Annotated in this window: 57 protein-coding genes (1 of these 57 running past the window's edge); 32 read left to right on the forward strand and 25 right to left on the reverse strand. The window is 73.3% G+C overall.

Features of this window, described 5'->3' with window-relative positions; genetic code table 11:
- Positions 1-170 precede the first annotated feature (170 nt).
- The gene (locus ACFFJG_RS11595; RefSeq protein WP_378518881.1) at positions 171-1,259 is read left to right on the forward strand and encodes an alkene reductase; all 1,089 of its coding nucleotides are present in this window, start codon (positions 171-173) and stop codon (positions 1,257-1,259) included.
- Between the two features lie 61 nt (positions 1,260-1,320).
- Here ACFFJG_RS11595 and ACFFJG_RS11600 read toward each other — a convergent pair whose 3' ends face one another.
- A complete protein-coding gene (locus ACFFJG_RS11600; protein WP_378518882.1) occupies positions 1,321-2,682 on the reverse strand; it encodes an MFS transporter in 1,362 nt (453 codons plus the stop codon).
- A gap of 75 nt (positions 2,683-2,757) precedes the next feature.
- Here ACFFJG_RS11600 and ACFFJG_RS11605 point away from each other — a divergent pair, with 75 nt between their 5' ends.
- A complete protein-coding gene (locus ACFFJG_RS11605) occupies positions 2,758-3,816 on the forward strand; it encodes an LLM class flavin-dependent oxidoreductase (protein WP_378518883.1) in 1,059 nt (352 codons plus the stop codon).
- Between the two features lie 10 nt (positions 3,817-3,826).
- On the opposite strand, the gene ACFFJG_RS11610 is transcribed toward ACFFJG_RS11605, so the two are convergent.
- Both ACFFJG_RS11610 and ACFFJG_RS11615 read right to left on the reverse strand, forming a co-directional pair.
- Entirely contained in the window at positions 3,827-4,222 is a 396-nt protein-coding gene (locus ACFFJG_RS11610; RefSeq protein ID WP_378518884.1) for a low affinity iron permease family protein, read from the reverse strand.
- Positions 4,223-4,320: 98 nt separating this feature from the next.
- The gene (locus ACFFJG_RS11615; protein WP_378518885.1) at positions 4,321-4,935 is read right to left on the reverse strand and encodes a malonic semialdehyde reductase; all 615 of its coding nucleotides are present in this window, start codon (positions 4,933-4,935) and stop codon (positions 4,321-4,323) included.
- Between the two features lie 96 nt (positions 4,936-5,031).
- Between ACFFJG_RS11615 and ACFFJG_RS11620 the strand changes: the two genes are divergently transcribed.
- On the forward strand, positions 5,032-5,379 hold the full coding sequence (locus tag ACFFJG_RS11620) for a winged helix-turn-helix transcriptional regulator (protein WP_378518886.1): 348 nt from the start codon (positions 5,032-5,034) through the stop codon (positions 5,377-5,379).
- 16 nt (positions 5,380-5,395) lie between these two features.
- On the opposite strand, the gene ACFFJG_RS11625 is transcribed toward ACFFJG_RS11620, so the two are convergent.
- From ACFFJG_RS11625 to ACFFJG_RS11635, 3 genes are all read right to left on the reverse strand, one after another.
- On the reverse strand, positions 5,396-7,801 hold the full coding sequence (locus tag ACFFJG_RS11625; RefSeq protein ID WP_378518887.1) for an FtsX-like permease family protein: 2,406 nt from the start codon (positions 7,799-7,801) through the stop codon (positions 5,396-5,398).
- Positions 7,801-8,547, reverse strand: a complete 747-nt coding sequence (locus tag ACFFJG_RS11630) for an ABC transporter ATP-binding protein (RefSeq protein ID WP_378518888.1) — start codon at positions 8,545-8,547, stop codon at positions 7,801-7,803. Before ACFFJG_RS11630 ends, ACFFJG_RS11625 begins: the two co-directional genes overlap by 1 nt.
- Before the next feature lie 136 nt (positions 8,548-8,683).
- On the reverse strand, positions 8,684-9,535 hold the full coding sequence (locus tag ACFFJG_RS11635) for an NmrA family NAD(P)-binding protein (protein WP_378518889.1): 852 nt from the start codon (positions 9,533-9,535) through the stop codon (positions 8,684-8,686).
- 85 nt (positions 9,536-9,620) lie between these two features.
- On the opposite strand from ACFFJG_RS11635, the gene ACFFJG_RS11640 reads away from it, so the two are divergent.
- Positions 9,621-10,352, forward strand: a complete 732-nt coding sequence (locus tag ACFFJG_RS11640; RefSeq protein WP_378518890.1) for a TetR/AcrR family transcriptional regulator — start codon at positions 9,621-9,623, stop codon at positions 10,350-10,352.
- Here ACFFJG_RS11640 and ACFFJG_RS11645 read toward each other — a convergent pair.
- Positions 10,325-10,990, reverse strand: coding sequence for a response regulator (locus ACFFJG_RS11645; RefSeq protein ID WP_378518891.1), 666 nt, complete (start codon positions 10,988-10,990; stop codon positions 10,325-10,327). The genes ACFFJG_RS11640 and ACFFJG_RS11645 overlap by 28 nt on opposite strands.
- A complete protein-coding gene (locus ACFFJG_RS11650; protein ID WP_378518892.1) occupies positions 10,987-12,162 on the reverse strand; it encodes a sensor histidine kinase in 1,176 nt (391 codons plus the stop codon). Before ACFFJG_RS11650 ends, ACFFJG_RS11645 begins: the two co-directional genes overlap by 4 nt.
- 81 nt (positions 12,163-12,243) lie before the next feature.
- Here ACFFJG_RS11650 and sp36 point away from each other — a divergent pair, with 81 nt between their 5' ends.
- From sp36 to ACFFJG_RS11670, 4 genes are read left to right on the forward strand one after another with little or no spacing between them, the layout of a single operon-like run.
- Complete coding sequence (gene sp36 / locus ACFFJG_RS11655; protein WP_200937926.1) at positions 12,244-12,402, forward strand: Sp36 family protein; 159 nt, start codon at positions 12,244-12,246, stop codon at positions 12,400-12,402.
- Between the two features lies 1 nt (position 12,403).
- Positions 12,404-12,874: a RidA family protein gene (locus tag ACFFJG_RS11660; RefSeq protein ID WP_378518893.1), complete on the forward strand. Its 471-nt coding sequence runs from the start codon at positions 12,404-12,406 to the stop codon at positions 12,872-12,874.
- A gap of 16 nt (positions 12,875-12,890) precedes the next feature.
- Positions 12,891-13,751: an NUDIX hydrolase gene (locus ACFFJG_RS11665; RefSeq protein WP_378519484.1), complete on the forward strand. Its 861-nt coding sequence runs from the start codon at positions 12,891-12,893 to the stop codon at positions 13,749-13,751.
- Complete coding sequence (locus ACFFJG_RS11670; protein WP_378518895.1) at positions 13,748-14,548, forward strand: MBL fold metallo-hydrolase; 801 nt, start codon at positions 13,748-13,750, stop codon at positions 14,546-14,548. The genes ACFFJG_RS11665 and ACFFJG_RS11670 overlap by 4 nt, the downstream gene beginning before the upstream one ends.
- Here the strand turns inward: ACFFJG_RS11670 and ACFFJG_RS11675 are convergent.
- The 4 genes from ACFFJG_RS11675 to ACFFJG_RS11690 form a co-directional block, all read right to left on the reverse strand.
- Positions 14,530-14,985, reverse strand: a complete 456-nt coding sequence (locus ACFFJG_RS11675; RefSeq protein ID WP_378518896.1) for a hypothetical protein — start codon at positions 14,983-14,985, stop codon at positions 14,530-14,532. The genes ACFFJG_RS11670 and ACFFJG_RS11675 overlap by 19 nt on opposite strands.
- Positions 14,986-15,218: 233 nt before the next feature.
- The gene (locus tag ACFFJG_RS11680) at positions 15,219-16,556 is read right to left on the reverse strand and encodes a WD40 repeat domain-containing protein (protein ID WP_378518897.1); all 1,338 of its coding nucleotides are present in this window, start codon (positions 16,554-16,556) and stop codon (positions 15,219-15,221) included.
- Complete coding sequence (locus tag ACFFJG_RS11685) at positions 16,553-17,050, reverse strand: SigE family RNA polymerase sigma factor (RefSeq protein ID WP_378518898.1); 498 nt, start codon at positions 17,048-17,050, stop codon at positions 16,553-16,555. The genes ACFFJG_RS11680 and ACFFJG_RS11685 overlap by 4 nt, the downstream gene beginning before the upstream one ends.
- Positions 17,051-17,119: 69 nt before the next feature.
- Complete coding sequence (locus ACFFJG_RS11690) at positions 17,120-17,797, reverse strand: Crp/Fnr family transcriptional regulator (RefSeq protein ID WP_210651214.1); 678 nt, start codon at positions 17,795-17,797, stop codon at positions 17,120-17,122.
- A gap of 235 nt (positions 17,798-18,032) precedes the next feature.
- Here ACFFJG_RS11690 and nth point away from each other — a divergent pair, with 235 nt between their 5' ends.
- From nth to ACFFJG_RS11710, 4 genes are read left to right on the forward strand one after another with little or no spacing between them, the layout of a single operon-like run.
- Positions 18,033-18,689 (forward strand): endonuclease III, encoded by a 657-nt coding sequence (gene nth, locus ACFFJG_RS11695; RefSeq protein ID WP_378519485.1) that lies wholly within the window; start codon positions 18,033-18,035, stop codon positions 18,687-18,689.
- The gene (locus ACFFJG_RS11700) at positions 18,686-19,291 is read left to right on the forward strand and encodes a TlpA family protein disulfide reductase (RefSeq protein WP_378518899.1); all 606 of its coding nucleotides are present in this window, start codon (positions 18,686-18,688) and stop codon (positions 19,289-19,291) included. Before nth ends, ACFFJG_RS11700 begins: the two co-directional genes overlap by 4 nt.
- On the forward strand, positions 19,288-20,013 hold the full coding sequence (locus ACFFJG_RS11705; protein ID WP_378518900.1) for an NUDIX hydrolase: 726 nt from the start codon (positions 19,288-19,290) through the stop codon (positions 20,011-20,013). Before ACFFJG_RS11700 ends, ACFFJG_RS11705 begins: the two co-directional genes overlap by 4 nt.
- Before the next feature lie 6 nt (positions 20,014-20,019).
- The gene (locus ACFFJG_RS11710; protein WP_378518901.1) at positions 20,020-21,195 is read left to right on the forward strand and encodes a MarP family serine protease; all 1,176 of its coding nucleotides are present in this window, start codon (positions 20,020-20,022) and stop codon (positions 21,193-21,195) included.
- Positions 21,196-21,198: 3 nt separating this feature from the next.
- On the opposite strand, the gene ACFFJG_RS11715 is transcribed toward ACFFJG_RS11710, so the two are convergent.
- Positions 21,199-21,603 carry a phage holin family protein gene (locus tag ACFFJG_RS11715; protein ID WP_378518902.1) on the reverse strand — a complete coding sequence of 135 codons (405 nt, stop codon included), beginning with the start codon at positions 21,601-21,603 and terminating at the stop codon, positions 21,199-21,201.
- Positions 21,604-21,757: 154 nt separating this feature from the next.
- On the opposite strand from ACFFJG_RS11715, the gene nhaA reads away from it, so the two are divergent.
- Positions 21,758-23,149 carry a Na+/H+ antiporter NhaA gene (nhaA, locus tag ACFFJG_RS11720; RefSeq protein WP_378518903.1) on the forward strand — a complete coding sequence of 464 codons (1,392 nt, stop codon included), beginning with the start codon at positions 21,758-21,760 and terminating at the stop codon, positions 23,147-23,149.
- 7 nt (positions 23,150-23,156) lie between these two features.
- Here the strand turns inward: nhaA and ACFFJG_RS11725 are convergent, their stop codons facing one another.
- The 7 genes from ACFFJG_RS11725 to ACFFJG_RS11755 are packed head-to-tail and all read right to left on the reverse strand — an operon-like array spanning position 23,157 to position 28,532.
- On the reverse strand, positions 23,157-24,302 hold the full coding sequence (locus ACFFJG_RS11725) for a sensor histidine kinase (protein WP_378518904.1): 1,146 nt from the start codon (positions 24,300-24,302) through the stop codon (positions 23,157-23,159).
- Positions 24,299-24,988 carry a response regulator transcription factor gene (locus tag ACFFJG_RS11730; RefSeq protein ID WP_378518905.1) on the reverse strand — a complete coding sequence of 230 codons (690 nt, stop codon included), beginning with the start codon at positions 24,986-24,988 and terminating at the stop codon, positions 24,299-24,301. The genes ACFFJG_RS11725 and ACFFJG_RS11730 overlap by 4 nt, the downstream gene beginning before the upstream one ends.
- A 5-nt stretch (positions 24,989-24,993) precedes the next feature.
- Positions 24,994-25,407: a hypothetical protein gene (locus ACFFJG_RS11735; RefSeq protein WP_378518906.1), complete on the reverse strand. Its 414-nt coding sequence runs from the start codon at positions 25,405-25,407 to the stop codon at positions 24,994-24,996.
- Positions 25,404-26,573, reverse strand: a complete 1,170-nt coding sequence (locus tag ACFFJG_RS11740; protein WP_378518907.1) for a molybdopterin-dependent oxidoreductase — start codon at positions 26,571-26,573, stop codon at positions 25,404-25,406. The genes ACFFJG_RS11735 and ACFFJG_RS11740 overlap by 4 nt, the downstream gene beginning before the upstream one ends.
- Positions 26,573-27,223: a methyltransferase domain-containing protein gene (locus tag ACFFJG_RS11745; protein ID WP_378518908.1), complete on the reverse strand. Its 651-nt coding sequence runs from the start codon at positions 27,221-27,223 to the stop codon at positions 26,573-26,575. The genes ACFFJG_RS11740 and ACFFJG_RS11745 overlap by 1 nt, the downstream gene beginning before the upstream one ends.
- On the reverse strand, positions 27,220-27,870 hold the full coding sequence (locus ACFFJG_RS11750) for a TIGR04282 family arsenosugar biosynthesis glycosyltransferase (protein WP_378518910.1): 651 nt from the start codon (positions 27,868-27,870) through the stop codon (positions 27,220-27,222). The genes ACFFJG_RS11745 and ACFFJG_RS11750 overlap by 4 nt, the downstream gene beginning before the upstream one ends.
- On the reverse strand, positions 27,867-28,532 hold the full coding sequence (locus ACFFJG_RS11755) for a glycosyltransferase family 2 protein (protein ID WP_378518911.1): 666 nt from the start codon (positions 28,530-28,532) through the stop codon (positions 27,867-27,869). Before ACFFJG_RS11755 ends, ACFFJG_RS11750 begins: the two co-directional genes overlap by 4 nt.
- A 114-nt stretch (positions 28,533-28,646) precedes the next feature.
- Here ACFFJG_RS11755 and ACFFJG_RS11760 point away from each other — a divergent pair, with 114 nt between their 5' ends.
- Positions 28,647-29,975: a hypothetical protein gene (locus ACFFJG_RS11760; protein WP_378518912.1), complete on the forward strand. Its 1,329-nt coding sequence runs from the start codon at positions 28,647-28,649 to the stop codon at positions 29,973-29,975.
- A gap of 4 nt (positions 29,976-29,979) precedes the next feature.
- On the opposite strand, the gene ACFFJG_RS11765 is transcribed toward ACFFJG_RS11760, so the two are convergent.
- Positions 29,980-31,029 carry an NAD-dependent epimerase/dehydratase family protein gene (locus ACFFJG_RS11765; protein WP_378518913.1) on the reverse strand — a complete coding sequence of 350 codons (1,050 nt, stop codon included), beginning with the start codon at positions 31,027-31,029 and terminating at the stop codon, positions 29,980-29,982.
- Positions 31,026-31,838, reverse strand: coding sequence for an S-methyl-5'-thioadenosine phosphorylase (locus ACFFJG_RS11770; RefSeq protein ID WP_378518915.1), 813 nt, complete (start codon positions 31,836-31,838; stop codon positions 31,026-31,028). The genes ACFFJG_RS11765 and ACFFJG_RS11770 overlap by 4 nt, the downstream gene beginning before the upstream one ends.
- A 119-nt stretch (positions 31,839-31,957) precedes the next feature.
- On the opposite strand from ACFFJG_RS11770, the gene ACFFJG_RS11775 reads away from it, so the two are divergent.
- The 17 genes from ACFFJG_RS11775 (at position 31,958) to ACFFJG_RS11855 (ending at position 50,546) form a co-directional block, all read left to right on the forward strand.
- The gene (locus ACFFJG_RS11775) at positions 31,958-33,859 is read left to right on the forward strand and encodes a flavin-containing monooxygenase (protein WP_378518916.1); all 1,902 of its coding nucleotides are present in this window, start codon (positions 31,958-31,960) and stop codon (positions 33,857-33,859) included.
- Positions 33,860-33,884: 25 nt separating this feature from the next.
- On the forward strand, positions 33,885-34,664 hold the full coding sequence (locus ACFFJG_RS11780; protein ID WP_378518917.1) for an enoyl-CoA hydratase-related protein: 780 nt from the start codon (positions 33,885-33,887) through the stop codon (positions 34,662-34,664).
- Positions 34,661-35,422: an SDR family NAD(P)-dependent oxidoreductase gene (locus ACFFJG_RS11785; RefSeq protein WP_378518918.1), complete on the forward strand. Its 762-nt coding sequence runs from the start codon at positions 34,661-34,663 to the stop codon at positions 35,420-35,422. Before ACFFJG_RS11780 ends, ACFFJG_RS11785 begins: the two co-directional genes overlap by 4 nt.
- A 39-nt stretch (positions 35,423-35,461) precedes the next feature.
- A complete protein-coding gene (locus ACFFJG_RS11790) occupies positions 35,462-36,259 on the forward strand; it encodes an SDR family NAD(P)-dependent oxidoreductase (protein ID WP_378518919.1) in 798 nt (265 codons plus the stop codon).
- A 119-nt stretch (positions 36,260-36,378) separates the two neighbouring features.
- On the forward strand, positions 36,379-37,062 hold the full coding sequence (locus ACFFJG_RS11795) for a FadR/GntR family transcriptional regulator (RefSeq protein WP_378518920.1): 684 nt from the start codon (positions 36,379-36,381) through the stop codon (positions 37,060-37,062).
- Positions 37,063-37,188: 126 nt separating this feature from the next.
- On the forward strand, positions 37,189-38,082 hold the full coding sequence (locus ACFFJG_RS11800) for a cyclase family protein (protein ID WP_378518921.1): 894 nt from the start codon (positions 37,189-37,191) through the stop codon (positions 38,080-38,082).
- A 151-nt stretch (positions 38,083-38,233) separates the two neighbouring features.
- On the forward strand, positions 38,234-39,460 hold the full coding sequence (locus ACFFJG_RS11805) for an ABC transporter substrate-binding protein (protein WP_378518922.1): 1,227 nt from the start codon (positions 38,234-38,236) through the stop codon (positions 39,458-39,460).
- Positions 39,461-39,496: 36 nt separating this feature from the next.
- Complete coding sequence (locus ACFFJG_RS11810) at positions 39,497-40,381, forward strand: branched-chain amino acid ABC transporter permease (RefSeq protein ID WP_378518923.1); 885 nt, start codon at positions 39,497-39,499, stop codon at positions 40,379-40,381.
- Positions 40,382-40,395: 14 nt separating this feature from the next.
- Entirely contained in the window at positions 40,396-42,192 is a 1,797-nt protein-coding gene (locus tag ACFFJG_RS11815; RefSeq protein ID WP_378518924.1) for a branched-chain amino acid ABC transporter ATP-binding protein/permease, read from the forward strand.
- Positions 42,179-42,922 (forward strand): ABC transporter ATP-binding protein, encoded by a 744-nt coding sequence (locus tag ACFFJG_RS11820; protein WP_378518925.1) that lies wholly within the window; start codon positions 42,179-42,181, stop codon positions 42,920-42,922. Before ACFFJG_RS11815 ends, ACFFJG_RS11820 begins: the two co-directional genes overlap by 14 nt.
- 3 nt (positions 42,923-42,925) lie before the next feature.
- Positions 42,926-44,077, forward strand: a complete 1,152-nt coding sequence (locus ACFFJG_RS11825) for an acyl-CoA dehydrogenase family protein (RefSeq protein ID WP_378518926.1) — start codon at positions 42,926-42,928, stop codon at positions 44,075-44,077.
- Entirely contained in the window at positions 44,078-45,094 is a 1,017-nt protein-coding gene (locus ACFFJG_RS11830; RefSeq protein ID WP_378518927.1) for an acyl-CoA dehydrogenase family protein, read from the forward strand.
- The gene (locus ACFFJG_RS11835; protein WP_378518928.1) at positions 45,091-47,223 is read left to right on the forward strand and encodes an acetate--CoA ligase family protein; all 2,133 of its coding nucleotides are present in this window, start codon (positions 45,091-45,093) and stop codon (positions 47,221-47,223) included. Before ACFFJG_RS11830 ends, ACFFJG_RS11835 begins: the two co-directional genes overlap by 4 nt.
- Positions 47,220-47,987, forward strand: a complete 768-nt coding sequence (locus ACFFJG_RS11840) for an SDR family NAD(P)-dependent oxidoreductase (protein WP_378518929.1) — start codon at positions 47,220-47,222, stop codon at positions 47,985-47,987. The genes ACFFJG_RS11835 and ACFFJG_RS11840 overlap by 4 nt, the downstream gene beginning before the upstream one ends.
- Positions 47,987-48,979 (forward strand): NAD(P)H-quinone oxidoreductase, encoded by a 993-nt coding sequence (locus tag ACFFJG_RS11845; protein ID WP_378518930.1) that lies wholly within the window; start codon positions 47,987-47,989, stop codon positions 48,977-48,979. Before ACFFJG_RS11840 ends, ACFFJG_RS11845 begins: the two co-directional genes overlap by 1 nt.
- Positions 48,976-49,782, forward strand: a complete 807-nt coding sequence (locus tag ACFFJG_RS11850) for an SDR family NAD(P)-dependent oxidoreductase (RefSeq protein WP_378518931.1) — start codon at positions 48,976-48,978, stop codon at positions 49,780-49,782. Before ACFFJG_RS11845 ends, ACFFJG_RS11850 begins: the two co-directional genes overlap by 4 nt.
- Positions 49,779-50,546, forward strand: a complete 768-nt coding sequence (locus ACFFJG_RS11855; protein WP_378518932.1) for a crotonase/enoyl-CoA hydratase family protein — start codon at positions 49,779-49,781, stop codon at positions 50,544-50,546. The genes ACFFJG_RS11850 and ACFFJG_RS11855 overlap by 4 nt, the downstream gene beginning before the upstream one ends.
- Before the next feature lie 115 nt (positions 50,547-50,661).
- On the opposite strand, the gene acs is transcribed toward ACFFJG_RS11855, so the two are convergent.
- The 3 genes from acs to ACFFJG_RS11870 form a co-directional block, all read right to left on the reverse strand.
- Complete coding sequence (acs, locus tag ACFFJG_RS11860) at positions 50,662-52,617, reverse strand: acetate--CoA ligase (protein ID WP_378518933.1); 1,956 nt, start codon at positions 52,615-52,617, stop codon at positions 50,662-50,664.
- Positions 52,618-52,707: 90 nt separating this feature from the next.
- Positions 52,708-54,342 (reverse strand): monocarboxylic acid transporter, encoded by a 1,635-nt coding sequence (locus ACFFJG_RS11865; RefSeq protein ID WP_378518934.1) that lies wholly within the window; start codon positions 54,340-54,342, stop codon positions 52,708-52,710.
- 1 nt (position 54,343) lies between these two features.
- Positions 54,344-54,688 (reverse strand): DUF485 domain-containing protein, encoded by a 345-nt coding sequence (locus ACFFJG_RS11870; RefSeq protein WP_378518935.1) that lies wholly within the window; start codon positions 54,686-54,688, stop codon positions 54,344-54,346.
- Positions 54,689-54,896: 208 nt separating this feature from the next.
- Here ACFFJG_RS11870 and ACFFJG_RS11875 point away from each other — a divergent pair, with 208 nt between their 5' ends.
- Positions 54,897-55,024, forward strand: the 5' end (the start) of a protein-coding gene (locus ACFFJG_RS11875; RefSeq protein ID WP_378518936.1) for a phosphatase PAP2 family protein. The gene runs 577 nt beyond the window's last position; only the first 128 of its 705 coding nucleotides appear in the window; the start codon lies at positions 54,897-54,899; the stop codon falls past the right edge of the window.

Consider the following 55,024-nt stretch of genomic DNA (forward strand, 5'->3'; position numbering starts at 1 on the left):
CGCTTCGAGGCGGAAGCTTCGCGTACGAAGCGGCGGCTCCGACCTCGAAGTACGCCGGTCACCCGGCCGGGTGGGGGCGGTGTGAGGTGGCTCTCGTCGGGGAACATCGGCGGCCCGCCGGTGGCTGAGGAGGTCGTACAGACCTCAACCACCTGGAGGAACCGGATCCCATGAGCCTCGCATTCGAGCCCCTCGCCGTCGGCCCCTGGAAGCTGCCGCAGCGCTTCGTCATGGCCCCGCTGACCCGCAACCGCGCGGGTGAGGGCCACGCCCCGACCGGCCTCAACGCCGAGTACTACGGGCAGCGCGCCGGCGCCGGTCTGATCATCACCGAGGGCATCGCCCCGAGCCAGGTCGGCCAGGGCTACCTCGACGTGCCGGGCCTCTACACCGACGAGCAGGTCGCCGGCTGGCGTGCCGTTGCCGACGCGGTGCACGCGCGCGACGGCGTGATCGTCGCCCAGCTGATGCACGCCGGCCGGATCGCGCACGCCGACAACAAGGACGGCGCCGAGACCGTCGCCCCGAGCGCCGTGCAGGCGCCGGGCGAGATGGTGACCGCCGACGGCTCGAAGCCCCACGACGTCCCGCGTGCGGTCACCACCGACGAGGTCGCCGGCCTCGTGGCCGACTACGTCGCCGGCGCCCGCAACGCTGTCGCGGCCGGCCTCGACGGCGTCGAGGTGCACGCCGCCAACGGCTACCTCGGCCACCAGTTCCTCGACCCGACGGTCAACCAGCGCGACGACGTCTACGGCGGCTCGCCGGAGAACCGGGCGCGCTTCGTCGTCGAGGTCGTCACCGCGGTCGCCGAGGCGATCGGCGCCGAGCGCGTCGGCCTGCGCCTGAGCCCGGCCCACCGGTTCAACGGCATCGGCGAGGAGATCAACGCCGACCTCGCCGAGACCTACCGCGCGGTCGTCGACGCCGTGTCGCCGCTGGGCCTGGCCTACCTGAGCATCCTCGCCAGCCCGCTCGAGCCGCTCGAGTCCCTCGTGCGCGACCTGCGCGAGCGCTTCGACGGCGTGGTCCTGCTCAACGACGGCTTCGGCGACGTCACGACGCTCGACTCGGTCGAGAAGCTCCTCGGGACCGGTCTGGCCGACGCGGTCGTCGTGGGCCGGCCGTTCCTCGCGAACCCCGACCTCGCCGAGCGCTGGCGCACCGGGGCCGAGCTCAACGAGCCCGACCCCGACACCTTCTACGGTGGCGGCGCCGAGGGCTACACCGACTACCCCACGCTCGAGCAGGCCTCCTGAGCCTCGCTCGCTCGACCCGTCCGGCCGGCCCCGACCCCCGTGGGGCCGGCCGGGCGTGCGTTCAGGGCGTACGCGTCCGGGCCGCCGCCACGACGCCCACCACGCCGAGCGCCGCCGCCGCCGCGAACACCGCGAGGAACGGGTCGTGGCCCGACCGGTCGGCCGCGGCGAACAGCGCCCCCGCCGACGACAGCGCGAGAGCCGCGCCCAGCGAGTCGGCGACCGAGAGCGCCGAGGAGTTGAAGCCGCGGTCGCGGTCGGTCGAGGCCTCGAGCATCGCCACGCCGGTGCGCGGGTAGGCGAACCCCATCCCCGCGCCTGCGAGGACGTACGCCGCCGCCGGCAGCACGGCGGACGGCCGGGTGCCGCCGTCGACGGTCAGTACCGTGAGCGCGAGGGCGCCCACGCCGACGAGCACCACCGTCGAGCCGAGGAGCATCGCCCGCTGGTGCGACACCCGCTCGCCGAGGCGGGACTGGAGCTGGCTGGACGCCGCCCACACCACGCCGACGCAGGTGAGGGCGATGCCGGCGCGGCCGGGACCGACGTCCCAGTGGTCCTGGAGCACGTAGACGATGTAGGCCTCGGCGCAGAAGAAGACGGCGCTGAGCAGGCCGCGGGTCGCGATCACGGCCGGCAGGCCCGGCGCGAGCCGACGGCTGCCCGCCGGGAGGAGCCGGCCGAGCGCCAGCCACACGAGCGCGAGTGCGACCAGGGCGCCGAGCGCGGGCAGGCCGCTCGCCGAGCCCAGCAGCTCGAGCACGAGCACCGCGACCGCACCCAGGACGGCCCACCAGATGCGGCTGCCCGGAGTCTCGTTGGCCTCGGCGTGCGGCTCGAGGCGTCGCAGGGCCGGGGCGAGGAGGGCCAGCGCCAGGGCGACGAGCGCGACGGCCCCGAGGAACACCCATCGCCAGCTCCAGGTGGTCGCGACGAACGCCGCCAGGCCCGGACCGAAGAGGGCAGGCAGCACCCACGCGGCGGCGAAGGAGGCAAACACCGCGGGCCGCAGCGTCGCGGGGTAGACGAGGCCGACGACGACGTAGAGGCCGACCGTGAGCGCCCCGCCGCCGAGCCCCTGCAGCACCCGGCCGACGAGCAGCACGTCCATGGTCGGCGCCGCCCCGCACACCAGCAGGCCGGTGGAGAAGAGCGCCAGCGAGGCCAGCAACGGCACGACGGGGCCGCTCCGGTCGCTCCACGCACCGGCGGCGACCATGCCGACGACGCCGCTGGCCAGCGGCGCGGCGAAGGCGAGGGCGTACAGGCCGAGGCCGTCGAGGTCGCGCGCCACGGTCGGCATCACCGTCGCGACCGCCATCGCCTCGAACGCCACGAAGGCGATCAGGCCGAACATCGCCACCGTCGTCGCGGCGTAGGCGGGGGAGAGGATCCGCTCGCGCGGCGTCGTGGTCGTGCTCACCCCGACGACGGTATGACCTGACCCGCAGCCGAGGTCAATCGGAATACCCACGGCCCCGAGGACGCTGTGCAGACAGTGACCTCACCTGCTCAGCCGTCCCCGCTCGCCCTGTCCGTCCTCGACCTCGTCCCGGTCCGCAGCGACCAGACGACCGGCGACGCGATCGCCGCCTCGCGGCGGCTCGCCCAGGTCGCCGACGAGCACGGCTACCGCCGCTACTGGGTCGCCGAGCACCACAACATGCCGGCGGTCGCGGCGACCAACCCGCCGGTCCTCATCGCGATGCTCGCCTCTGCCACCGAGCGCATCCGCGTCGGCTCAGGCGGCGTGATGCTGCCCAACCACGCACCGCTGGTGGTCGCCGAGCAGTTCGCGCTCCTCGAGGCGGCGTTCCCGGGCCGCATCGACCTCGGCATCGGCCGCGCCCCCGGCACCGACCCGCTCACCCGCTACGTCCTGCGCGGCAGCAACGCCGAGTCCGCCGACGAGGCGGTCACCCGCTTCCCGGAGTACGTCGACGACATCATCACGCTGATGTCGACCGAGGGCGTCGAGCTGCAGGTCGGGCCGCGCCGCCAGCCGCTGCGCGCGACGCCGAGCGCCACGAGCCTGGCCCAGGTGTGGCTGCTCGGCTCGTCCGACTACTCCGCGCGCCTGGCCGCCGAGAAGGGCCTGCCGTACGTCTTCGCGCACCACTTCGCAGGCCAAGGCACCGGCGAGGCGATCGAGCTCTACCGCTCCTCCTACCGGCCCTCGCCGGAGCACCCGGAGCCGCGCACCTTCCTCACCGTCAACGTCGTCGTGGCGCCGACCGAGGAGGAGGCGCGCCGCCTCGCGCTGCCCAACGTGCAGCAGATGCTCGCGCTCCGCACCGGCGCCCCGCTGCTCCCGCAGCGCCTCGTCGAGGAGGCGGAGGCGGTCGAGATGACGCCCGACCAGACGTCCTTCGGCCAGGCGATGAGCGCGCGCTGGGTGGTCGGCGCGCCCGAGCAGGCGCGCGCCCAGCTCGCCGAGCTCGCCGAGACCTACGGCGTCGACGAGGTGATGGTGCACCCGGTGGCCGGCGCGTGGGCCGGCACCGACGCCACCGTCGCGCCGACCCGCGAGGAGACGCTGCGGCTGCTGGCCGCCTGACCTGCTCGGGTCAGTGGCGCTCCTCCAGGCCGACGGCCTCGCGGAGGTTCTCGGCGGCCTCGCGGAGGTCGGGGTCGTCGGCGGCGCGGGAGTCCATCAGCGCGGCCAGCGCCTCGGCGAGGACGTTGAGCTTCTCCTGCATCGCCTCGGTGTTGCGGCGCCCGGCGTTCTCCAGCAGGACCAGCAGGAGCAGCGAGAGCACCCCGCCGAAGGTGTGGATCGCCAGCTCCCACTTGGTGGTCGACGTCCACAGCGGGTAGCTCGCCGCCCAGACGACCACGACCGCCACGACCACCGCGAAGAACGGCGCCCGGCTGATCGCCCGGGTCGACAGCTCCACGAACCGCTCGAACGGGTCGAGGCCGTCCTTGTTCTCCCGGCTCTCGGCCGCCTCGGTGCGCTCCATGCGGCGCAATCTAGCGATCGGCGCAGGACCTGCAGCACACCTCGAACGGCGTGGGGGCCAGAGGGTTCAGGCCAGAGGATCGGGCCGGATCGGCCGGATCAGGCCCAGCTGACCGCGTCGCGCACGTCGACGCGCGGCAGGCGCGGGAACCACGGGTCGGTGCCGGGGTGGCCGAGGTTGACCACGAGGTGGCTCCTCCACGAGGTGCCGGCGAAGAACTCCGCGTCGATGCCGGCGGCGTCGAAGCCACCCATCGGGCCGGCGGCGAGGCCGTGCGCGCGGACGGCGAGGAAGAACTGACCGGTGGCCAGGGCGGCGCTGTACTTGGAGATCGGCTCGCGGACCTCCGCAGGCATGGCGCCGAAGCTCTCCAGGAACATCTCCGCGCGGTCGGGGAAGGTCACCGGGAACTGGTGGTGGAAGTCGGCGTCGTAGGCCAGCACCGCGATCGCGGGAGCGCTGGCGGCCTTGTCGCGGTTGCTGCCCTCGTTGACGTGGGGGAGCAGGCGCGCCCTGCCCTCGTCGGTGCGGACGTAGAGCACACGCAGCGGCTGGCTGTTGGCCATGGTGGGGGCGAAGCGGGTCAGCTCCCAGATGCCGGCGAGCTCTTCGTCGGTGACCGGCTGGTCGGAGAACGAGTTGGCCGTGCGCGCCTCGGTGAAGAGCAGGGCGCGGGCGTCGGAGTCGAGGGACTCGAGGGTCGTGACGGTCATCGGGATGCTCCTGAAGTCGAGGGTTGCTTGCATCTCCAATGCTACTACTGAATCAGAAGTTACCGTCAAGACCGAAGCAGAGGTAAGGTGGGTCACATGGCAACCGGCACCCGCGACGTGGTCCCCGCAGGGCACGAGGTGCGCCAGTGCGACGGTGCGCTGTCGCGGGCCTTCCAGTTCCTCGGCAAGCGCTGGAACGCGATGCTCATCTCCGTCCTCGGCTCCGGCCCCGCCGGCTTCGCCGAGCTCAAGCGCGTGCTCGGGATCAGCGACTCGATGCTGTCCGACCGGCTCTCCGAGCTGGCCGGTGCCGGGCTGGTCGTCCGCCGCGTCGAGGAGGGGCCGCCCGTCGCGGTCACCTACGAGCTCAGCGAGTCGGGCCTGGCGCTGCTGCCCGTCCTGCGCGAGATCGGCTCGTGGGCGCGGGAGAACCTCGAGTCCTGACCCGCGCCCACCCGCCTCAGTCGAGCGCCAGCCCGGCTGCCGGGGCGACGCGTGCCGCCCGTCGGGCCGGAAGCACGCAGGCACCGAGCCCGGCGAGCGCGGCGACGACCGCGACCGTGCCCACCTGCAGCACCGGGACGGTGAGCCCCACGTCGTCGACCACCGAGGCGATGAGGACCTGGACGCCCACCCACGCGAACGTCAGGCCGAGCGCGACGCCCATCGCGGTGGCGACCGCCGAGAGCAGCAGCCCCTCGGCGGCCATCGCCCGGCGCAGCTGCTGGCGGGTCAGTCCCATCGCCCGCAGCAGGGCGTTCTCCCGGCTGCGCTCGAGCACCGACAGGCCGAGCGTGTTGGCGATGCCGACCAGCGCGATGACGATCGCGATCGCCAGCAGCCCGACGACCGCGCCGGTCAGGATGTCGACCTGCAGGTCGACCCACGCACGCTGGGTGTAGCCGCCGTCGAGGCCCGCGCCGCTCGCCCCGGCGAGCGCGGCCAGGTCACCGCGCAGGTCCTCGGCGTCCGCGCCACCGCCGGCCCGCACCCACAGGGCGCCCGGCACGGGTGAGGGATCGAGCGCGAGCAGCGTGGTCGCCGAGACGATGCCGGCCCGGCCCCACCCGGTCGAGGGCCTGACCTGCAGGGTGCGCTCGCGGCCCGCGACGATCACCACCACCTCGCGGTCCTTCCACACGGCGTCCGCGACGCGCCGCGGCAGCTCGTCGATCACGTCGTGGGGCAGGAGGACGACGCCGTCGGCGGGCGACAGGTCGGCGGGCCCACGGACCGTCCCCGGTCGCCCGTCGGTGCCGAGCAGGGGCACCTCGACGCCGCCCAGCGTGGCCGTGGTGCCGTCGAGGAGCTCGACCGACGCCACGTCGGGCAGCGCCTCCGCGCGCGCCCGCAGGTCGGCGGCCAGGGGGCGGTCGACGGTCGTGACGGAGAAGTCGACGGGGTACTCCCGATCCATCTCCTCGTCGATGCCGGTGCGCGACGACGCGAGCCCGGTGAGCACGGCCGTGGTGAGGGTGACGCCGACCAGCAGGGAGGCGGCGGTGGTCGCCGTACGCCGCGGGTTGCGCACCGCGTTGCCGGTCGCCAGCCTCCGCACCGGCCCGGTGCCGACCAGGCGGCCGACGAGCCGGATCAGCCACGGCACGAGGACCGGACCGACCAGCAGCACCCCGACGAAGGTCACGGTCCCGCCCGCCAGCATGACCGGCACCGCGTGCGACGACACGGCGAGCGCGAGCAGCGCGGCGCCGCCCGCGAGCAGCACGACGGCGGACACGAGCCGCAGCCGCCCCGCGGCGGAGCGCAGGTCGACGCCGGTGTCGGGACGCAGCGCGGCGAGCGGCGCCACCCGGGTCGCGGAGCGGGTCGGCAGCCACGCCGCGAGGAGCGTGACGACGACCCCGACGGCGAAGCCGCCCGCGGTCCAGGTGGGGTCGAGCGCGGCGGGGCCCATGTCGGCGAACCAGTGGCGCACCAGCGCCACGAGACCCGCGCCGACGACCGCGCCGGCGACGACGCCGACGGCGGAGGCGACGAGCCCCAGCGCGAGGGCCTCGAGGCGCACGGCACGCCGGAGCTGCCCGCGGGTCACCCCGACGCACCGGAGCAGGGCGAAGTCGCGTCGGCGCTGGGCGAAGAGGATGGCGAAGGTGTTGGCGATGACCATCACGCCGACGAAGAGCGCGATCGCGACGAACACCAGCGCCATGACGGACAGCACGTCGACGCCGCGGGTGATCTCGGCCTGGCGCTCGGCCACCCACGCGTCCGCCGCGTCGACCGTCGCGGCCGGGGCCAGCGCCCGGGCCTGCGCGTCTGATCCGCCCCACGCGACCGCGTCGACGTAGAGCGTCGCGCGGAAGCGCCGCAGGTCCTGCCACGGGACGTAGAGCGAGGCGCCGAGCGCCGCCGGGCTGTCGACGGTGCCGACGACCTCGACCTCCGTCGCGGCCCGCCCGGAGCCCACGCGCAGCACGTCGCCGATCCGCACGTCCGTGCTCTTGGCGGCGTTGACGTCGACCACCACCTCGCCCGGCCGGTCCGGGAAGCGGCCGGCGCGCAGGTCCTGCCACTGCAGGTCGGGGTCGAGCGAGGCCTCGGCGACGTCGGCCGACGCCGTGAGCTGCACGCCGTCGCGGGTGACGGGCTCCATGGCGTAGCCGAGCGCGAGGGCCGGCACGTCGGCCTGGTCGAGCAGGCGGTCCACCTGCCGGGTGTCGTCGACGGTGACGACGCGGTCGACCGCCGCGACCGGCGCCCCCACGTCGGCGGTGAGGCCGGTGCGGGTGGCACCGGTGAGCATGCCGGTGACGACGACGAACGCGACGCCGATGACGACGGCGAGCGCGGCAGCGACGTAGCGCCGGGTGTGGTGCCGCAGGGAGGCGGCCAGCACCGTGCGCATCAGGCGCCCCGCCCGCGCAGCGCGGCCACGAGCGCGTCCTGCCCGGGCGCGGTCAGGTGGGCGGTGACGGTGCCGTCGTGGATCACCACCACGTCGTCGGCGTACGCCGCCGCGTCGAGCTCGTGGGTCACCATGACCACCGTCATCCCGAGCTCGCGCACCGAGCGGCGGAGGTGGCCGAGCACCTCCGCGCTGGCCTCGCTGTCGAGGTTGCCGGTGGGCTCGTCGGCGAAGACGATGTCGGGCTGCGTGACCAGGGCCCGGGCGATCGCCACCCGCTGCTGCTGGCCACCCGAGAGCTGGCTCGGCAGGTGACCGAGCCGGTCGGCGATGCCGAGCACGCGGACCACCTCGTCGTAGCGATCGCGGTCGACCTCGCGCCCGGCCAGCTCGAGCGGGAGCAGGATGTTCTGCCCGGCGGTGAGCATCGGGAGCAGGTTGAAGGCCTGGAACACGAAGCCGATGTGCTCGCGCCGGAACAGCGTCAGCGCCGTGTCGTCGAGGCCCGCGAGGTCGCGCCCCGCGACGCTCACCGTGCCGCTGCTCGCGACGTCGAGGCCGGCGAGGCAGTGCATGAGGGTGGACTTGCCGGAACCGCTCGGGCCCATGATCGCGGTGAAGCGGCCGGCCGGGACGTCGAGGTCGATGCCGCGCAGCGCGTGCACCGCCCCCTCGCCGTCGCCGTAGGTCCGCGTGAGGCCGCGCGTGCTGGCGGCCGTGCCCGTCGTCTGGAGTGTCGTCGTCATGGGGACAACGCTCGTGGCCGGCGGCCCCCGGATCGTCCCCCTGCGGCACGGACCCGGCGTACGCCCGCGGGCCGACCGGGAGGGTCGGCGTACGACCGGGGGAGGACGGCGACCCGGTCAGGCCGGGGCGGCCGGGTCAGGCCGGGGCGGCGAGGGCGTCGCGCGCGGTCCGCGGGGCGCGGCCGAGCAGCTCGCCGAGCAGCGGATCGGTGCCGGCGAAGAAGCCCGCGCGCGCGGCCCGGTGGAACCCGAGGACGAACCCGGCCATCTGCTCCGGCACGCCGGCCTCGGCCTGCGCGGCCAGCCACTCGTCCTCCCCCAGCACCCGGCACGTGACGGTGCGCCCGGAGACCTCGGAGGCGGTGTCGGCGAGCTCGGCGAAGGTCGGCGCGGCGGGAGCGGTGAGCGTGACGGCTCCGTCGTGTGCTCCGTCGGAGAGCAGGATCGCCGCGGCCGCCTCGGCCGCGTCCTCACGCGCGGTCCACGACACGGGGCCGTCGCCCGGCACGGCGATGACGCCGGTCTCGCGCCACGGCCCGGCCAGCCACTGCAGGCTGTGGGCGTAGAAGCCGTTGCGCAGGGAGGTCCAGGCGACGCCGCAGTCGGCGAGCAGCTGCTCGGTCGCGAAGTGGGTCGCGCCCGGCAGGAACGGGTTGTCCGGGGCCGCCCCCTGGTGGCTGGTGTAGAGGATCCGGCCGACGCCGACCGACGCGGCGGCCTCGATGGCGTTGCGGTGGAGGGCGACGTGGTCGCCGGCGGGGTCGCTCGAGGAGACCAGGAGCAGCTGGTCGGCGCCGTCGTAGGCCGCCGGGAGGGACCCGGGGTCGGCGTAGTCGCCCTGGCGGACCTCGACGCCGAGCGCGGCGAACCGCGCGGCGCGCGAGACGTCGCGGGTGACGACGACGAGCTCGCTGGGGGACAGGTGCTGGAGCAGGTGGTCGGCGGTCGCGCCGTTGAGGGCGCCGGTGGCGCCGGTGATGATGATCATGGATCCGTCCTTCGTGTTAGCGGTGATAACAGCACGAGCGTCTCATGCGGAACCGCTGATAGCAAGGACGCGTTATCGTTGGTCCGTGAGCGAGCGGACCGACACCCGGCAGGCCATCGTCGAGGCCGCGGCCGAGCTGCTCGGCGAGGGCGGTGCTGCCGCGATGACCACCCGCGGCGTGGCCGAGCGCGCCGGGGTCCAGGCGCCCACCATCTACCGGCTGTTCGGCGACAAGGACGGGCTGCTGGAGGCGGTCGCCGAGCACGTCCTGCACACCTTCGTCACGGCCAAGACGGCCGGGCTGGCGGCGGCGCAGGCCGCCGGTGACCACCTGCTGGAGGACTTCCGCTCGGGCTGGCGGCGCCAGGTCGAGTTCGGCCTGGCCCACCCGGCGGTCTTCGCCATGATGGTCGAGCGCGGCACCTCGTCCGCGGCCGTGCGGGCCGGTCGCGACGTGCTGGCCGCGCGGGTCCATCGGCTGGCCGCCGCCGGCCTGCTGCAGGTGCCCGAGCCGCGCGCGGTCGACCTCGTCCACGCCACCGCGACCGGCGCGATCCAGGCGCTGCTGTCGACCCCGCCCGACGACCGCGACCCCGGGCTGGCCGAGGCGATGATGGAGGCGGCGCTGGCGGCGGTCCTGGTCCCCGGGGCTAAGGACCGGGCGGACTCCGGTCCCGCGGGGGACCCCGCGGTCGCCGCCGCAGTCGCGCTGCGCGCGCTCGTCCCGGGGCTCGACGTCCTGAGCGCGGCGGAGCGCGCGCTTCTCGCGCAGTGGCTCGACCGGGTCGCCTACGGACGCACGAGCCCCGACTCGTAGCCGAGGACCACGAGCTGGACCCGGTCGCGGGAGCCGGTCTTGGCGAGGATCCGGCCGACGTGGGTCTTGACGGTCGTCTCGGCGACGACGAGGTCGGCAGCGATCTCGGTGTTGCTCAGGCCGCGCGCGATCAGGGTCAGCACCTCGACCTCCCGCTCGGTGAGGCCGCCGAGACGTTCGTCGCGGGGCGCGGCGGCGGCTGGGTCGGGGAGCGCCGCGAAGTGGTCGAGCAGCCGGCGGGTGGTGCTCGGCGCCACCACCGCGTCGCCGGCGCGGACGGCGCGGATCGCCCCCAGCAGGTCGGGCGGTGCGGCGTCCTTGAGCAGGAAGGCCGAGGCGCCGGCGCGGATGGCGGCGAAGGCGTACTCGTCGAGGTCGAAGGTGGTCAGCACGATCACCCGGGGCGCGTCGTCGCGCGCCAGCAGCCGGCGCGTGGTCTCGACGCCGTCCAGGCGCGGCATCCGCACGTCCATCAGCACCACGTCGGCGGCGGTCACGGCGAGCTGCTCCAGGGCCTCGCCGCCGTCCCCTGCCTCGCCGACCACGACCATGTCGTCCTGGCTGTCGACCAGCATCCGGAAGCCGGCGCGCACCATCTGCTGGTCGTCGACGAGGAAGACCCGGACCGGCTCGCTCACAGGGGCAGCCTCGCAGACACCGCGAACCCGCCGCCGGCCGCGGGGCCGGCCTCGACCGTCCCGCCGTGCACGGCGGCGCGCTCGCGCATCCCGACCAGTCCGAGGCCGGGCCCGTCGCCGGCCGGCGCCGCGGCGCCGCGCCCGTCGTCGCGGACCTCGACCTCGACGCCGCGGCCGACCGACACCCTGACCCGCACGCGCGCCGAGGGGCCGGCGTGCTTGCGCACGTTGGTCAGCGCCTCCTGCACGATCCGGTACGCCGCGAGCGCGACGCCGTCGGGCACGTCGGGCACCGGGTCGGGGAGGTCCGCCTCGACCACCGTCCCGGCGGCGCGGGCCTCCTCGACGAGGTGCCGCACGTCGCCGAGGCCGGGCTGCGGGGCCACGCCCGTGTCGCCGTCGCGCAGCAGGCCGAGCAGCCGCCGCATCTCGGTGAGCGACTCGCGACCGGTGGTCGCGATCGTGCCGAGGGTGTCGACCGCGACGTCCGGGTCCCTGGCCGCGGCGTAGCGCGCGCCGTCGGCCTGCACCACGATCACCGACAGGCCGTGGGCGACGACGTCGTGCATCTCGCGGGCGATCCGCGAGCGCTCGTCGCGGGCGGCGAGCTCGACCTCGCGCTCGGCGGTGCGCTCGGCCTGCTCGGCGCGCGCGACCAGCGCGGCGACGTAGTTCTCGCGCTCCTGCGCTGCCGCGCCCAGCGCCCACGCGGCGGTCACGATCGCCCCGATCGTCACGGTGTAGGGGGCGACGTTGCCGAGCGCGAGGTCGACGGTGCCGAAGCCGACGAGCCACCTGACGGCGGCGACCACCGCGCCGGCGTACCCGACCAGCAGCGCCGCGACGCCCTGCCAGCGCGGCGCCCACCGCGCCACCGAGTAGACGGCGACCGGGAAGGCGAGCTGGCCCGTCGTCGGGGTGTCGACCGCCACCGCCTGCAACGCGGACAGGCCCGCCACGGCGAGGAGCACCGCGAACGGCCGGCTCCGGCGCCACAGCAGCGGCAGCGGCTCGAGCGCGGCGAGGACCAGGGCGGCCGGCTGGCCGGACACGAGGTGCCCGAGCGCGAGCACCACGAGCGCGGCGACCAGCAGCCGGTCGAACCACGCGCGACCCCGGGGGCCGAGCCGCCACGGCCGGTGGTCCCGGGTCGTCGCGGTCGTGGTCGGCATGGAGCGAACGGTAGACCGCCCGCGCACCCGCCGCGTCCGCCCCGGGAAGGACGCCGGTCCTCCCCGAGTAGGGTGCGAGCCATGACCAAGTGGGAATACCAGGTGGCGCCGATTCCGCTCCACAACGAAGCGCTGATGCTCAACAACTTCGGCCAGGACGGCTGGGAGCTGGTGGCCATCCACACCAACGCCCAGGGCGGTCTGGTGGCCTTCCTCAAGCGTCCCGGACAGGGGGCCTGACATGGCGGAGTCCACCGTGGGGGCAGAGCAGCGCCTCGCCGACCTGGGGCTCACCGTCCCCGAGGTCGTCCCGCCCGTCGCGGCCTACCAGCCCACCGCCCGCACCGGGAACCTCGTCTTCACCGCCGGCCAGCTGCCGGCGCGCGACGGCGAGATGATCGCCGTCGGCAAGGTCGGCGGCGAGGTCACCGAGGAGCAGGGCTACGAGTGCGCCCGGCAGTGCGCGCTCAACGCGCTCGCCGCGGTCAAGGCCGAGATCGGCTCGCTCGACCACGTCAAGCGCGTGGTCAAGGTCGTCGTGTTCGTCGCCTCCACGCCCGACTTCACCGGTCAGCCCAAGGTCGCCAACGGCGCCTCGGAGCTGCTCGGCGAGGTGTTCGGCGAGGCCGGCAAGCACGCCCGCTCGGCGGTCGGCGTCCCGGTGCTGCCGCTCGACGTCCCCGTCGAGGTCGAGATCATCGTCGAGGTCTGAGGCCGGCGTGCCGAGCATGGAGCGGCTGCCGCTGCCCGACGCGCTCGTGGCCCAGGCCAGGGCGTACGCCGGGGGGTCGGCGAGCCCGGCCGAGCCACGCGACGCGGCCACGGTCGTGCTGATGCGCCCCGGCGTGGCCGGGCCCGAGGTCTACCTCCTGCGCCGGCAGACCTCGATGGCGTTCGCCGGGGGGATGTGCGTCTTCCCCGGGGGCGGCGTCGACCCGCGCGACTTCGACGACGAGCTCGTCGACCGCGGCCTGTGGGCCGGGCCGCCGCCGGCGGAGTGGTCGCAGCGGCTCGGCTGCGACGAGGCGCGGGCGCGGGCGCTGGTCTGCGCAGCGGCGCGCGAGACGTTCGAGGAGTCCGGCGTCCTGCTCGCCGGTCCCGGCCCCGACGCGGTCGTCGCCGACACCACGGGCGAGGACTGGGAGGCCGACCGGGTCGCGCTGGAGTCGCGCGAGCTGTCCCTGACGGCGTTCCTCGAGCGGCGCTCGCTCGTGCTGCGCACCGACCTGCTCGGCGCGTGGTCCGGTTGGCTGACGCCGGTCTTCGAGCCGCGCCGCTACCGCACCTGGTTCTTCGTCGCCCGCCTGCCCGAGGGGCAGGTCACCCGCGACGTGTCGACCGAGTCGTCGTCGGTCACCTGGCTGCCGGCGGCCGACGCCGTCGAGCAGGTCGAGCGGCAGGAGATGCTGATGCTGCCGCCGACCTGGCTGACCTGCCTCGACGTCGCCCAGCACGCCGGACCCGACGCCGTCCTGGCTGCCGCGCAGGGCCGCACGGTCGAGATGTTCATGCCGGAGGTCGTCGCCGACGGCGAGGAGTTCATCCTGTCCACGCCGCCCTTCTACGCCGAGCTGATGGCCGCGCGGTGAGCGGCTGGACCGGCGGCTCCTTCGGCGAGACCGGCACCTGCGTGCTGGCCCCCAACGCCGGCACGATGACGCTCGACGGCACCAACACCTGGGTGCTGCGCGACCCCGGCTCGAGCCGGTCGGTCGTCGTCGACCCCGGCCCGTCGATCGCCGCGCACCTCGACGCGATCGACGCGGTGGCCGGCGACGTGTCCGTCGTGCTGCTGACGCACCACCACCACGACCACAGCGAGGCCGCGCGGGAGTACGCCGAGCGCCACCGCTGCGGCGTCCGCGCCCTCGACCCGGCCCACCGGCTCGGCGGGGAGGGCCTCGGCGAGGGCGACGTGGTCGGCGTCGGCGGGCTCGAGGTGCACGTCGTGGCGACCCCCGGCCACACGGCCGACTCCCTGTCCTTCGTGGTTCCGCAGGACCGCGCGGTCCTCACCGGTGACACCGTGCTGGGCCGTGGCACCACCGTCGTGGCGCACCCCGACGGCCAGCTCGGGGCGTACCTCTCCTCCCTCCAGCGGCTCCACGCGCTGTGCGGGGCGGAGGGCATCACCACCGTGTGGCCCGGCCACGGCCCCGTGATCGACGGCGCCCTCGGCGCCCTCGACGGCTACCTCGCGCACCGCCAGCAGCGTCTCGAGCAGGTCCGTCAGGCCGTCTGCGACCTCCGCGAGCGCGGGCCCGTCGCGCACGACGACCTGCCGCGCGCGGTCGTCGAGGTCGTCTACGCCGATGTCGACCCGGTCCTGTGGGGCGCCGCCGAGCTGTCGGTCCGCGCGCAGCTGGCCTACCTCGAGGACCTCTGAGCTGACCTCTGGGTCGACCGGTCCCACACCAGGCTGCCGAGGGCGACGACGAGCGCGACGTTGACCAGCACGGCCAGCGTGGCGACGTTGCCGATGTGGGCGACCGGCCACGCAAGGGTCGCGACGAGCACGAGCGCCGCCTGCCAGCGGTGGCCCAGCCGTGCCAGCGCCCACGCCACCAGGGCCAGGGACAGCGGGAAGAAGAGTCCGATCGGCTTGATGAGGGCGGCCGCCCCCGGCTGGTCGACGAGCGGGGCGTCACCGAGCGAGACGTGGATGGCGTCCCAGCCGTAGGCGGCGTTGCCGCACGCGCCCACCATCCCGACCAGCACGAGCGCGGCCGCCAGTCGTGAGCCGGGCGGCAGCCAGGAGCCCACCGCCAGCACGACGACCAGGCGGCCGGCACCGACTGGCACATCGCCGAGATCGGGCTGCACGCCTGGGACGTCACCGCGCTGAGCGTCACCACGGTCCGTGGGTGGTCCAGTGGGAGACCGCTGTCCGGTCGGGGTACTCCAGCGGCAGAACGTCGTGGAACGGCCCGTCCGACGACGTTTTGTCACTGGACTACCCCCACTCTGGTAGTCCACCGGGAAGTGGCTGTCCCGCCGGGGTAGTCCACCGGCAGGTGGCTGCCCGAGCGGGGCCGCGGCGACTGGAAGCCGGTGGACTACCCGAGGAGGCGCCGCCAGAGCCACCGCAGCGCCATCAGGAGCGCGATCGCCGCGGCCACCCCGAGGCCGATCGCGAGCGAGAGCTCGACCCCGAGGAACGTACGGGTGCTCCCGCTCGTGTCACCGAAGTCGTGGGTGAGCTCCTGCGACGACGTGCCGTCGAGGTCCGGCACGAGGTCGACCGCGAGGCTCAAGGTGCCGGCGATGCTGCCGTTTACCTGGCCGACGGAGCGACGCCAGGTGCTGGTCGCATCGACCGAAGGCGTGGTGACGACCAGCTCGGCGACCTCACGGTCGCTCACCGTCTGCACCAGGAGCAGCTGCAGCCGGTCGTCCACCCAGCCCTGCGGCAGGACGAAGGCGTCCGAGAAGGTGCCGTCCGGGAACGGGTGATCCCTGAGCACCCGCTTCTTGGTGTCGAAGGTGAACGACGCCGGACCGAGCGACGAACGCATGGCGAGGTAGCGCCCGTCGGGGGAGAACAGTCCGGCACCGACGGCGAGCTCGTCGAGGTCCGTCCGGCTCGCGATCGTGGCGATGTCGCCTGCGGGATGGATGCGTTCGAGTGCGCCGGACGCCCGGCTCAGGACGATCGTGCCCGAGGGGTCGACGGCGACGGATGCGACGTTGCCCACCAGCTGGTTCGCCCGGTTGTCGTGGTCCGACCCCGGCCGGAGGCGCCCCACCCACACCTCGGGCGAGTCGTCGGCGATGAAGACGAGCCACGCGGAGTCAGGCGACCACGACATCTCGCGCAGCCGTAGGCCCGCTCTCGGCGGCAGGGGGTGGAAGGTGCTCGTCTCGCCCGAGGCGAGGTCGAGCACCCCGACCGTCGCCCGTCCGTCCTGGTCGTCTGCAGCCTGCCACGCGAGGCGCCGCCCGTCCGGCGAGAGCGCGAGAGACTGGTTCACCTGGATCTCGTCAGGGTCCGAACCGTTCGCCACCCAACCCGCCAGGCCGAGCTGGTGCGGTAGGCCGTCGGCAGCGGTGATGACGACCGGCTCGCTGCTCTCCGAGATGAAGGCCGCCGACGCCCGGCCGAGCGAGAGGTTGCTCTCGGACTCCAGGTCACCGGGGTCCTCGATCCGGCTGGGGATCGCGCCACCCGGCACCTCCTGCGCGGCCGTACGCGCCTCGCGGTCACCGGTCGGCCAGAGCGCGACGCCGCCCCCGACGGCCACGACGACGGCGACGACGGCGGCGGCGAGCACGACCCGGCTGCGACGCTGCGCGGCCCGGGCTCGGCCCCAGAGGTCGTCGTCGACGGGGAGCGGCTCGCTCGCGTCGGCGAGCCGGTGGAGGGTGGTGCGGAGGTCCTGGTCGTGGGGGCTCATGCGTCTGCTCCGATCAGCTCGGCGAGCTCGGGCGCGAGCGTGCGCAGCCGGGCGAGCGCCTGCCGGGTGGTCGACTTCACGGTGCTGGTCGAGAGCGACAGCGCGCGGGCCGTCTCGACCTCGGTGAGGTCCTCGTAGAAGCGCAGCACCAGCACGGTGCGCTGCTTGTGGGTCAGCCGGGCCAGGGCCTGGTCGAGGCTCAGCCGCAGGTCGGCGTCGGCGGTCGGAGCAGCACGGTCGAGGCCGCCCAGCCCGCTCTCGGTGAAGCGACGTCGGCGCCACCAGGAGATGTTCTGGTGGTACATCGCGCGCCGGACGTACGCCTCGGGCGAGGTGTGGATGCGCCGCCAGTGCCGCGCCGCCTTCATCAGCGCCGCCTGCACCAGGTCCTGGGCGAGGTGGTGGTCGCCGGTCAGCAGGTACGCCGTGCGCGACAGCGCCGCCTGGCGTGCCGCCACGAAGTCGGTGAACCCCGCCTCGTCGTCAGTGCTCACTCCGCACCCCCTTCACCACCCATGACGCAGGCAGGTGCCTGCTCGGGTGTCAGGAGGAGCGAGAAAGACTCAGCGCGCGCGGCGCGAGAGCCGCTCGAGGTCCATGATGACCACGGAGCGGGGCTCCAGGCGCAGCCAGCCGCGCGAGGCGAAGTCGGCGAGCGCCTTGTTGACCGTCTCGCGGGAGGCGCCGACCAGCTGGGCGAGCTCCTCCTGGGTGAGGTCGTGGTGCACGTGGACGCCGTCGTCGGCGGTGCGACCGAAGCGGTCGGCGAGGTCGAGCAGCGCCTTGGCGACGCGGCCGGGGACGTCGGAGAAGACGAGGTCGGCGACGACGTCGTTGGACTTGCGCAGGCGCGAGGCGAGCTGGGAGAGCAGGCCTCGGGCGACCTGCGGGCGGCCCTCGAGCCAGCGGAGCAGGTCGTCGTGGGACAGCGAGGCGAACGAGGCGTCGGTGACGGCCGTGACGGTCGCCGAGCGCGGGCCCGGGTCGAAGAGGGAGAGCTCGCCGAACATCTGGCCGGGACCCATGATCGCCAGCAGGTTCTCGCGGCCGTCGGAGGAGGAGCGGCCCAGCTTCACCTTGCCCTCGGTGACGATGTAGAGCTTGTCGCCGGAGTCGCCCTCGTGGAACAGCACGTCGCCGCGGCGCAGGGTCGTCTCCGCCATGGAACCACCGAGGGCGGTGGCCGCCTCGTCGTCCAGCGAGCTGAACAGCGGTGCCTGCCGAAGCACGTCGTTGTCCACGTCAGTCCTCCAAGTCGGTGCGTCCCGTGCCAGGTCCGGTGCGGGCTCGTTGGACGGGCCCTCAGGGATCGGGCACGATCCTAGCCGTGGTCTGAGTCACAAGTGCGAATGCACCCGCCCGTGCGGGTCCTGCGCCCGGATCGGCGGTGTCGGAGGCGGACCGTAGGCTGGGCGCGTGCCTGCCGCGACCGACGTCCCCAAGCCCGACACGTCGCTGGTGCGACGGGCCCGCAAGATGGACCGGATCCTCGCCGCGACCTATCCCGACGCGCGGGCCGAGCTCGACTTCACCAACGCCTTCGAGTGCCTGGTCGTCACCGTCATCTCCGCGCAGACCACCGACCGGCGCGTCAACGCCGCCAGCCCGGCGCTGTTCGCGGCCTACCCCACGCCCGAGGCGATGGCCGCGGCTCCGCGCGAGCACCTCGAGCAGCTCCTGGGCCCGCTGGGCTTCTTCCGGCAGAAGACCGACTCGGTGCTCCGGCTGAGCCAGGCGCTCGTCGACGACTTCGACGGCCAGGTACCCGGGCGCCTCGACGACCTGGTGAAGCTGCCCGGCGTCGGGCGCAAGACGGCCAACGTCGTCCTGGGCAACGCCTTCGACCTGCCCGGCATCACCGTCGACACCCACTTCGGCCGGCTCGCGCGCCGCTTCGGCTGGACCGAGGAGACCGACCCGGTCAAGGTCGAGCACGCCGTCGGCGCGCTGTTCCCCAGGCGCGACTGGACGATGCTGTCCCACCACCTCATCTGGCACGGCCGCCGCCGCTGCCACGCCAAGAAGCCCGCGTGCGGCGCCTGCCCGCTGGCGCGGCTGTGCCCGTCGTTCGGCGCCGGCCCCACCGACCCGGTGGAGGCGGAGAAGCTCGTCACGACGCAGGGGCCTGCGTGAGGCGGTTGGCCGGCGCGGTGGCGATGGTCGCCGCGCTGAGCGCCTGCACCGCGCAGGGCGGCATCAACGTACGCCCGCCGGACGTCGACGTGGACACCCCCGCGCTCCGCGAGGTCAAGGCGCGCATCGGCATGGAGGACTGTGCGCCCGGTGCGGGCGGGGCCGTCGCCGACGGCCTGCCCGACGTCACGCTGCCCTGCCTGGGCGGCGGTCCCGACGTCGACCTGTCCGGGCTGCGCGGTCCGATGCTCATCAACCTGTGGCAGTTCAACTGCGGGCCGTGCGAGGAGGAGATGCCGGCGCTGGAGAAGTTCCACCAACAGCACGGCGACCAGGTGGCCGTCCTCGGCATCGACTTCAACGACGTCCACCCCGAGGGCGCGCTCGCCCTGGCCGAGCGGACGGGGATCACCTACCCCTCGCTCGCCGACCCGGGCGGCGAGCTGATGACGCAGGAGGCGTTCGCGATCGGGCGCCGCGGCATGCCGGCCTTCGTGTTCATCGATGCCAACGGCACCGTCGTGGGACAGAGCTCGGGCGGCGTCGACTCCGTCGACGAGGTCGAGCAGCTCGTCGCCGACCAGCTGGGCATCACGCTGTGAGCACGCTCCCCGCCTGGCTCGCACCGGTGGTCGAGGCGGCGTCCACCATCACCGTGCACGAGCTCACCCGCTTCATGCCGCCCGAGGGCAGCGACGCCCGGCGCGGGGCGGTGCTGATGCTCTTCGCCGACCGCGACGACGACCCGTCGGGTCCCGACGACCTCGCCCACCGCGGCGAGCTGCTGCTCACCGAGCGCGCCCACCACATGCGCTCCCACCCCGGGCAGGTGTCGTTCCCCGGAGGGTCGATCGACGTGGGGGAGACCCCCCGCGAGGCGGCGCTGCGCGAGGCGCTGGAGGAGGTCGGCCTCCAGTCGTCGGAGGTGGAGGTCTTCGGCGAGCTGCCCGAGCTGTGGCTGCCGCCCAGCAACTTCGCGGTCACCCCCGTCCTGGGCTACTGGCGCGAGCGCGGAGAGGTGCGGATCGCGAGCCCCGACGAGGTGCACGCGATCCACCGCGTCGCCATCGCCGACCTGCTCGACCCCGAGCACCGCATCAACGTGCGGCACCCCAGCGGCTGGGTCGGGCCGGGGTTCCTCATCGGACCCGACAAGGACGTCATCCTGTGGGGGTTCACCGCAGGCATCGTGGCCCGGCTCTTCGCCTACCTCGGCTGGGCCGAGACGTGGGACCGGGCGCGGGTGCGTGACCTGCCGGACCACATGCTGCAAGGTGTCCCCAGCGGCACCGACCTGGCGCCGAACACCAAGCTCGAGGAGTAGCGGCCGATGAACGTCCTCGACTGGTGCCTCCTGGCGCTCGTGGGGATCTACGCGCTGTCCGGCTACTGGCAGGGCTTCGTCACCGGTGCGTTCGCCACCGCGGGCCTGCTCCTCGGCGGCCTCGGCGGCATCTGGGCGGCGCCGCTCGCGCTGGGCGACGCCGCACCCTCGCTGTGGGTCTCCCTCGGCGCCCTCTTCATCGTCATCATCTCCGCCTCGCTCGGCCAGGCGGTGCTCCAGTTCGTCGGCGCCCGCATCCGCGACCGGATCACCTGGCAGCCGGTCCGTGCGCTCGACGCGGTCGGGGGCTCGGCGCTCAGCGCGGTCGCGGTGCTGCTCGTGGCGTGGGCCCTCGGCGTCGCCGTGTCCGGCACCCGGATCGGTGCGATCACCCCGCTGGTGCGCGACTCCACCGTGCTCGCCAAGGTCGACGAGACCCTGCCGCCCGACGCGAGCAAGGTGTTGCAGGCGTTCAACAACGTCGTCGGGACGACGTTCTTCCCCCGCTACCTCGAGCCGTTCGCGCCCGAGCGGATCGTGGCCGTCAAGCCGGGCGACCCGCGCATGCTCACCGACCCCGACGTCGTCGCGGCCCAGCCGAGCGTGGCGAAGGTCCGCGGCGCCAACGGCTGCGGTGGCGGCGTCGAGGGCACCGGCTTCTTCTTCTCACCCGGCAGGCTGATGACCAACGCCCACGTCGTCGCCGGGGTGACCCGCCCGGAGGTCGAGGTGGCCGGCACCAGCGTGGTGGCCAGCGTGGTGCTCTACGACCCCGACCTCGACATCGCCGTGCTGGCGCTGCCCGACCCCGGTGTGCCCAGCCTCAAGCTCGACCTCACCGCCGAGCCCGAGGACGACATCGCCGTCGTGGGCTACCCGGAGGACGGCCCGTACGACGTGCGCTCCGGCCGGATCCGCTCCCAGCAGCGGCTGCGCTCGCCCGACATCTACGGCGAGGGCACCGTGATCCGCCAGGTCTACTCGCTGCGCGCGCTGATCCGCCCGGGCAACTCCGGTGGACCCGTGCTCACCTCGGCCGGCGACGTGGCCGGCATGGTGTTCGCCGCCTCGGTGAGCGACCGCGACACCGGCTACGCCCTCACCGCGAGCCAGGTCGCGGAGTCCGCGGCGCAGGGCATCACCAACGAGTCGCCGGTCGACACCGGCACCTGCGTGCGCTGAGGCTCAGCCCTTGCCCTTGAGGGCCTGCGGGATCTGCTTGCCCTGCTTGATCGCGCGCTCGGGCGCCTTGACCCGCTTGACCTGGCGGAGGCCGACGAAGGCCAGCAGCCCGGCGAGCAGGAGGTAGAGGGCGAAGACGATCAGGAACGCCCAGTGCAGGTCGAGGCCCTGGCCGTTCCAGTGGATGAAGTAGGCGATCGAGACCGACAGCATGATCACGGCCAGGAGGCCGAGGAACGCCGCGCCGGCGAAGAGGCCGATGCCGACCCCTCCGTGCTTGACGCTGACCTTCAGCTCCGACTTCGCGAGCTGGATCTCCTTCGAGACCAGGCTGGAGATGTCGCGCTGCGCGTCCATGACGAGCTTGCCGATCGTCGGCTCGGTGTCCTTGATCGGTGCGTTGGCCATGGAGTTCGGTCCTTCGTCGAGGGGTGCTGCTGACGGCTGCGACCCTACCAACGTGACCGTCTAGACTGGTGCCTCAGGTGAGCCGGGAAGTCTGGTCGGCCCGTGGCGATGGCTGCGGAACGTCGCTTCGACCACCCCGGAAGGTGAGACCACCATGGCCTCGCGCCCGCACAACCCGCACGACGACGACTCCGGCAGCATCGACGAGCTGTGGGAGACCGGGCCGTCCTACATCGCGAGCAACAAGCCGCTCGCCCGGCTGGTCGCCCGCCCCGTGCGCGAGTTCCTGCGGGTCGAGGCGGCCGGTTCCCTGCTGCTGCTGGCGGCCGCGGCCATCGCGCTGGTGTGGGCCAACAGCCCGTGGGCGTCGTCGTACGACACCCTCTGGCACGCCCACCTGAGTCTCGACGTCGGGCCGCTGCACCTCGACGAGTCGCTCCAGCACTGGGTCAACGACGCCCTGATGGTGATCTTCTTCTTCGTCGTCGGCCTCGAGATCAAGTACGAGCTGGTCAACGGCGACCTCCGCGACCCCCGCACCGCGGCGCTGCCGATCGTCGCGGCGATCGGCGGGATGGTCGTCCCGGCCGGCATCTACCTCGCGCTCAACCCTCCGGGCAGCCACGGCGCCGACGGGTGGGGCATCCCGATGGCCACCGACATCGCGTTCGCGGTCGGCGTCCTCGGCATCCTGGGACGCCGGATCCCGTCGTCGGCGCGGCTGTTCCTGCTGACGCTGGCGATCGTCGACGACATCGGCGCCATCCTGGTGATCGCGGTCTTCTACACCTCCGACCTCTCGCTCGGCTGGCTCGCCGTCGCCCTCGGCCTGCTCGCCGCGATGGTCGTCGCGCGGATGCTGCGGGTCTGGACGATCGTGGTCTACGCCGTGCTCGGCGTCGGCACGTGGTTCGCCCTGCTGGAGTCGGGCGTGCACGCCACGCTCGCGGGCGTCGCGATCGGGCTGCTGGCGCCGGCGACCCCGCTCCTGCGCGAGGAGGTGGCGCGCGGCCACGCCCGCGAGGCGCTGCGCGACAACGTCCTCGACCCCGACGAGCTGGCCAAGCTGCGGTTCCTGCTCAAGGAGTCGGTGTCGGTGGTGGAGCGGCTGCAGAGCTCGCTGCACCCGCTGTCGGCGTACGTCGTGCTGCCGGTGTTCGCGCTCGCCAACGCCGGTGTCGAGCTCGGCGCGATCGGCCAGGTCTTCACCGAGCCCGTCGGTCTCGGGATCATGCTCGGGCTGGTGCTGGGCAAGCCGGTCGGCATCGTGCTGGCGTCGTTCGTCGCCGTGCGCACCGGTCTCGGCAAGCTCCCCGAGGACACCACCTGGCCGATGGTGCTGGGCCTCGGCGCCGTCGGTGGCATCGGCTTCACGGTGTCGATCTTCATCGCCGGGCTGTCGTTCCCCGGCTCCGACCTGCTGACCCAGGAGGCCAAGATCTCGATCCTGCTGGCCTCGCTCGTCGCGGCCGTCGTCGGTGTCGTGCTGCTGCTCGTCAGCACCCACGGCCGGATCCCCGAGCCGGAGACCGCCGACGCCGACTGAGGCAGCCTCACGCCCCCGGCAGCACGACCCTGAACCGGCACCCGACGTCCGGGGACGTCGCGGACCCGACGTTGTCGACCCCCACCTCGCCGCGGTGGGCGTCCACGATGCCCTTGACGATCGCGAGGCCCAGCCCCGCGCGAGAGGTGTGCACGTCGTGCAGCGGGTCGTCGGGCGTCCGTGCGCTGGTGCCCCGGTAGCCCACGTCGAAGAGCCGCTCGCGCGCGTCCTCGGGGATGCCGCCGCAGCCGTCGGTGACGGCGAGCTCGACGCCGCCGCCGACGGGACGCGCGCTCACGTGCACCGTGCCGTCGGCAGGGGTGTGGCGGATCGCGTTGACGATGAGGTTGGCCAGGACGCGGGCCAGCCCGGCCGGGTCGGCAGCGACCTCGAGGCCCTGGGGGACCTCCCCGCCGAGGCCGACGCCGCGTGCGCGGGCGAGGGGGTCGGCGGCGGCGATGGCCTCGCTGACCAGGTCGCCCACGGCGAGCGGCTGCGGGTGGACGACGAGCTGGCCGGAGTGGATGCGGGACAGCTCGAAGAGGTCGTCGACCATCCGCACCATCCGCTCGACCTCGCCGCGGATCTGACGGTGGTAGCGGGCCGGGTCGGTGGCGATCCGGTCCTCGAGCGCCTCCGCCATCACCCGGATGCCGGCTAGGGGCGTGCGGAGGTCGTGCGACACCCAGGAGACGAGCTCGCGCCGCGACTCCTCCAGCCGCCGCTCGCGCGCGCGGGCCTCGGCCAGGCGCTGGTGCGCGGCTGCGAGCTCGTCGGCCAGCTCGTGGAACTCGGCCGGCCCGCGCGGCCCCGTGACCGCGGCGTCGCCGGCACCGACCCGGCGTACGTCGTCGCGGAGCGAGCGCGACCACCGCACGAGGGCGGAGGACAGCGCGAGCGCGACCGCCAGCGAGACCACCGCCGCGGCGCCGGTCACGATCAACGTCACCGAGCGGTCGTGGTCGGAGATCAGCATCCTCCGGGAGATCGCCTGCACGCCGATGAGGATCGTCAGCGTCGTCACCACCGCGACGATGGACAGCTGCCACCGCAGCGACCGCCGTCGCAGCAGCCAGCCGGCCGCCAGGCCGAGCAGACCGACGCAGACGCCGCTGCTCACCGCCACCAGCCAGATCTCGGCGAGGTCGCTCATGGCGCACTGGCCTCCCAGCGGTAGCCGACCCCCCACACGGTGAGCAGGCGCGTCGGCGCCGTGGGGTCGACCTCCACCTTCTCCCGCAGCCGCCGCACGTGCACCGTGACGGTCGACTGGTCGCCGAAGGACCAGCCCCACACGTGCCGGAGCAGCTCGTCGCGGGAGAACGCGACGCCCGGGTGGGCGGCGAGGAAGGACAGCAGGTCGAGCTCACGGGCGGTCAGCGGCGTCTCCCGCCCCGCGAGCGTCACGAGCCGGCGCCCGCGGTCGAGGACCAGGTCGCCGTCGACGAGCACCGGCGGCACGTCGGACGTCGCGCTGCCCGACGTGCGGCGCAGGATCGAGTCGACCCGCAGGACCAGCTCTCGGGGGCTGAAGGGCTTGGTGACGTAGTCGTCGGCACCGGTCTCGAGCCCGACCACGCGGTCCTGCTCCTCGCCCAGGGCGGTGAGCAGCACGACGGGCACCTCGGAGGCCTGCCGCAGCCGCCGGCACACCTCCAGGCCGTCGATCCCCGGCATCATCACGTCCAGGACGACCAGGTCGCTGGGGTGGGCGGCCATCTCGTCGAGGGCGCCCGCGCCGTCGACCGCCTCGCGCACGTCGTGGCCGGCGGCGCGCAGGTAGTCCACGACGACCTCACGCACCGTGGCGTCGTCGTCGACCACCAGGATCCTCGCCATCGTCCTCACCCCTCGTCACGCGCGGTGCGGGCCCGGAGCAGGCCGGCGGCCGCCACCAGCAGGACCACGATGGCACTGGCGGCCCACCAGGTCGCGACGTAGGGCCGGTCGAGCAGCGTCGGGTTGTCCGCGCGGACGCCGCCGCCGGCCAGCACGGGCACGGCGATAACGGTGAGGGTTCCCCAGACGACGAGGGCGACGACTGCCGGGGCGCGCCACGGGAGCGGCAGGAGCCGTGAGCCGAGCAGGCAGGCCCCGACGACCAGCGCGGAGAGGACGACGTCATGGGCGACCACCCCCGCAGCGAGCCACAGGGCGACCTCGAGCCACTGGCGCGGGTCCTGCCGGGAGAGCAGGAGCCCGAGCCCGTAGAGGCCGAGGGCGACCCCCGCGGCACCGACGACCACCCGGGTCCTCATGCGCCCACCTCCAGCCGGGAGAGCCACTTGGTCTGCAGGACGCCCGGACGGTCGGGGGCGATGAGGCGGCACGGGAAGCCGTGGTCGAGCGCGAGCGGCTCGCCGGCCAGGTCGAGCGCCACCAGGGTCCGCTCGTCGTCGGCGAAGTTCGCCGGGAGGGTCGTCCGCCGGAACGCCCCCGCCTGCTGCAGGGAGGTGACGGCGACGTCACGCCCGCCGGCGACACCGGCCGTGCGGAGCAGGTCGACGAGGCGGACGCCGGACCAGGTGCCCTGGGCGCTCCACCCCTCGACGCAGGCGATGGGCAGGTCGACGGTGTGCTGGGGCATCGCGCGCAGGTCGTCCAGGGACAGCGCGGCGAGCACGCCGCCGTCCTCGACGACCTCGAGGCGCCAGTCGGCCGAGGTGGCCGACTCCTCGACGCCGGCGGCCGACGCCGACCTGTTGATCGGCACGCCGCCGGGACCCTCGCCGGTGCGGGTGGCGAACACCGAGACCCGTCGCAGCCAGGGCACCGTCCCGCCGACCGTCGCGAGGACGGCGACGCCGGACGCGGCGAGCGTCGTCCGCACGAGGGCGCGGCGCGAGAGGACGCCCGCGTCGCGCGCGCTCGGGCGGTCGTGCGTGGTGTCGTCGATTTCGCTGCCGAGCACCGCGCGCACGAGCGGGAGCTTGACCGCCACGTGCACCAGGAGCGCGCCGACCGAGATCCAGGCGAGGGCGTAGTGGGTGGTGCGGAACGAGAAGGCGGTCCAGGGGTACCACTGGGCGGCGTTGAGGAGGCCGGTCGCGAGCTGGAAGACCGACGCCGCGACGAGCACCGCGACCGACCCGCGCTCGAGGGCGACGAGCAGCAGCCTGCGGGGGTCGCCGAGGGGCGGCGCCTCGAACAGCTTCGGCAGCACCGACCACAGCTTGACGAGCAGCAGGGGGATCGCGGCGACGCCCGTCGTGACGTGCACCCCCTGGGTCAGCCGGTAGCCCCAGCTCGGGCTGGTCGGGAAGGGGACCGGGTGCGTCGGCAGCTGCGCGTAGTGGCTGACGAGCCCGGTGAGGAAGCAGGTCGCGAAGGCGAGGCCCAGCCAGACCCCGACCCGCGCCGCGACGGCGGGGCTGCGCAGGCGCGAGGTGAAGGAGCCGGGGGTCGGCGGCCGGAGCCGCGGCATCACCACGAGGGCGCGCCGGTCGGCTCGGAGAGCACGGCGGCGTGACGCTCACCGAGGCGGTGGACCTCCAGCACGTCGAGACCGGCCGACCGCGCCACGCCCGCGAGGTCGTCGACGCCCAGCGTGGCCCAGCGGAAGGGACGGCTGCGGTGGCCCGGCGCCTCGAGCGAGGCCCAGCCCCGGGCCGTCCCGACCCCCGGGCCCTCGACCTCGACCACGACACGACCGCCCGGGGCCAGCAGGCGGCGCAGGCGGTGCAGCAGCGCGACCGGGTCGCCACCGATGCCGATGTTGCCGTCGGCGAGCAGCGCCGTGGCCCACCGGCCCTCGCCGGGGACGCGGGCGAACACGTCGCGCCGCACCGCGGACGCACCCCGCTCTCGCGTGAGTGCGACGGCGGCCTCGACGACGTCGATCCCGAGCGCGACGTGACCGGCCGCCGCGAGGGCGGCCGTCAGCCGACCCGGCCCGCAGCCGACGTCGAGGGTGGGACCGCAGCACAGACCGACGAGCGCCAGGTCGTGGCCGTCCGCCGTACGGCTCCAGAGGTCGACCGGCAGGGCCGTCGGCTCCTCGCCGTGGCGCACCACGACGGTGGGCACCCCGTGCAGGGCGCCCGCGAAGACCTCGCTGAACGACCTCTCGATCATGCGACACCTCGCGGTCGGGCCGAGCGCCAGGCGCGGGCGAAGCGGGTGTGGGGCGCGAGCGCGGCGACGACGTCGGCGTCCTCGACGGTGTCGACGTCGGTCATCGTCGACGCCCGCCCCACGGTGCACCCGGCCAGCTCGAGCGCGTGCCGGGTGTCGGTGCAGGTCTCGGACGTCGACATCACCACCCGGGCGACGTGCCGGACCACCCGGGGATCACGGCGACCGAGCGCCCACCACCCGCCGTCCTCGGCGGGCGCCAGCACGGCGTCGTGGGTGGCCAGTCCGTCGGCGACCTCGGCGAGCGCGGCGGCCGTGACGTGCGGGGTGTCCATGCCGATCTGGACGACGACGCCGGGTCCGGCGTCGGCGTGCGCGCGCACCAGGCGTTCGGCGAACCCGTCACCCTGCTGGGGGGTGACGGTCCAGCCGTCGAGCGCGGCGGCGATGGCGCCTCCCCGGACGGCGTCGCGCAGGTCGCCGGCGAGGCTGAGGTGCCCCTCGGCGCCCGCCTCGCGACAGGCCTCGATCGTGTCGAGCAGCGCGGCCGCGGCGAGCCCGGCGGCCGGCTCCGCGCCGATGACCGCGCCGAGGCGGGTCTTGACCTGCCCGGCCACGGGCGCCTTCGCCACGAGCAGCACCTTCATCGCAGCACCTTCGCGAAGTCGCGCGCGGTCCGGGCGGTGCCCCGCACCGAGCCCGAGACCTTCGACCGCGTCCCGGCGGCGCGGGGGTGGTAGGCGACGTCGCGCTCGACGACGCGCCACCCGGCCCGGGTGACGGCCTGGAGCAGCTCGACGGGGTAGCCGAAGCGCCGGTCCTGCAGGTCGAGGTCGAGCAGGGCCTGGCGACGGCACACCCGCATCGGGGCGATGTCGTGGGCGTCCATCCCGATCGCCCGTCGCAGCCAGGCCACGACCAGGGCGTTGCCGAGCCGGGCGTGCCACGGCCACGTGCCGCGCCCGGTGGGGCGGCGCCGGCCCACGGCGATGTCGGCACGGTCCTGCTGCACCTCGGCCAGCAGCGGCAGCAGCTCGGCGGGGTCGAAGGAGCCGTCGCCGTCCATCACCGCGACGTGGTCGTGGGTGGCCGCGAGCAGCCCCGTGTGGACCGCTGCGCCGTAACCCGGCACCGGCTCGGTGACGACCCGGGCACCGAGGCGCCGGGCGACCGACGCGGTGTCGTCGCGCGAGCCGTTGTCGACCACCACGACGGCGAACTGCGGGGGGACCCGCGCCAGCAGGGCGGGCAGTGCGGGCGCCTCGTCCCGGCACGGGAGCACCAGGTCGCACACGGTCTCAGGGGGCATGTCCCGGAACATAGCCACGCGCCACCTCTCGGCGGACCCCCCTTCGGGCTTACGGAAGTGTGACGGCCGGGTCGCTGGCGGGCCGCACCGCACGTGCGCCCCTAGGCTCGGGACATGCATCCAGGGGCGGGCCGCACGCGAGCGCCTGCGGTCGGGCTGGCCCTGGCGCTGGCCGTCCTCGGCGCCGCGTTCCTGGTCCCCGTCGTCACCGGGTGGGACGTCGACGCCCGCAGCGACATGCTGGGCGCGCCGCCGACCCACGGCTACTGGCAGGTCAAGCTGGGGATCGGCACCCTCCCCGCGCTGCTCGTCGCCGGTGTGGGCGTCGCGCGGGCGGAGGTGTGGGCGCTGCGGTGGTCGTGGCGTCGCCTGCTCGCGGCGTCCTACGTCGTGGCGCTGGTGTGGATGCTCGGCCTCGCGCTGGTCGACAGCACGTCCGGCCTGACCCGGGTGATGACGAACCACCACGAGTACCTCATCACCGCACGCGGGATCGACGACGTCCACGCGATGCTGCGCGAGTACGTCGCGCGGATCCCCGACGGCAGCCCCGGCCAGTGGCCGACCCACCTGGCCGGCCACCCGCCGGGCGCGGTCCTGTTCTTCGTCGCCCTGGTGCGCGTCGGCCTCGGGGGCGACCTCGCGGCGGCGCTCGCGGTGGTGGCGGTGGCGGCGACGATCCCGGCCGCGACGCTGCTCGCGCTCCGCCGCCTCGGGCTCGACCGCGGCGCCCGGCTGGCCGCGCCGTTCCTCGTGCTGTCGCCCGCCGCCGTCTACCTCGCGGTCTCGGCCGACGCCGTCTTCACCGCGTGCGCGGCGTGGGGCCTCGCGGCGCTCGCCGCGTCGGCCACCTCGGCGTCGGGACGGGGGCTGGTCGCCTGGGGCGTGGTCGCCGGCCTGCTGCTCGGCTGGTGCGTGATGAGCTCCTACGGGCTCCCGCTGCTGGGGCTGCCCTGCCTCGCCGTGCTGTGGCTGGCGCGCAGCTGGGGGCCGCTGCCGGTCGCCGCCTCGGCTGCGCTGGCCGTCGTGCTGACCTTCGCGGCGCTGGGCTTCGCCTGGTGGGACGCCTACCCGGTGCTCGTCGAGCGCTACTGGGACGGCATCGCCGCGACCCGCCCGGCGGCGTACTGGACGTGGGGCAACCTCGGGGCGCTGCTGGTCTCGGGAGGTCCGCTGCTCGGTGCGGGCATCGCCGTCGCAGCGCGCCGTCACGAGGGCGAGCAGCGGGTGCTGTCGGTGCTCGGGCTGGCCGCACTGGCGTCGGTGCTCGTCGCCGACCTCAGCCGGATGTCCAAGGCCGAGGTGGAGCGGATCTGGCTGCCCTTCGTGCCGTGGCTGACGCTGAGCCTGGCCCTGCTGCCCGGCGGCTGGCGTCGATGGGGCCTGGGCCTGCAGGTCGCGACGGCGCTGCTCGTGCAGCACGTGCTCTACACGAGCTGGTGAGTCCTCAGGCCCGTAGCGGAGCGGTGGCGAACGCCGGCAGCCCGACGTCGGGCGTGACCGACGCGGTGAAGCCGAGCTCGCTGGCCGCGAGCGCCGGGGACGCGACCACGTGCCGCACGTCGCCCGCTCGGAACCCGCCCGTCACCTCGGGGGAGAGGTCCCGGCCCGTGCCCTCGGCGACCCGCCGCGCGACCTCGAGGATCGTCACGGGACGGCCCGAGCACACGTTGTAGGCCCGGTAGTGCGCACCCGGCTCCGAGACCACCCGCTCCAGCGCGAGCACGTTGGCCCGGGCCACGTCGTCGACGTGGACGAAGTCGCGCGCCTGCCCGCCGTCCTCGAAGACCTGCGGGCGCTCCCCGCGTTCGAGGGAGGAGCGGAACATCGCCGCGACCCCGGAGTAGGGGGTGTCGCGCGGCATGCCGGGGCCGTAGACGTTGTGGTAGCGCAGCGCCACCGCCGTCGCGCCGGCCTGGCGCACCCATGACGAGGTGTAGTGCTCCTGCGCGAGCTTGCTGGCGGCGTAGCTGCTGCGAGGGTCGAGGCGTGCGTCCTCGGGGACCAGTGACCAGGTCAGGGTGCGGCCGCAGTCCGGGCAGTGGTTCTCGAAGTCGCCCGCCTCCAGGGCAGCGACCGCTCGTGGGGGCGGCTGCTGCGCGCCGTGCTCCGTGCAGACGTAGCGGCCCTCGCCGTAGACGACCATCGAGGAGGCCAGCACCAGCCGGTCGACCCCCGCGTCGTGCATCGCCGCCAGCAGCGCGGCCGTGCCGAGGTCGTTGTGCGAGGCGTACGCCGGCAGGTCGCCGACGCGCACGCCCGCCCCGACCACCGCGGCCTGGTGGCACACGGCGTCGACGCCGCGCAGCAGCGCGGCCCACTCCGGTGATCCCGCGTCGCGCACGTCGAGCCGGTGCACGCCGGGGGGCGGCTCGCTGCTGCCGTGGGCCGAGTCGAGCATCAGGTCGGCGCCGACCACCTCGTGACCGGCCTCGCCGAGCTGCCGGGCGATCGCCGATCCGATGAAGCCGGCGGCGCCGGTGACCAGGACCCTCATGCGCGCCCGCGGCCCGGGACGTCGTAGGTGAGCTCGACGCCGTCCCACCACGACCCGCACGCGCAGGCGCCGGGGTCGGGCAGCGCGGCGACGGCATCGGTGAGCAGGCCGGTCAGCCGCTCGAGGTTGGCGCGGAAGAGCGCGAACACCTCGTCCTGGCCGACGCCCGCACCCGTCTCGGCGCCGGCGTCCATGTCGGTGACGAGGGCGAGGGCGGCGTAGCACTGACCCATCTCGCGCGCGAGCGCCGCCTCGGGGGCACCCGTCATGTTGACGAGGTCCCACCCCTGCTGGGCGTAGTGGCGCGACTCGGCACGCGTGGAGAAGCGCGGGCCCTCCACGACGACCATCGTGCCGCCGAGGCGTACGCCCGGATCGGCGCCGGCGAGCGCCGCCGAGACGGCCGGGCAGTAGGGATCGGCGAAGGGCAGGTGCACCGCGCCCGCCTCCACGAAGGAGCCGACCCGGCGCGACGTGCGGTCGACGAGCTGGTCGGGCACGACGAGGTCACCGGGGGCGACGGTGCTGCGGAGGCCGCCCACCGCGCACGGCGCCAGGACCTGCCGGACGCCCAGCGAGCGCAGCGCCCACGCGTTGGCCCGGTAGGGGATGCCGTGCGGCGGGTGGTCGTGGTGGCGCCCGTGGCGGGGCAGGAAGGCGACCGACCGGCCCGCGACCTCGCCGATCGCGACCGGCGCCGACGGGTCGCCGTACGGGGTGTCGACGACGTGCTCGACCGCGTCCGGCAGGAACGAGTAGAAGCCGGAGCCGCCGATGACGGCGACGTCCGCGCGGGGGGAGGGACTCACCCGCTCACCCTAGTGAGCGCCGCCTCGTGGGCCCGGTCGGTGGGACGGGGTCGTTGACGGTGACCGTGATCACGGTTATCTTCGCAATGATTGTTAACTTTGCACCGAACGGAGCCGTGATGTCCTCTCCCGAGCGCGACCTGGAGCAGATCGAGGCCGCCGTCGCGCAGGCGAACCCGAGCGTCCTGCGGATGGCGATCTACCAGGCCACGCACGATCCCGAGCTCGCCGCCATGGAGGTGAACCAGGAGCCGCGCAGGGGTGGGGCGTTCCACTCCCCGATCGTGGACCCGCGCCACGACGCCACGATCCGTCGCAAGGCGGTCGAGCTCCTGTGCCAGGGACACGGCGACGACGAGCTGGTCGTCCCGAGCGACGACGACCTCCGCTCGATGATGCGGATGATGACCGACGTCGAGCCCGACGACGTCGCGTTCAGGCACGGGCGCGAGGAGCTCGCCTTCGACCCGTTCCCCCGCGAGGCCAGCTGGCACGGGGAGAAGCCGGAGATCCCCGAGGGCTTCCGGGTCGCCATCATCGGCGCCGGTCCGAGCGGCATCGCCTCGGCCGTCCAGCTCGAGCGCCTCGGCATCCCCTACGACGTCTACGAGCGCGAGGCCGCGGCCGGTGGCACCTGGCAGGTGAACAGCTACCCGGAGGCGCGGGTCGACACGAGCAGCTTCCTCTACCAGTTCAAGTTCATCAAGAACTACCCGTGGTCGGAGTACTTCGCCGCTGCGAACGAGGTGAAGAAGTACGTCCAGCACACCGCGGACCTCTTCGGCGTGACCCCGCACGTGCAGTTCAGCTCCTCGCTCGAGGGCGCCGAGTTCGACGACGAGACCAAGACGTGGGTCCTCACCCTCGTGAGCCCGAACGGCGCGGAGCGCCAGGCCCGTGCGAACGTGATCATCAGCGCGGCCGGTCAGTTCTCCACCCCGCGGCTGCCGGACATCCCGGGCGTGGAGGACTTCCAGGGCGACTTCTTCCACACCACCGCGTGGGACCACTCCTTCGACCCGACCGGCAAGACCGTCGCGGTCATCGGCAACGGCTCGACCGGCGTCCAGCTGACGCCCTGGCTGGCCGAGCACGCCGAGCACCTCTACGTCCTCCAGCGCACGCCGCAGTGGATCGCCCCCATGGAGGGCTATCGCGCGGTCATCACGCCGGAGATCCGCTGGCTGTTCGACCACGTCCCCGGCTACTGGAACTGGTACTGCTTCCACACCCAGGTCACCACCAACGGCATGCAGCTCGCGCAGGAGTACGACCGCGAGTGGCAGGCCCGCGGCGGCCTGATCAGCGAGCGCAACGACGGCCTGCGTGCTGCTCTCACGGCATACATCCAGGAGAAGCTCGCGGCGCGCCCCGACCTGGTCGCGAAGGTCACCCCCGACTACGCGCCGCTGGCGCGCAGGCTCGTCGTCGACAGCGGGTGGTACGACGCGCTGCTGCGTCCCGACGTCGACCTGGTCGCCGAGGGCATCGACCACATCGAGGCCGACGCCATCGTCACCAGGGACGGCCGCCGGCTCGAGGTCGACGCGATCGTCTTCGCCAGCGGCTTCGACGTCAGCAAGTACCTCTACCCCACCGAGTACGTCGGCTCCCACGGCGCGAGCCTGCAGGAGCTGTGGGCGAAGGACGGCCCGCGGGCCTACCTCGGCATGACCCTGCCCGGGTTCCCCAACCTGTTCGTCTTCTACGGCCCCAACGCGCAGCCCCGCTCCGGCGCCTTCGTGACCTGGAGCGAGATCTGGTCGCGCTACGCCGCGCAGGGCGTCGTGCACCTGCTCGAGCAGGGGGCGCGCAGCTTCGAGCTGCGCCGCGAGGTCTTCGACGACTACCAGGACGAGGTCGACGCGGCCCACGCCGACCTGATCTGGCTCGGCGAGGCGCCGGCCGACAAGAACTACTACGTGATGGACGGGCGCCAGATCGTGCACTGGCCCTTCCGCAACGAGGACTACTACGACCGGGTCTCGGCCTTCGACCCCTCGGTCTACGACATCTCCTGAACACCGACGCAGCAGAGAGGAACGCATGAACACGCTCACCGTCGAGCAGCGGGACCGCGTCGTCACCGTCACGCTCGACCGCCCGCCGGTCAACGCCATCACCCTCGAGATGCAGCGCGAGCTCGCCACGTTCTTCGGCGGGATCGCCGAGGACAGGACGATCGGTGCCGTCGTCCTGGCCGGCGCCGGCGACAAGGCGTTCTGCGGCGGGATCGACCTCAAGGAGGTCCGGGCCATGGGGTCCGCCGGCGACTCCCTGCAGGCGCTGACCAACCCGGGGTGGCAGTGGCGCGAGACGCAGCGCGTCGTCCGCAACGCGGCGGTCCCCGTGATCGCCGCCGTCGAGCGACCCGCCATCGGTGCCGGGTTCGGGCTGATCGGCGTCTGCGACCTCGTCATCGCCTCCGAGCGTGCGACGTTCGCCCTGACCGAGATCAACGTCGGCCTGCTCGGCGGCGGGAGCAAGGCGATGCGGCTGCTGGGCCCCCACAAGGCCCGGATGATGATGTTCACCGGCCGGCCCGTCACGGCCGCCGACATGCACCGCCTCGGCGCGGTCGAGGAGGTCGTCCCCGACGGCACCGCGGTCCGGGTCGCGCAGGACCTCGCCGCGGAGATCTCGACCAAGAGCCCGCTCGCGATCCGCCTGGCCAAGGAGTCGCTCGTGCGGATCGAGGGTGACGAGATCGAGCGGCAGTACCGCACCGAGTGGGACTACACCAACCGGCTGAGCCACTTCGACGACTCCCGTGAGGCGATGGACGCCTTCCTCGAGAAGCGGCAGCCCGAGTGGAGCTGGTCGTGAGCGCCGCCGAGGGCCTGCTCGCGGGCCAGGTCGCCGTGGTCACCGGGGGAGCGAGCGGTATCGGCCTGGCCACCACGCGCCTGCTGTGCCAGGACGGCGCGAAGGTGGTCGTCGTCGACCTCGACCCCGAGGCCTCGCAGGCGGCGGTGGCCGAGCTGGCCGGCGCCGGGCACGACGTGCGCGCCGAGGTCGTCGACATCTCGTCCGAGGAGTCCGTCGCCGCGCTCGCGCGAGGGGTGCTCGAGGAGGAGGGGCGCGTCGACGTCCTGGTCAACAACGCGGGCATCAACGCCGCCGCGATGACGCTGTGGGACACCCCGCCGGAGGTCTTCGAGAAGATGTGGCGGGTCAACCTCTTCGGCACCTACCTGATGTGCCGGGCCTTCGTGCCGACGATGCTCGAGGCCGGCTACGGCCGGATCGTCAACGTCGCCAGCGTCGCGGGCAAGGAGGGCAACACCGGCAGCAGCGCCTACTCCTCGGCCAAGGCCGCCGCGATCGGGTTGACCAAGTCCCTCGGCAAGGAGCTGGCCGGCACCGGCGTGATCTGCAACGCCGTGACCCCGGGCGTCATCCGCACGCCGCTGGCGATGCGCACGACGCCGGACCACATCCAGCGCCTCGCCGCCAAGATCCCCATGGGCCGCATCGGCGAGCCCGAGGAAGTGGCCGAGATCATCCGCTGGGCGTCGAGCCCGAGGTGCAGCTTCACCACCGCCTCGGTCCTCGACGCCAGCGGCGGCCGCACGACGTACTGACACGGAGCCAGACCAGTGATCGAAGGAAGAAGGACGAGCGTGATCGACCACAGTCCCGTCGCGGACTACGCGGCCAAGGCCTCCCTGGTGGGCGGCACCGCGATCGTGATCGGCGCAGGCGCCGGCATCGGTCGCCAGACGGTGCACGCGCTGAGCCAGCTGGGCGCCCACGTGATCTGCGTCGACGTCGACGCGGAGCGGGCCGAGGCGGTGGCCGCCGAGGTGGGGGGCACGCCCCTGGTCGCCGACGCCTGCGAGCGCGAGGGGATGCAGGAGATCGTCGCGGCCGGGGCGCGGGCCGAGCGCCCGCTGCGCACCATCGTCGACATCATCGGGATCGCCGCGTTCGGCAACCTCGACGAGCACACCGACGAGATGTGGGCCCGCAGCGAGCGACTCAACCTGCGCCACGCGGTCTACCTCATCGAGTACGGCGGCCAGGCGCTCGCCGAGCTCGGCGGCGGCACCATCGTCTTCGTCGCCTCGATCAGCTCGCTCTACGCGACCCAGCACCACGGGGCCTACGGCGCGCACAAGGCCGCCCTGATGTCCCTGGTGAAGACCTCCTCGGTCGAGCTCGGGCCCAAGGGCATCCGGGTCAACGCGGTCGCCCCGGGCGTGATCTGGACCGACCGCATGGCCGCGGCCATCGGCGACGAGCAGCGCGACGTCTTCGCCGCGAACACGCCGACCGGGCGGTTGGGCGAGCCCAGCGACATCGCGGGCGTCAACGCCTTCCTGGCCACCGAGCTCTCCTCGCACGTCAACGGTCAGTACGTCCTGGTCGACGGCGGTGTCAGCGTACGATTCCCCTACCCGGTGGACCTCCTCGTATGAGTCCGCCGCCCAGGACGAGATCTCGGCGAGTGCCACGCGGTAGGACCCTGCGTTGTACGGCGTGACTAGGAGCGAGCTGCATGGCCACGAATCGAGTGCGGATTCCCAAGGCGTCGGACGTGATCATCACCGACATCCGCGACCGGATCCTCTTCCAGCGCCTGCCCGTCGGGACCCGGCTGCCCAACGAGATCGAGCTGATGGAGCAGTACGGCCTGGGACGGGTGACGGTCCGCGAGGCGCTGCGCGTGCTCGAGCGCGACGGACTGGTGGAGATCCGGCGCGGTCCGACCGGCGGGATCTTCGTCCGGCACACCGACATCTCGCAGGCCAGCGACGCGATGGCGATGCTCTTCCGGTTCAACGACACGACGCTGGGCGAGTCCGCGGAGTTCCGCGCCCTGCTCGAGCCGAGGGTGGCCCACCAGGCCGCGCTCAACGCGACCGACGAGCAGCTGGAGGAGATCAGGGCGATCGCCGACGGGCGCGCCGACGTCCGACAGGTCGCCGAGCTCCACGCGCTGCTGTCCGCGGCGTGCGGCAACAAGGTGTTCGAGCTGGTCCTGAAGGCGCTCCACGACTCGGCCGCCGGCCACTACCGCTACGACGTCTTCGAGGCCGAGTCGGCCGACCGCGGCGTGCACGACCACGTCGAGGTCGCGAAGGCGATCGTCGCCCGTGACGCCGCGGCCGCGGAGGAGGCGATGCGACGCCACCTCGCGACGTACGCCACCTACCTCGAGGACAACGACCTCGTCGGTGCCCCGACGATCCCGGAGCGCTCACCCGCATCCGTCCGGTGATCCCCCGCCGCCCTCGCGCGGCGACTACCCGAACCACGCCCGACCGGCCCCTCCGTCCCTCCTGACGTCCCGTCGGGACGGGAGCACGGCTGCGCCGTCGGACACCCCTGCCCAGGAGTGCTCCCCATGATCGTTCCCGCCTACCGCGACCTGCCGAACGGCGACGCCAAGGGCGTCTTCGGAGACGACGACGTCCTCGGGACGCTGAACCGCCAGACGCCGGAAGCCGTGGCCCTCGCCGCCACCTCCGTGCGGTCCGGCAAGGTGTTCAGCCTCAACGCCCCGATGGAGCTGCCCGACCCGCCGCTCTTCGACCGTGGGCCGTTCGCGCACCACGTCTACCAGACCCGGATGGGCAACCGTGACGACTGGGTCGACAACTTCTACCCCCAGAGCTCCTCGCAGTGGGACGGCTTCCTGCACATCGCCGAGCCCGAGATCGGCTCCTACAACCACCAGCCGCCCCACCGGCTCGGCATCGAGGGCTGGGCGAGGCGTGGCATCGCGGGCCGCGGGATCCTGCTCGACGTCGAGCGCCACCTCGCGACCCAGGGCGAGACGCTGCACTGGCACACCGAGCGCCCGATCACCGTCGAGGAGCTCGAGGCGACGCGGGTCGCGCAGGGCGTGGAGTGGCGCGAGGGCGACGTGCTCGCGCTCCGCACGGGCTGGTGGACCGGCTACCTCGCCGCCGACGCCGAGGAGCGCGACGACGTCCGCACCCGGCACGACTCACCCGGCCTCCGGGCGGGCGCCGAGATGGCGGCGTACCTGTGGGACAACGGGATCAGCGCAGCCGTCGCCGACAACGTCAGCGTCGAGTCGATGCCGCTCGGCCCGGAGCTGCTCCACCACCTCACGCTGTGCCGCCTCGGCATGCCGTGGGGGGAGATGTGGTGGCTCGACGCCCTCGCCCAGGACTGCGCGGACGAGGGCCGCTGGGACTTCCTGCTGGTCTCGGCGCCCTGGAACCTCACGGGCGGCATCGGCTCCCCGGCCAACGCCCTCGCCCTGCGCTGACGCGTCGTGGGCCCCTCCCGGAGCGCCGCCGGCGGCGGCCCCCGGATCGTGTCTCGAACTTCCCAGAAGCTCCTTGACTGTGACGACGATCACCGGCAGTATCCCTGCTTAAGTTCGCGTTCATAGCAATGATTACCAGAAAGGGTTGACCATGAGGATCAACGCTCGTTCCAAGCGCGGCGTGGCCTTCGGCGCCGTCGGACTGCTGCTCACCGCGACCGCGGCGTGCGGTGGCGACAGCGGCGACGGCGGGTCGTCCGGCCCGATCAAGGTCGGTGTTCCTCTCGGGATCACGGGCCCGGCGGCCGGCACGGCCGACTGGGACCGGATGGGCGTCGAGCTCTCGGTGGCGCAGATCAACGAGGCCGGCGGCATCGACGGCCGGCAGGTCGAGGCGGTCTTCGCCGACACCGAGCTCGACCCGGCCAAGGCCGTCACCGCGGTCAACCGGCTGATCAACGAGGACAAGGTCGACCTCGTGGTCGGACCGATGACCAGCGACGAGACCCTCGCCACCCTCCCCGCGCTGACGCGGGCGAACATCCCCTCCATCAACGGCGCGGGGAGCAAGGTCACCCCCGAGAACGCGCCGTACTCCTTCGGCATGCTGCTCAACGCCGAGTACCAGGGCCAGAAGATGGTGGAGTACGCCGCGAGCCGCTACGACGCCGAGCGGGCCGCGGTCATCAGCTACTCCGGCACCCAGGGCAAGGTGGGCCGCGCGGCGATCGACGCGGCGCTCGAGGAGAGCGGCATCGAGGAGGTCGCCGGCCAGGAGTACGACATCCCGGTCACCGACCTCAGCTCCCAGGTGCTGGCGCTCAAGCAGGGCGACCCGGACGTCGTGCTCGCCTTCCCGCAGACCGGCAACGACACCGGGCTGCTCGTCCAGGCGATGAGGGACGCGAACCTCGACGTCCCGATCGTCGGCAGCTACGCCACCACCTACGCCGGCCAGGCGATCGCCGTCGCCGGCGAGGACGCCTACGAGGACCTGGTGTCGGTCACCTGGCCGGCGTTCAGCGCCTGCGACGCCGGGGACGTGCGCGAGGTCGCCACCGACTTCATCGACGAGGTGAAGTCGACCTACGGCGAGAAGCGGACGACCGGTGCGGCGTTCGACAACATCGCCTCGTTCCGCGACGCCCTGTGGCTGCTCAAGGCCGGCATCGAGGGCTCGAAGTCGCTCGACGGCGACAAGGTCTCGGCCTGGCTCGAGGAGAACGAGACCGACGCCGCGCCGGACCAGCCGCTGGTGCAGAACGCGTACAAGCTCAGCGCGGACAGCCGGTTCCTGATGGACACCAGCTCGCTCACGCTGGTCAACGCGGGCACCGAGGTCGCGCCGGGCATCTCCCAGCGCCTCGACGGCTGCTGACGACCGCGTCGACGACGAGATGAGAGGTCCACTGCGATGAACGAGTTCCTGGTCATCGTGATCAGAGGCGTGGGGATCGGATCCCTGTACGCGCTGGTCGCCATGAGCCTGAACGTGGCCTACAACGCGTCAGGGGTCCTCAACTTCGCCCAGGGCCACCTGTTGGTCGTGGCCGGCGTGTTCAGCTATCGCTGGCTTCCCGAGGGTGCCGGGCTGACCTCGCTGCAGTGGTACCTCACGCTCGTCGCGGTCATCGCGGCCACGGCCCTGGTCGGCGTGGTCCAGGGCCTCATCACCCTCCTGCCGATGAGGCGCGAAGGTGGTGACCACTCCTGGGTGGCCACCACCATCGCGGCCTCCATCGTGCTCGGGGCGCTGATCCTGCTCTGGATCGGGCCACAGGTGGTCAACGTGCCCAACTACTTCGGCTCCGTCGAGCTCCCCGACAGCCGGGTCCCGGGCTCGTACATCGTGCTCGTCCTCTGCGCCGTCGCGGTGTGGGCCGCCCTGCGCTGGTACCAGCGCACCTTCCTCAGCGGCCTGGCGCTCAACGCGCTCAGCCAGGACGTCGACGCGGCGCGTGCCGCTGGGATCCCGGCCATGCGCTACCAGCTGCTGGCCTTCGGCATCGCGGGGGCGATCACGGCCCTGGCCGGGTTCGTCGGCGGCAGCGCCATCGAGATCTCCGGCAGCCGGGGGACGAACTACGTGATCTACGGCTTCATCGTCGCCGTCATCGGCGGCATCGGCAACAACAAGGGCGCACTCATCGCCGGACCCCTGTTCGGTGTCCTGATGATGTACGTCTCGTTCGGTCTGGGCGGCGGCCTCCAGGTGGTGACGGCGCTCGCCGTGATCGTCGTGGTGCTGCTGCTCCGGCCCCAAGGCATCTTCGGGCGTCCGCACGCCCGACGGGTGTAGGTGAGGTGGACGACGTGACGACGACAGCGACGAACGAGCGGCGGTCTGCGCCGCGACGGTTGATCCGCCGCGAGATGCGCCGGGACCTGTGGGCCGGGACCGCGCTGGTCCTGCTGGCGACCCTGGTGCCGACCTTCATGGGCAACGTGTTCTGGCAGCAGGCGATGCTGCTGGCCGCGGTCTACGTGATCGCGGCCGTCGGGCTCGACGTGCTCCGCTCGCAGGCCGAGCAGATGTCCTTCGGACAGGGCGCCGTCCTGGGTGTCGCGGCCTACGTCGCGGCGCTGGCCAACGGCGTCTGGGAGGAGCCGCTCGCCCTCGCGGCGGTCTACGGCCTGCTCGCCGGCATGGTCACCGGGATGCTGATGGCGCTGCCGTCGCTCCGGGTGCAGGGCTACTACCTGGGGTTCGTGACGCTGGCGGGTGCGCTCGCCCTCCCCGACCTCATCCTCAAGTTCAAGGACCAGACGCAGGCGCTGACCGGGGTCAACGTCTTCCCGGTCGGACCGACCGAGCCGCTCTTCGGGTCGCTCAACTGGCTCACGATCGTGGTGACGGCGGTCGCCGTCGTCTCCCTGTTCGCCGGCGCGGTGCTCCGCTCCTCGTCCCTCGGCCGCGCGATGCTGCTGGCCGGCGAGAGCCCCGAGGCGGCCGTGACGGTCGGGCTGCGTCCGGGCCAGCTCCGGTTGCAGGCCTTCGCCCTCTCGTCGTTCGCGGCGTCGGTGGCCGGGGTCCTCTACGTCGGCGTCATCCAGTACGTCGGCTCGGGGTCGTTCACCCTCGCGCTGTCGGTGATGCTCTACTTCGTCGTCATCGTCGGCGGCCCGGGCAAGGTGCTCGGACCGATCCTCGGGGTGGGGCTGCTCTACGTCGTCCCGGACCACCTGCTGTCCGGCCTCGTCGACTACCGGCTGCTCATCTACGGTGCGATCGTCCTGGCGGTCATGTTCGTGGTGCCCGAGGGCATCGCGGGGGGCCTGGACCGCCTGGTCCGGCGTTACCTGACCAAGGGGAGCGACCGCGACCGCAGCCTGATCTCGCTCCGCCCGATCCTCGACGCCGCGCCGTCGGCGGAGGCGGCCGCACACGACGGTGGCGACGCCCCGCTGCTCGTCGTCGACGAGGTGCGACGCAGCTTCGGCTCGGTCAAGGCGCTCGACGGTGCCTCGATGACCGTGCGCCGCGGGACCGTCCACGCGATCGTCGGGCCCAACGGATCGGGCAAGACGACCCTGCTCAACGCGGTGTCGGGGCTGATCACGGTCGACAGCGGGAAGGTCGAGTTCGAGGGTCGCGACGTGACCCGGCTCGCCGCGAGCAGCCGGGCCCGGCTGGGCCTGGCCCGGACGTTCCAGCAGCCACGGGTGCTCAACTCGCTGTCCGTCTGGGAGAACATCGACTGCGGCCGCGTCTCGGACCGGCAGATCCCGTGGTTCGAGGAGGCGCTGGCGTCCTACGCCGAGGAGTGGGACGCGCTCAACAGCGGCGTCCTCCCGCACGGCCAGCGTCGCTTCCTCGAGGTGCTGCGTGCCCTGCACTCCGGACCGAGCATCGTGGCGCTCGACGAGCCCGCCGCCGGCCTCTCGCACGCCGAGCGCCTCGAGTTCGGCCAGCTGCTGCGCGACGTCGCGTCCAAGACCTCGGTCACCGTGCTCATCGTGGAGCACGACCTCGAGCTGGTGTGGAACATCGCCGACCAGATCACCGTCGTCGACGGCGGGCGCGTCATCGCGTCGGGGTCGCCGGCGGAGCTGCGCAACAGCAAGACCATCGCCCACCTCTTCGTCGGAGTCGAACATGTTGCAGGTTGAGGGACTCAGCGCCGGCTACGACCGCATGACGGTGCTCCGCGACGTGTCGCTGGAGCTGCAGCCCGGACAGCTGGTGCTGCTGCTCGGGCCGAACGGCGCCGGCAAGACCACGCTCCTGAGCACGGTCGCCGGGCTGGTCAAGCCGAAGGGCGGGAGCGTCTCGGCGGGCGGCACCCGGATCGACGGGTGGGCGCCCGAGCGCGTCGCGCGCCACGGTGTGCGGCTCGTGATGCAGGGGCACCGCGTGTTCCCCGAGACCACCGTCGAGGACAACATCCGGCTCGGTCAGATCAACCTGCCCCGCGGCAGGCGCCGCCCGGAGACGGAGATCTTCGACGAGGCGTTCGACGTCTTCGGGATCCTCGGCGAGAAGCGCAAGCAGCCCGCTCGTGACCTCTCCGGTGGCCAGCAGCAGATGCTGGCGCTGGTGCAGGCCTGGGTCGCCCGGCCCGACTTCATGCTCTGCGACGAGCCGTCCATGGGGCTCGCGCTCGCGCTCGTGCCCGAGATCCTGACCTTCCTCAAGCGCCGTACCGACGACGGGATGGGGGTGCTGCTGGTCGAGCAGTCGATCGACCAGCCGCTCCGGTTCGCCGACCGCGTGCTCGTGATGCGGCAGGGGGAGATCCGCTTCGCCGAGGACAGGGCGGACGTCACGGGCGTCGAGCAGCTCGCGCAGGAGATGCTCGGCGGCGCGGCCGTCGGTCCGTCCGCGAGCGGTCCGCAGTAGTCCGTGGACCTCTCACTCACCCCCGAGCAGGCGTCCTTCCGGTCCGAGGTCCGCGCCTGGCTGCAGGAGCACGTGCCCACCGAGCGCCTCGCGCCCCCGGGCACCCCCGAGGGCCTGGAGCAGCACCGCGCGTGGGAGCGCACGCTGTTCGAGGCCGGGTTCGCCGCGGTGCACTGGCCCTCGGAGTCCGGCGGTCGCGGGCTCGGCCCGATCGAGACCTCGCTCTTCTACGACGAGTACCTCGCGGCGGGCGCGCCCGAGCGGCTCAACCGGCTGGCCCTCGGCCTGGCCGGCCCGACGCTGATCGAGTGCGGCACGCCGGAGCAGCGCGAGCGCTGGCTGTCGCGGATGCTGTCGTGCGACGACCTGTGGTGCCAGGGCTTCAGCGAGCCGGGTGCCGGCAGCGACCTGGCGGCGCTGCGGACGCGGGGAGTGGTCGACGGCGACCGGCTCCGGGTCAGCGGCCAGAAGATCTGGACCTCGCACTCACGGTTCGCGGACTGGATCTTCGCGCTCGTGCGGACCGACCCCGACGCGCCCAGGCACCGCGGCATCAGCTTCGTGATGATCGACCGCCACAGCCCCGGGGTCGACGTACGGCCGATCAAGCAGATGAACCACGCCTCGTCCTTCGCCGAGGTCTGGTTCGACGACGTCGACGTCCCCCTGGCGAACGTCGTCGGCGACCTGCACGACGGGTGGCGGGTCGCCATGGTCGCCCTCACCAACGAGCGGAGCAGCAACCTCAACACCGCCGCGCACTTCGAGCAGCTGCTGCGCGAGGTCGTCGACATGGTGCCCGACGACCGTCGCCAAGACCCTCGGGTGCTGGAGCGGATCGGCCGGGCCCACGAGGAGATCGAGGCCTACCGCTACGTCACGCTCCGGACGCTGACCGAGCTGTCGCAGGGCAGGCGGCCGGGAGTGCAGTCCGCGATGGGCAAGCTGTGGTGGAGCCAGATGCAGACCCGCCTGCACGAGCTCGGCCTGGAGCTCATGGGCGAGGACGCCGAGCTGCTCGACCCCGCCCAGGCGACCAACGGCTTCGTGCACCGCTACTGGCTGGGCCGGGCCGCCCACATCTACGCCGGGTCTGACGAGATCCAGCGCAACATCCTCGCCGAGCGCTGGCTCGGACTGCCGAAGGGGCGCTGAGTGGACTTCTCGTTCTCCGACGACCAGCTCGCGTTCCGCGACGCGGTCCGTCGCTACCTGGCCGCGAGGTTCCCGGCGTCCCGGCTGCGCGAGGTGTGGGCGACCGGTGCGGACCACGACCACGCCGTCTGGCGCGAGCTGGCCGACCTCGGCGTCGCCGGGACCGTCGTCCCCGAGGCGCACGGCGGCTCGGGCGGCGGGCTGACCGACCTGGTGCTGGTGCTCGGCGAGCTCGGCACCTCCGCCGTGCCGGAGCCGGCCGTCGAGACCGCCGTGATCGCCCCTCTGCTCCTGCAGACGTACGCCAGCGACGCCCTCCAGCAGGCGTGGCTCCCCGGTCTCGCTGCCGGCGAGGTGGTCGTCGCGGTGGCGTCGCGCCCGTCCTCGGCGCGCGTGCACGACGGAGCCACGGCCGACCTGACGCTCGTGCGCTCGGGGGCCGAGGTGCACCTGGCCGGACCTGACCGGGTCAGCGCCCGGACGCTCCCCGGTGCCGACCCGTCGCGTCGGCTCGCGGAGTGCGACTACGACCTCGACGGGTCCACCCTCCTCACCCGCGACGTCGACGCGGGCCGGCTGGTGGGGACGACGGGGGCCGTGGCCACGGCCGCCCAGCTCGTCGGGCTCGCCGACCGGCTCGTCGCGATGACCCGGGAGCACCTGCTGACCCGGGAGCAGTTCGGGCGACCGCTGGCCGAGTTCCAGGTGCTCCGGCACCGGCTGGTCGACGTGGTCGTGCAGGTGGAGGCGGCGCGCTCCTTGGTGTGGAACGCCGCCCACCGGATCGACACCGGCGACCGCACGGCCGCCACCGCAGCCTGGTCGGCGAAGGCGGCTGCCAACGAGGCGTCCTCCCTCGCCGGGTCGGCTGCCCTGCAGCTGCACGGAGGGATCGGTTTCACCTGGGAGCACGACCTGCACCTCTGGTTGCAGCGAGGGATGTCGTGGGAGCGGTCCTTCGGGACCACCCCAGAACTGCGCGCCCGCGTGGGCGCCGAGCTGATGGGAGCGTCGTGAGCACCGCAAGCACCGCAGCCGAGGTGGTCAGCCTGATGCTGCACGCCTCGAGCATCGCCATCGTCGGGGCGTCCGACGACGGCTCGAAGGCGTCCGGCCGGACCCAGCGCTACCTGCGCAGGTACGGGTTCACGGGCGACATCTACCCGGTCAACCCCCACCGTGACACCGTGCAGGGCGAGCCGGCGTACGCCTCGATCGAGGACATCCCGGGCGTCCCCGACGTGGCGGTGATCGTGCTGCCGAAGGCGGCCGTCAACGCTGCCGTCGAGTCCTGCGGCGCCAAGGGGATCAGGTTCGCGATCGTCTTCGCGGCCGGCTACGCCGAGGTCGGTGAGGCCGGTGCCCGCGAGCAGGCCGAGCTCGCCGCGGTCGCGGCCAGGGCCGGCGTCCGGATCCTCGGGCCGAACTGCGTGGGCGCCGTGATGGCCGCACCCTCCGTGACGACCGCCTTCATGACCGGGCTCGACCAGGACCGCTTCACGCTGCGCGACGACAAGATCGCGTTCGTCTCGCAGAGCGGCGCGATGGGCGGCTTCCTGCTCAACATGGCGCAGAGCGAGGGCCTGGGCATCGGTCGCTTCTTCAGCAGCGGGAACGAGGCCGACCTCGCCCTCGGTGAGCTCATCGAGGGCCACGTCGACGAGGGGTCCACCCGCGTGGTCCTCGCCTACGTCGAGGGCGTGCGCGACGGAGGCGCCTTCTGCTCGGCGCTGGCCAAGGCCCAGCAGCAGCGCGTGCCCGTCGCGGTGATGAAGGTGGGCCGCTCCGAGCGCGGTGCGGTCGCTGCGGCGTCCCACACGGGCTCGCTCGCCGGCTCGGACGCGGTGCTCGACGGCATCCTCGAGCGCTACGGCGCCCAGCGGGCGGTGGACGTCGAGCAGCTGGTCGACCTCGGGCGCGTCTTCTCCGTCGACCGGGTGCCGAAGGGGCGCCGGGTCAGCATCATGACCATCTCCGGCGGGGCCGGCGTGCTGATGACCGACTACGCCGAGGACCTCGGGCTCGACGTCTTCGAGTGGGACGCGGTGTGGCAGCAGAAGATGGCCGACATCCTCCCGGCGCACGCCCCCGTCGCGAACCCGATCGACACCACCGGTGCGATCGCCTCCGACCAGGAGATCCTGACCAACGGCCTGCGGCTGTGCCTGGACAACCCCTCGACCGACATCGCGGTCGTGCTGCTCGGCAACCTCGAGCGGGAGGAGGCGGCGCTCTGCGACCGGATCATCGAGGTCGCTGCCGGCTCGGACAAGCCGGTGCTGGTGGCGTGGTTGGGCGGCTCGGGCAACCCGAGGCGCGTGCTGTCCGCCGCCGGCGTCCCGACGTTCAGCGATCCCGTCCGCGCCATGCGCGCCGCCGCGGCGCTGGCCGACTGGGCGCTCGCCGAGGCGCCGGTCCCGTCGGCGCCGGCCTCGTCGCCGGAGCTGACGGCGCTGCAGGAGCAGCTGAGCGCCGCGGGCACGTCGATGCTCGACGAGATGGCGAGCAAGCGGGTGCTGCAGGTCGCCGGCATCCCGGTCACCCGCGAGATCGAGGCGCGCAGCGCGGCGGAGGCGCGAGCCGCCGCCCGCGAGATCGGCCTGCCCGTCGTCCTCAAGCTCTTGTCGGACGAGGTGGAGCACAAGTCCGACGTCGGCGGCGTCAAGCTGGGCCTGGCCGACCTCGACGCCGTCGAGCGGGCTGCTCTCGAGGTGCTCGGGCTGGCCGAGGAGCTCGGTCTGGCCGAGCGCCGGGTCGTGGTCCAGGAGTCGGTGAAGGGCGGGGCGGAGCTGATCCTCGGGGCGACCCACGACCCGACGTTCGGCCCGGTCGTCCTCGTCGGGCTCGGGGGCGTCTTCACCGAGGTGCTGCGCGACGTGGCGATGCGACCGGCCCCGATCGACCCGGCCGAGGCGGCCCGGATGGTCGACGGGCTGAGCGGCGTCGCGCTGCTGCGCGGCGCCCGGGGCATGCCCGTCGTGGACGAGCGGCGCCTGGCGCAGGTGATCAGCGACTTCTCGCGGACCTTCGTCGAGATCGCGCCGCAGGTGGCGTCCATCGACGTGAACCCGCTCGTCGTCACCGCCACCGGCGGTGTCGTGGCCCTCGACGGCGTCGTCACCCTCTCGCGCGAGGAGCAGGCATGAGCACCACGACCCGCACCCGCGCCGCGGTCGTGACGGGGTCGGCCGGCGGGATCGGAGCCGGGATCACCGACAGCCTGCTGGCGGCCGGGTGGCACGTGCTCGCCACCGACGTCGACGACGCGCTGCTGGCGTCGTTCGCAGCCGAGCGGACCGCGCACGCCGACATGCTCCGCACGGTCCGCGCCGACGTCGCCTCTCCCGCGGACTGGGCGGCCGTCGTCGCCGAGGCGGACGCCTGGGTCGGCGGCATCGACGCGCTCGTCAACAACGCCGGCATCTCGCCCAAGCACGACGGCAGGAAGCTGCTGACCGCCGCGATCCCCCCCGAGGAGTGGGAACGGGTGATCGCGATCAACCTCACCGGCGCCTTCCACGGGCTGCAGGCCGTGCTCGAGCCCATGGTCGAACGTGGATGGGGGCGGATCGTGAACCTCTCCTCGCAGGCGGCCCACACCGGTGCGCGCGTCGCCGGAGCCCACTACGGCTCGACCAAGGCGGCCCTGCTGGGCCTGACCAGGACGGTGGCCCACGAGTACGGACCGTCGGGCATCACGTCCAACGCGATCACCCCGGGCAGGATCGAGACGCCCATGGCCGCCGGCGTGAGCGCCGAGGTCAACGAGGGCTGGCGCAGGGCCATCCCGGTCGGCCGCCTCGGCACCCCCGCCGACATCGGGGCGATGGCCGCCTTCCTGCTCTCCGACGAGGCCGCGTTCGTCAACGGCGCGACGTTCGACGTCAACGGCGGCAGCAGGATGGGCTGATGCGGGCGATCACGATCGCCGGCCGGGGTGACGAGGCGACCCTCGAGCTCGTCGAGGTACCCGACCCCCGCGTCGAGCCGCACCAGGTGCTCGTCGACGTCATCGCCGCCGGCGTCAACCGCGCCGACACCGTCCAGCGCCGCGGCACCTCGCTGACCTCGGCGGGGACGTCCAGGCTCCCCGGGCTGGAGGTCGCCGGCCTCGTCGCCGCGACCGGGTCCGACGTGCGGCGCTGGGCGGTCGGCGACCGGGTGTGCGCCCTCCTCACCGACGGCGGCTACGCCGAGAGGGTCGCCGTCGACGCCGACCACGTGCTGGCCGTCCCGGACGCGGTCGACCTGGTCGACGCCGCCGCCCTCCCCGAGGCCCTGGCGACGGTGTGGTCCAACCTGGTCGGCCTCGCGGGCCTCCGTGCGGGCGAGACGCTGCTCGTCCACGGGGGCGGCTCCGGCATCGGGACGACCGCGATCCAGGTGGCCAGGCTGCTGGGCGCGCGGGTGATCGTGACCGCCGGGTCACGGGCCAAGCTCGACGCCTGCCTCGAGCTGGGGGCGGACGAGGCGATCGACTACCGCACCGGGTCCTTCGTGGACGCCGTGCACGACCTCACGGACGGACGGGGGGTCGACGTCGTCCTGGACATCATCGGGGCGTCCTACCTCGCGTCCAACCTGGCGGCCGTCGCCACCGGCGGCCGCGTCGTGGTGATCGGCCTGCAGTCCGGGGCGAGCGCCGAGCTCGACCTGCGCGAGGTCCTGCGCAAGCGTGCCGTCGTCACGGGCTCCCTCGTCCGCCCCCGCCCCGCCGAGGAGAAGGCGCGCATCCTCGCCGAGGTCGCCGCGCACGTCATGCCGGCCGTCGCGGACGGCCGCGTCCGCCCCGTCGTCGACTCGCGGATGCCCCTGGCCGACGCCTGGCGCGCCCATGCGCGCCTCGAGGCGTCCGAGCACATCGGAAAGATCCTGCTGACCACCGGAGAGGAACTGCCATGAGCACCTACGTCGCTCCCGACCTCACGAGCCTGGGACTGGCCCAGCTCACGTCACTCGCAGGCAGGGGTGCGCTCGTCACGGGCGGTGCCCGCGGCATCGGCGCTGCGATCGCGACCCGGCTCGCCGAGGCCGGCGCCCGGGTGGTCATCGCCGACCGGGACGGGGCCGAGGAGCGCGCCGCCGCGCTCTCGGCCGGCAGGGACCACCGGGTCACCGGCATCACGATGGACATCGCCGACGAGGAGTCGGTCCGCGCCGGGGTCGCGTCCGCGGCGGAGGGTGGTTCACTCGACGTCCTGGTCAACAACGCCGCGATCCTCGACCCCACCGGCGACCCCCTGGGGGCGAGCAGCGACCACCTGCGCCGGATCCTCGACGTCAACGTCGTCGGCACCTTCCAGGTGACCCGCGAGGTCGCGTCCCGCATGGCGCCCGGCGGCAGCGTCGTCAACGTCGTCTCGACGTCCGGGCTGCGGGTGTCGAAGGGCACGATGGCGTACGCCGCATCCAAGCACGCTGTCACCGGGCTGACCAGGAGCCTGGCCCTCGAGCTGAGCGACCGCGGCATCCGGGTGACCGGCGTCGCCCCCGGCATCGTCTCGACACCGGGCGTCGCGGAGGTCATCGACGACATGGTCGCCTTTGGCTACGGCAACGACCGACCACCCCTCCAGCCGTTCGGACGCCAGGGCCTGCCCGACGACATCGCCCGGGTCGTCTACTTCCTGTGCACCGACCTCGCCTCCTGGGTCTCCGGCCAGGTCATCGGCGTCGAGTCCGGCCGTCTGGAGGTGCTCGCATGAGCGACACCGTCGAGACGTCCGTCGAGGGCGCCGTCCTGCGGATCGAGCTCAACCGGCCCGACGTCCGCAACGCGATCGACCTCCCGACGGCCCTCGCGATCGAGGCGGCCGTCGACCGGCTCGAGGAGGACGACGCGCTGAGGGTCGCGGTGCTGCACGGCCGGGGCGCCAACTTCAGCGCAGGGATGGACCTCAGGGCGTTCGGCACGACCGGCGAGCGACCGGTCACCGACCGGCGCGGCGCCATGGGCATGACGACCCTCCCGCCGGCCAAGCCGGTCATCGCGGTCGTGCACGGCATCACCGTCGGCGGTGGCTTCGAGCTCGTGCTCGCCTGTGACCTCGTCGTGATGGAGGAGGGCGCCGAGCTCGGGCTCCCCGAGGTGACCCGCGGCCTGGCCGCCGGAGGGGGCGGTGCGATCCGCCTGCCCCAGCGGGTGCCGCACCACGTCGCGATGGACCTGCTGCTCACCGGTCGCCGGATGTCGGCCGCCGAGGCCGAGCGGTGGGGGCTGGCGTCCCGCGTGGTCCCGCCCGGGGAGGGCCTGGCGACGGCGCTCGAGCTCGCCGCGGTGATCGCCGCCAACGCGCCCCTCGGCACCCGTGCGTCCAAGCAGGTCGGGACGCAGAGCCGGTCGATGTCCTACGACGAGGCGATCGCCGCCCAGGAGCCGCTGATGCAGGTCATCCGCACCTCGGCCGACGCCCGCGAGGGCGCGCGGGCCTTCCTCGAGAAGCGCCCGCCCGTCTGGACCGGCCGCTAGGCCGCCGCCGACCCGGGTGTCCACCCCGGGTGCCCACCCCGGTATCTAGGGACGAAATGGTGGGCGGAAGGGCCGATCTGCCCACCATTTCGTCCCTAGGTAGCGTGCGCGGGGCTCAGTCCTCGGCGGGGGCGGAGGACTCCTTGTCCTTGATCAGGTCCATGACCGTGGAGTCGGCGAGGGTGGTCACGTCGCCCACCTCGCGGTGCTCGGCGACGTCCTTGAGCAGGCGGCGCATGATCTTGCCCGAGCGGGTCTTGGGCAGCTCGGGCACGACCATGATCTGGCGCGGCTTGGCGATCGCGCCGATCTCCTTGGCGACGTGCTTGCGCAGCTCCTCGACGATGTCCTCCCCGCCGTCGCCGGCGGAGTCGCGGAGGATGACGAACGCGCAGACCGCCTGGCCGGTGGTGTCGTCGGCCGCGCCGACCACGGCCGCCTCGGCGACCTTCGGGTGCGACACGAGCGCCGACTCGATCTCGGTGGTGGACAGGCGGTGGCCCGAGACGTTCATGACGTCGTCGACGCGGCCGAGCAGCCAGATGTCGCCGTCGTCGTCGAGCTTGGCGCCGTCGCCGGCGAAGTAGAGGCCCTCCCAGCGCGACCAGTACGTGTCCTTGAACCGCTGGTCGTCACCCCACAGCGTGCGCAGCATCGCCGGCCACGGCTCCTTGAGCACGAGGTAGCCGCCGTTGCCGTTGCCGACCGAGCGGGCCTCGTCGTCGACCACGTCGGCGGCGATGCCGGGCAGCGCCTTCATCGCCGAGCCCGGCTTGCCGGCGGTGACGCCGGGCAGCGGGCTGATCATGATCTGGCCCGTCTCGGTCTGCCACCACGTGTCGACGATGGGGCAGCGGTCGCCGCCGATCACCTCGCGGTACCAGACGTAGGCCTCGGGGTTGATCGGCTCGCCGACCGAGCCGAGCAGCCGCAGCGACGACATGTCGTAGGAGTCGGGGATCTCGCGGCCCTGCTTCATGAAGGTCCGGATCGCGGTGGGCGCGGTGTAGAAGATCGTCACGCCGTAGTCCTGGACGATCTGCCACCAACGGCCCTTCTCGGGCGTGCCCTCGTACATCACCTGCGTCGCGCCGTTGGCGAGCGGGCCGTAGACCATGTAGGAGTGGCCGGTCACCCAGCCGACGTCGGCGGTGCACCAGTAGACGTCGGTCTCGGGCTTGAGGTCGAACACCTCCCAGTGCGTGAACGACGTGCCGGTGAGGTAGCCGCCGGTGGTATGCAGGATGCCCTTGGGCTTGCCGGTGGTGCCGGAGGTGTACATGACGTAGAGCGGGTGCTCGGAGTCGTGCATCTCGGGCTCGTGCTCGCTCGAGGCGGCGTCCACCGCGTCGTGCCACCACACGTCGCGCGCGTCGTCCCAGTCGACGTCCTGGCCGGTGCGGCGCACGACGAGCACGTGCCGCACCAGGTCGCCGGTCTTCGCGACGGCCTCGTCGACGGCCGGCTTCAGCGCGGACGCGGCGCCGCGTCGGTAGCCGCCGTCGGAGGTGATCACGACGTGGGCCTCGCAGTCGGTGATGCGCGAGGCGAGGGCGTCGGCGGAGAAGCCGCCGAACACGACGGTGTGCGGCGCCCCCAGGCGTGCGCAGGCGAGCATCGCCACGACGACCTCGGGGATCATCGGCATGTAGATCGCGACCCGGTCGCCCTTCTGCACGCCGAGGTCGGTCAGCGCGTTGGCGGCCTTGGAGACGAGGTCCTTGAGCTCGGCGTACGTGATGTCGCGGGTGTCGTCCTCGGGCTCGCCGACCCAGTGGAGGGCCACCTTGTCGCCGTTGCCGGCGTCGACGTGCCGGTCCACGCAGTTGACCGAGGCGTTGAGGGTGCCACCGACGAACCACTTCGCGAACGGCGGGTTCGACCAGTCGAGGACCTGGTCCCACTTCTGCCCCCACTCGAGGCGCTCGGCGGCCTCGGCCCAGAACGCCTCGCGGTCGGCGTCGGCGCGGGCGTAGGCCTCCTCCTTCACGTTGGCCCCGGCGGCCAGGGCGGCGGGCGGCTCGAACCGGCGGTCCTCGCGGGACAGGTTGGACAGGGTCTGCTCGGACAAGGCTCTCTCCTGGGATGTGCGCTCGTGCGGGACGGGGGTGACCCCCTCGCCGAACCTACTCCGGCTCGGCGAGGGGGTCACGGGACGTGCTCAGTGCGTGCTGGCCTGCTCCGCTCCGGCGCCGGTGAGGGCGCGGACCTCGAGCTCGGTGTACCTCTCCTCCGCGGACGGCTCCTTCGACGTGATCGTCCCGAGGTAGCCGAGGAGGAAGCCGAGCGGGATGGAGACGATGCCGGGGTTCTCCAGCGGGAACCACGAGATGTCGACGCTGGCCGGGAGCAGCGACAGGTTCTTGCCGGTGGCCGCGTCGATGCCCTTGCCGCTGACGATCGGGCTGAAGATCACCAGGCCGACCGAGGAGACCAGGCCGCCGTAGATGCTCCAGAGCGCCCCTCGGGTGTTGAAGCGCCGCCAGAACATGTTGTAGATGATCGCCGGCAGGTTGGCCGAGGCCGCGACCGCGAAGGCCAGCGCGACGAGGAACGCGATGTTGAGCTTCTGGGCCGGGATGGCCAGCACGATCGCGATCAGGCCGATGACGCCGGCGGCGATCCGCGAGACCCGGATCTCCTCGGCCTCGGAGGCCTGGCCGTTCTTGAACACGGAGTTGTAGAGGTCGTGCGCGACCGACACCGACGACGTCAGCGTCAGCCCTGCCACCACCGCGAGGATCGTCGCGAAGGCCACCGCCGCGATCACGGCCAGCAGCACCGCGCCGCCGGTCGACCCCGACCCGCCTCCCACGGCCTCCGCCAGGAGCGGCGAGGCCAGGTTGCCGCCCGACGCGGCCACCTCGGCGTACGCGTCCTCGTCGAGGAGCGCTGCGGCGCCGAAGCCGAGGATCAGCGTGAAGAGGTAGAACACGCCGATCAGGCCGATCGCCCACAGCACCGACTTGCGGGCGTCGCGCGAGGTGGGGGTGGTGTAGAAGCGGATGAGGATGTGCGGCAGCCCGGCCGTGCCGAGCACGAGCGCGATGCCGAGGGAGATGAAGTCGATCTTCGACGTGGTCGAGACGCCGTACTTCAGGCCAGGCTCGAGGAAGGCGGCGCCCTTGCCGCTGTTCTGCGAGGCGGTGCCGAGGAGCTCGGAGAGGTTGAAGCCGAACTTCGCCAGGACGAGCACGACGATGAGCGCCGAGCCGGCCATGAGCAGCACGGCCTTGACGATCTGCACCCACGTGGTGCCCTTCATGCCGCCGACGGTGACGTAGAAGATCATCAGCGCGCCGACGAAGAAGATGGTCAGGTTCTTCAGCCCGTCGCTGCTGACCCCGAGCAGGAGGGCGACGAGTGCACCCGCGCCGACCATCTGCGCGAGCAGGTAGAAGATCGACACGACCACCGTCGAGGTGGCCGCGGCCATGCGCACCGGCTTCTGCCTCATCCGGTAGGCCAGCTGGTCGGCCATCGTGTAGCGCCCTGAGTTGCGGAGCACCTCGGCGACGAGGAGCAGCGCGACCAGCCACGCGACGAGGAACCCGATCGAGTAGAGGAAGCCGTCGTAGCCCGAGAGCGCGATGGCGCCGGAGATCCCCAGGAACGACGCCGCCGACATGTAGTCGCCGCCGATGGCGAGCCCGTTCTGGAAGCCGGAGAAGCCGCGGCCGCCGGCGTAGTGGTCCGCCGCGCCGGAGGAGTTGCGGCTGGCCCAGATCGTGATGCCGACCGTCAGGGCGACGACGCCGAGGAAGAGGGCGGTGGTGAGGACCTGGTGGCCTTCCATGTCAGCGCTCCCGTCCGTCGTAGTAGCTGTCGGCCAGCTGGGCGGCGAGCGGGTCGAGGCGCGAGGTGCTGTAGCGGCTGTAGAGGTAGGCCAGGACGAACGTCGTGACGAACTGCAGCAGGCCGAAGACCAGGGCGACGTTGATGTTGCCGACGACCTTCGCGCTCATGAAGTCGTGGGCGAACATCGACATCAGGACGTAGAGGGCGTACCAGGCCAGGAAGGCCACGGTGGCGGGGATGACGAAGCGGCGGTAGCGCGAGCGCAGCTCCGCGAACTCGGGCCGCGCCGACAGCTCGTCGTAGACGGGGTCGTGGCGGGCGGCCTGGTCGTGGGCGTCTGTCACGTCAGGTGTCCTTCCGGGCAGGGTCACCGGGGTGTGACCGACGTCACCGTGGCACCGCGGGGTCGGTGCGCGGGAGGGGGCGCGGGCCACCGTTCGGCCGGAGGACGGCCCCGGTCGCCCAGCGGTCGGTGCGGCGCGACGAGCGGTCGCGGCGAGGCCGCACCGGCAGGTGGTGCAGAACGGGCGGCGGAGGTGCGAGGCTGCCGCCGTGGACGAGACGACCTCGCGGCGCGACGCCGCCCGCACGCTGGGCATCGCCTGGGTGCTGCTCACCCTCGGCGTGCTCGCGGTGGGGTGGCTGCTGACGCACCCCCTGGCCGACGCCGTCGACCCGTG

The organism is Nocardioides zeicaulis, from assembly GCF_042432345.1.
Classification (GTDB): Bacteria; Actinomycetota; Actinomycetes; order Propionibacteriales; family Nocardioidaceae; genus Nocardioides; species Nocardioides zeicaulis.

What these genes read in the sequence shown, in the direction of transcription:
- ACFFJG_RS11715 (WP_378518902.1), bottom strand. Translation starts at nt 21,603, where the DNA reads ATGGCCAACGCACCGATCAAGGACACCGAGCCGACGATCGGCAAGCTC.
- ACFFJG_RS11615 (WP_378518885.1), bottom strand. Translation starts at nt 4,935, where the DNA reads ATGACCGTCACGACCCTCGAGTCCCTCGACTCCGACGCCCGCGCCCTG.
- ACFFJG_RS11850 (WP_378518931.1), top strand. Translation starts at nt 48,976, where the DNA reads ATGAGCACCTACGTCGCTCCCGACCTCACGAGCCTGGGACTGGCCCAG.
- ACFFJG_RS11625 (WP_378518887.1), bottom strand. Translation starts at nt 7,801, where the DNA reads ATGCGCACGGTGCTGGCCGCCTCCCTGCGGCACCACACCCGGCGCTAC.
- ACFFJG_RS11750 (WP_378518910.1), bottom strand. Translation starts at nt 27,870, where the DNA reads ATGAAGGTGCTGCTCGTGGCGAAGGCGCCCGTGGCCGGGCAGGTCAAG.
- ACFFJG_RS11855 (WP_378518932.1), top strand. Translation starts at nt 49,779, where the DNA reads ATGAGCGACACCGTCGAGACGTCCGTCGAGGGCGCCGTCCTGCGGATC.
- nth (WP_378519485.1), top strand. Translation starts at nt 18,033, where the DNA reads ATGGACCGGATCCTCGCCGCGACCTATCCCGACGCGCGGGCCGAGCTC.
- sp36 (WP_200937926.1), top strand. Translation starts at nt 12,244, where the DNA reads ATGACCAAGTGGGAATACCAGGTGGCGCCGATTCCGCTCCACAACGAA.
- ACFFJG_RS11630 (WP_378518888.1), bottom strand. Translation starts at nt 8,547, where the DNA reads ATGACGACGACACTCCAGACGACGGGCACGGCCGCCAGCACGCGCGGC.
- ACFFJG_RS11680 (WP_378518897.1), bottom strand. Translation starts at nt 16,556, where the DNA reads ATGAGCCCCCACGACCAGGACCTCCGCACCACCCTCCACCGGCTCGCC.
- ACFFJG_RS11760 (WP_378518912.1), top strand. Translation starts at nt 28,647, where the DNA reads ATGCATCCAGGGGCGGGCCGCACGCGAGCGCCTGCGGTCGGGCTGGCC.
- ACFFJG_RS11660 (WP_378518893.1), top strand. Translation starts at nt 12,404, where the DNA reads ATGGCGGAGTCCACCGTGGGGGCAGAGCAGCGCCTCGCCGACCTGGGG.
- ACFFJG_RS11840 (WP_378518929.1), top strand. Translation starts at nt 47,220, where the DNA reads ATGAGCACCACGACCCGCACCCGCGCCGCGGTCGTGACGGGGTCGGCC.
- ACFFJG_RS11665 (WP_378519484.1), top strand. Translation starts at nt 12,891, where the DNA reads ATGGAGCGGCTGCCGCTGCCCGACGCGCTCGTGGCCCAGGCCAGGGCG.
- ACFFJG_RS11820 (WP_378518925.1), top strand. Translation starts at nt 42,179, where the DNA reads ATGTTGCAGGTTGAGGGACTCAGCGCCGGCTACGACCGCATGACGGTG.
- ACFFJG_RS11735 (WP_378518906.1), bottom strand. Translation starts at nt 25,407, where the DNA reads ATGAGGACCCGGGTGGTCGTCGGTGCCGCGGGGGTCGCCCTCGGCCTC.
- ACFFJG_RS11745 (WP_378518908.1), bottom strand. Translation starts at nt 27,223, where the DNA reads ATGATCGAGAGGTCGTTCAGCGAGGTCTTCGCGGGCGCCCTGCACGGG.
- ACFFJG_RS11805 (WP_378518922.1), top strand. Translation starts at nt 38,234, where the DNA reads ATGAGGATCAACGCTCGTTCCAAGCGCGGCGTGGCCTTCGGCGCCGTC.
- ACFFJG_RS11780 (WP_378518917.1), top strand. Translation starts at nt 33,885, where the DNA reads ATGAACACGCTCACCGTCGAGCAGCGGGACCGCGTCGTCACCGTCACG.
- ACFFJG_RS11755 (WP_378518911.1), bottom strand. Translation starts at nt 28,532, where the DNA reads ATGCCCCCTGAGACCGTGTGCGACCTGGTGCTCCCGTGCCGGGACGAG.
- ACFFJG_RS11775 (WP_378518916.1), top strand. Translation starts at nt 31,958, where the DNA reads ATGTCCTCTCCCGAGCGCGACCTGGAGCAGATCGAGGCCGCCGTCGCG.
- ACFFJG_RS11765 (WP_378518913.1), bottom strand. Translation starts at nt 31,029, where the DNA reads ATGAGGGTCCTGGTCACCGGCGCCGCCGGCTTCATCGGATCGGCGATC.
- ACFFJG_RS11810 (WP_378518923.1), top strand. Translation starts at nt 39,497, where the DNA reads ATGAACGAGTTCCTGGTCATCGTGATCAGAGGCGTGGGGATCGGATCC.
- ACFFJG_RS11740 (WP_378518907.1), bottom strand. Translation starts at nt 26,573, where the DNA reads ATGCCGCGGCTCCGGCCGCCGACCCCCGGCTCCTTCACCTCGCGCCTG.
- ACFFJG_RS11710 (WP_378518901.1), top strand. Translation starts at nt 20,020, where the DNA reads ATGAACGTCCTCGACTGGTGCCTCCTGGCGCTCGTGGGGATCTACGCG.
- ACFFJG_RS11845 (WP_378518930.1), top strand. Translation starts at nt 47,987, where the DNA reads ATGCGGGCGATCACGATCGCCGGCCGGGGTGACGAGGCGACCCTCGAG.
- ACFFJG_RS11650 (WP_378518892.1), bottom strand. Translation starts at nt 12,162, where the DNA reads ATGCCGACCACGACCGCGACGACCCGGGACCACCGGCCGTGGCGGCTC.
- ACFFJG_RS11635 (WP_378518889.1), bottom strand. Translation starts at nt 9,535, where the DNA reads ATGATCATCATCACCGGCGCCACCGGCGCCCTCAACGGCGCGACCGCC.
- ACFFJG_RS11620 (WP_378518886.1), top strand. Translation starts at nt 5,032, where the DNA reads ATGGCAACCGGCACCCGCGACGTGGTCCCCGCAGGGCACGAGGTGCGC.
- ACFFJG_RS11595 (WP_378518881.1), top strand. Translation starts at nt 171, where the DNA reads ATGAGCCTCGCATTCGAGCCCCTCGCCGTCGGCCCCTGGAAGCTGCCG.
- ACFFJG_RS11610 (WP_378518884.1), bottom strand. Translation starts at nt 4,222, where the DNA reads ATGGAGCGCACCGAGGCGGCCGAGAGCCGGGAGAACAAGGACGGCCTC.
- ACFFJG_RS11865 (WP_378518934.1), bottom strand. Translation starts at nt 54,342, where the DNA reads ATGGAAGGCCACCAGGTCCTCACCACCGCCCTCTTCCTCGGCGTCGTC.
- ACFFJG_RS11730 (WP_378518905.1), bottom strand. Translation starts at nt 24,988, where the DNA reads ATGGCGAGGATCCTGGTGGTCGACGACGACGCCACGGTGCGTGAGGTC.
- nhaA (WP_378518903.1), top strand. Translation starts at nt 21,758, where the DNA reads ATGGCCTCGCGCCCGCACAACCCGCACGACGACGACTCCGGCAGCATC.
- ACFFJG_RS11800 (WP_378518921.1), top strand. Translation starts at nt 37,189, where the DNA reads ATGATCGTTCCCGCCTACCGCGACCTGCCGAACGGCGACGCCAAGGGC.
- ACFFJG_RS11725 (WP_378518904.1), bottom strand. Translation starts at nt 24,302, where the DNA reads ATGAGCGACCTCGCCGAGATCTGGCTGGTGGCGGTGAGCAGCGGCGTC.